Consider the following 40,716-nt stretch of genomic DNA (forward strand, 5'->3'; position numbering starts at 1 on the left):
CTTCGGTATGGCGCCAAGTTGAAAAATACCTCATGCTTTATTACAGCCCAGAGCAGATTGCTGCACGTTTAAAGAAAGTCAGCGTCCAATCAATCTATAACTATCTTTATCAAAATAAAGCGCGCTATGAACAATTCAAACCTTATCTAAGGCGAAAAGGCAAAGCCTATAGGCATTGTAAGGCACCGAGTATTAAAGAAGGAGACCGCCGTTATAAACGGTCAATTAAACAACGTCCAAGTTATGTAGAAAGCCGGAAAACGCGAGGACATTGGGAGGGAGATACGATTATTAGCCGTAAAGACAAGCAAGCATTGGTGACATTAGTTGAACGCAAAACAGGGCTAGTATTAATTGGGCACCTCAATCAACGTACCGCCTTCGAAACGAGAGATATGATAATAAAATTGCTAACGCCGTTTAAAAAAATGGTTAAAAGCATCACCATTTGATAATGGAACCGAATTTAATTATCATCATGCTATTGAGCATTATTTAAACGCCGCCGTGTACTTTGCGGAGCCTTATAAAAGCTGGCAAAGAGGCACAAATGAAAACACCAATGGCTTAATACGTCAGTTTATACCAAAGTCAGCGGCCATTTCATTAGTTGACGACAAACAGATAAAGAAAATACAATATCTATTGAACACAAGCCCAAGAAAACGGCATAAGTTTAAAAGCCCTGCCGATTTTTATTCTAAGGAGTTAAGAAGAATTGCACTTCATTGTGTAATCTAGGACTGTTATTGATAAAAATTAAATAAAATCAATATTCTATATGAATATTTTTTGCTTTTCATCTTATTGCTTCATTAGCATCAAAAAAATATTTAAAATTTAATAATGAAGGTATTAATTGTAAAATTGAAAAAAGTATTAATAATTCAAACTAAAATAATCAGTAAAAATAGCGTACAATAGCGCAATATTAAACACAGGCTTATTATAAATAGATTAGGAATTTAGTATGACCGGCAAATTTATTGTCGTCGAAGGGCTTGAAGGGGCAGGTAAGACCACCGCTATTGATATCGTTGCTCGTATTTTAAATCGACACAATATTGGTGATTTGCAGTTTACTCGAGAGCCAGGTGGAACAGCGATTGCTGAAGCATTACGCAATATTATTAAAAATGGTTTAGATAATGAGCTTTTGACTGATAAAGCCGAATTATTGATGTTATATGCCGCACGTATTCAGCTGATCGATAATGTAATTAAACCAGCACTTCATGCAGGTAGATGGGTTATTGGTGATCGTCATGACTTATCAACGCAAGCTTATCAAGGTGGTGGGCGCCAGTTAGATAAAGTTTTTATGATGACATTGAAAGAACAAGTGTTAGGTGATTTTAAACCTGATCTTACTTTATATTTGGATATTGATCCTCAAATAGGATTAATGCGAGCAAGATCTCGAGGTAAACTCGATCGTATCGAGCAACAGTCATTGCCGTTTTTTGAACGAACTCGTCAAAGTTATTTAGAACTTGCTAAACAAGATAAAACCATCATTACAGTTGATGCAGGAAAATCAATCGACAATGTGAATGGGCAAATTGAACAAATTTTAACTGCATGGTTAACTAAACAGGTTGATATTGAATGATCTTAAATGACTATCCTTGGCTTTCGTTGCCGTATCAGCAATTAGCTTCTGGAATTATGCACAAACGAGCTCATCATGCTTTATTAATTAATTATGTCCAAGGTAGTGGTGAAGATGAGTTTGTTTCAAAGATTGCAAGCCGTTTATTATGCCAATCTTCACAACAATTGGAGCCGTGCTTAAACTGCCATAGTTGCCAATTATTTTTGTCTCACCATCATCCTGATTATTATGTAATAACTAATGAACAATCTAAACAGTCAATAGGTATTGATCAAATCCGTAAAATATCAAACAAAGTTTACGAAAAATCTCAGCAAGGTGGAAATAAAGTCATTTGGATAAAAAATGCAGCTTTAATGACCGAAGCTGCCGCCAATGCATTGTTAAAAACGTTAGAAGAACCACCAGAAAACACATATTTTATTTTAAGTGATGAACATAACAGCAAATTGCTTCCAACAATTCATAGTCGCTGTTTTTCTTATTTTTTACCTATTCCTAAATTGGAACAATCCATTGAATGGTTAAAAAGTCAACGCGATCAGCAATACAGCGATAATGAGCTTGCCTCAGCGTTATTATTGAGCGAAAATGCACCTCTAAAAGCAGTTACACTATTGGTACCGGAAAAGTGGCAACAACGAAAAGCATTTTGTGATCATTTATTAGAAGTTGTACCACAAAACAATTATTGGCAATTGGCTAAAACCTTTGATCATGAAGAATTTATTGAAAGAGTTATTTGGTTTTGTGCTTTATTAAGTGATGCGCTTAAAGCGAAGCAAAAAGTGGGGCGTTTTATTGTTAATCGTGATCAAGTCCCATTGGTTCGACTGCTTGCCACTAAAAGCAATGAAAAAATTTCTGAGCTCTATAATTTATGGTTGCAGGCAAGAAATCAGTTATTAACTGTTACTGGATTGAATAAAGAACTGATTGTTTATAATGTACTTGCTCAATCAGAATTGATTAGCTAGCCAAAAGTAAAGTATTTTATAAAGGGTTTCGTCAAAAATTTTCAGTAAAGTATACTGTTAAGTAATAAGGATTGCAGTGAGTTATTTATCTATAGAGTTTGGTTTACTCTTTATCGCTTTCTTTGCCTTGTATTGGGGATGTCACTTATCACCCAAAATACAAAATATTCTACTTTTAGTAGCAAGTTATCTTATTGTTGGCAGTTATAGCTGGCAATTTTCGCTTATCCTTTTTATTTATACTTGTGCAATCTATTTGTTCTCAGTACTGATTGCTACATCTGAACGTCACTCAAAACGGTGGTTAATTTTAGGATTATGCTTATCAATAATTAATCTGGCGTTGTTTAAATATTTTGATTTTTTTCGTTATGAGTTGCAGGATCTGCTTAATTTATTAGATTTACCAGTTTTACTACCTGTTATAACCGTACTAATTCCAATAGGCATCTCATTTTATACTTTCCATTCGGTAAGTTATTTAGTCTCGGTAAAAAAGAAAGAGTTACCCGTTGCTAACTTTTGGGATTTTGCCTTATTTTTGTCTTTTTTTCCAAGTATTATTGCGGGTCCGATTAATCGAGCTAAAGAATTTTTACCTCAAATTAGCATCAGTCAGCCTCGTAAAATTCTAGAACCATTTCGTGCATTTATGCTGCTTATCTTGGCTGTAATCAAGGTTTACTGCTTAGGTGGTTTAATTAATGAATATTGGGTTAAACCAATATTTGCTAACCCGTTAGAATTTAGTGTAATTGATTTACTAGTAGGTCTTTATGCTTATGCAATGCAAATTTATTTAAATTTTTCAGGGTATACTGATTTAGTTACAGGTATTGCCTTATTGCTAGGATTTCGTTTACCAATTAACTTTAATCTCCCTTATTTAGCATTAAATTTGAGAGATTTTTGGTCACGTTGGCATATTAGCTTATCTCGTTGGATTCGCGATTATATTTATATTCCTTTAGGAGGAAGTCGTCGAGGTTTTATTCGGACTCAAATCAATGTTATGTTGGCAATGTTACTATCTGGATTATGGCATGGTGCTGGCATTAATTTTATTATTTGGGGGGCATGTCACGGCATTGGTATTGTGGCTCTTAACATTGGCGATCGTTATTTTGGGCAAGGTTGGATAGCTACACGTTCACCATGGATAGCACGGTTATTAACATGGCATTATGTCTGTTTCACCTGGTTATTTTTTAATAGTGACAGTTTACCTGATGCAGTAGATTATATGACAGCATTAATGCATAACTTCTTGATAGAACCGCATCATGTAGGGGCATTTTTAGTGATTTGTTTCATTTACTTTACCTACCCGATGTGTAAAACTTTTACTGATTGGTTTATTATTCAGTTAACCAAAATACCGCATTTATATTTACCATTAATTTTTATTTTAATTCTGTGGTTGGTTATTTATATTGCACCATCAGGTATGCCAAACTTTATTTACGCTAATTTTTAATTATATTAATTTAATTATGATGATATATAAAAAATCGTTCTCAAAAAATAATAAAAAACCAAAATCTAGTTTGAAACGGCAACGTCATAAATCGCTGAATAAAAATGTAATTAAAAAAAATCTTCACAAAAAAACAAACACACCTCTTGTTTTTACTGGCAGCCCTTTATCAGCTCGTTATATATTAGTTATAATGTCTGTTACCGCTATTGCATTAATTGCGATTTATTATAAATCTATATTGATTTATTGCCAGCAAGCATACCATACTGATTTATTTGATGGTAATACGATTGCTTCTCAAGAAATTTCACCACAAGATTTTGAAAAAAACTATATTGATGAGCAAAATGATCAAGAGCATACAACCACACAAACATCAACTTCACTTACTCAACCGATTGATGTTGCGTTACCCGTTACTGAAAATAAAACATCCAAGTTAGCAACGGATGAGTTTGAAGAGATAAAACAAAATAAAAAAATCGAAGAAGTAGTTACAAACAAAAATTTAAAAAGTGAAGATACTGGTGCGGATTACAATTTAAAAATACATTCTGATACTACTAATCAAAATAAGCCAGAAATAGCATCTGTACTTCAAGATAGGAATAATGAAGTTCATAAGGATATTGAATCAATCCAAGAACCGCTACCGATTGTTCTAACAAGTAATGATAAGGTATTTTTTGCAGGTGACTCTTTAATGCAAGGCGTTGCACCATATGTAAAAAAAATGTTGTTTAAGCAGTATAAAATAGAAAGTATTGATTTGAGCAAACAGAGTACAGGACTTGCTTATCCAAGTGCTTTCGATTGGCCAAAAACAATTAATGATAATCTAATTGCTGATCCTTCAATAAAATTATTGGTCGTTTTTCTTGGTGCTAATGATCCTTGGGATTTTCCTGTTAAAGGTTATGCCAAATACGCTAAATTTAAATCTGAATTATGGGAAGAGCACTACCGTTTGCGTATTGCATCTATTTTAAATAGTGCTATAGAAAATGATGTTCAAGTACTTTGGCTTGCTGCGCCTTGTATGCGTAAACACAAATTAAATAATGGAATGGTTTATCTAAATAATTTATATAAATCTGAAATAGAAAAAACTCAACAACATTTCTTAACAACAAACGAATTATTGGGTTGTACATACGAAAAGTTCAGTAATTTCATAGAAACCGATAAAGCCAAAATTAAAGTAAGAGTTGATGATGGAGTTCATTTTACACCAACTGGTCAAAAAATTTTGGCAAAAGCGATTATGGAACAAATAATTTATAAAGAATTAGAGGATACCTTTAATGATTAAATCTTTAAAGTATATTATAACCGTAATTGCAGTAACAATTGCCGTTGGTTGTAGTGTAGCTGAAAGTAAAACCACCACGGTATCTACTATTGTTGATTTTGGTGATCCTAATGCTAAACAATTTGCAATGCGTTTAAAATCGTTAGAGGATAATAAAAAAACGGATCAAGTGGTCAATATTACTCAATTTGGTGATTCACATTCAGCCGCTGATTTTTTTACTGGTGAGTTAAGAACATTAATGCAACAAAAGTATGGTAATGCTGGTATTGGCTGGATAACGCCTGTAGCTATAAAAGGACAAAGCCATGCAGCTGTTACGTGGAATTCCAAAAATTGGAATGTGCTAAGTAGCCGAACTTTAAGTAACTTGGATTTTCCTATGGGTGGTTTTATCGCTAAACCAAATAAAGATTTTGCCACTATCCGAATTACACCAAGAGGCTCTAATAATAAAGATTGGCAAGTTAAGTTAACCTTTAAAACACTTAAAAATAACACAAATTCATTAGCGCTTTATGATGCTAATAATCATAAAATTAATTTAAGCAATACTCCAAAATCAAATAGTTGGCAAACAGCTTCGGTTGTTTCTAAAATGCCATTGGTTATAAAAGGTCAAAAAGATATAGAGCTTGGTGGAATTTGGTTGACTCGCTATCAACAACCAGGTGTTATTGTTTCATCTATTGCCACTAATGGAGCTAAACAAACAATTTGGCAAAAGTGGGGGAAAGATTGGTTTAAAGAACTGTCTATATCACAAAGTGATTTAATTATTTTAGAATACGGGACAAATGAAAGTTTTGATGGAGCATTAGATGCTAATCAATATCGAAAAAATTTAGTGAATAATATTAGACTGATTCGTAAAACATTACCCAATGCTACGATCTTGATAATGACACCGCCTGATACTATGGCAAATGAAACAAATATGCCTAAGTCTTTTGCAAAGATAATGGATATTCAAAAACAAGTTGCTAAATCTGAAAAAACATTATTTTGGGATTGGCAAGTGGCAATGGGGGGAAAGTATTCTATTAAGCAGTGGCGAAAACGGGGGTTAGCACGCCCAGATTTAGTGCATCAAACTTTACGAGGTTATAAAGAAAGCGCTCGTATTTTTTATGCTGATTTGAATGAATTTGTTAGAAAGAATAGCTAAGAATTTTGATTAGAAGGAATAAATAAGTTATGGCATCACCAATTATTGTTGCAGTTGATTTTCCAGATGTTAAATCGGCATGGAATTTTATTGATCGTGTAGATCCAAAAGATTGTCGCATTAAAATTGGTAAAGAGCTTTTTACACATGCAGGACCTGACTTTATCAAGCAAATTATGAAAAAAGGTTTTGATGTTTTTTTAGATCTTAAATTCCATGATATTCCAAATACTGTCGCAAAAGCAATTGCTGCAACTGCTGACCTTGGTGTTTGGATGACCAATGTTCATGCTAGTGGTGGCTCACGCATGATGACAGCTGCTAAAGATGCGCTTTATTCATATGGTAAAGATGCCCCTATTTTGATTGCGGTAACAGTATTAACTAGCATGGAGTTAGCTGATCTACAAGAAATTGGTATTAACGTATCACCTTTAGAGCAAGCAACCAGATTAGCAATACTTGCTAAAAACTGCGGGCTTGATGGTGTAGTATGTTCAGCAAAAGAAGTACAAAGTTTTAAAACTCGTTTGGGCAGTGATTTTAAATTGGTGACACCAGGTATTAGACCAGTGGGTACTAATTCTGATGACCAAAGGCGTATTATGACGCCTCAGCGAGCTCAAGCTGCAGGTTCTGATTATTTAGTCATTGGACGCCCAATTACCCAAGCAGAAGATCCTGCTAAAGCTTTACAAACAATTTTAGCAACACTAGATACAAGTAAGAGTCAATAATATTATTATGTCTGATAATCCACTTGTTTACTCGACCGATAAAGGTCGAATTAAACCGACCCAAACACTTATCTCACGCCCTAAGGGGGATGGTATTATTCGAATTCAACGACAAACATCAGGCCGTAAAGGTAAAGGTGTTTGTGTTATTACTGGATTTGATATCGATCATACTCAATTATTACAGTTAGCGGCAGAATTAAAAAAACGTTGTGGTTGTGGGGGAGCAGTTAAAGATGGTGTTATTGAAATACAAGGTGATAAACGTGATTTATTAAAGTCATTGCTAGAAGATAAAGGATTTAAAGTAAAGCTAGCAGGTGGCTGATTTAGTTTATAAAATTAGCGCCCACAATAAAAATGGACGCTAATTACAGCACAATAAATTTTAATTAGAACGATAACTACGCATTTTTTTACTGATCTCTCGACGTTCTTTTGAAATTTCAGCATTTTTAATAATGTAATCATCAACACGATCATCGTAATCGCTTTTCATGTTCGCAATAATCGCTTGAAGTTCTTCATAAGTCATATCTGGTTTAATATATTCGCTCAAGTTTTCAAGTAGTAGTACTCTTTTTTGGTTGTCACGAATTTTCTTCTCGTTATCTGATATTTCACGTTTTAATTTATTTAAACGGCGTGATAAACGAATGTATTCTAATACATCTTGAAACGATGGTGCGGTTGATTTTTCCTTGTCCATCTATAACCCCTTATCTCAAAAAATGGAAAATAAACTTCTACCAATTATATACCAATAATTTTTTAAGATCATATTAATTATATTTTTAAACAAAATGATATTTCAGTAGATTAGTTATCTGTTGAGTGTTAGCTATTTTAAATTCGATTTTAAGCAAATTTTATTTCTAAATCTTCATCAAAATATTGTTTTATTTTATAAAGTTAGTTGTGAAATAACATAAAAATAAAAACAGCTATTAAGAATTAGTGCAAAGTATTGTACAATATCTTCAAATTTGTAAAAAGTGCCAGAATGAGAGAATCATAATGAGCTGGATTGAAAAAATTCTTAGTAAAAATAATATATCGTCAGATCATAAAAAGGCGAATATTCCTGGTGGCGTTTGGACAAAATGCACTAACTGTGAGCAAGTCATTTATCAAGCTGAACTTGATCTTAATTTAGAGGTCTGTCCAAAATGCGACCACCATATGCATATCCCTGCCCGAGTGCGTTTATACCGTTTTTTAGACGAAGGTTCGGATATTGAAATTGGTGCAGATCTTATGCCTAAAGATATCTTAAAATTTAAAGATACAAAAAAATATAAAGATCGATTAACAGCAGCTCAAAAAGAAACTCACGAAAAAGAAGCAATGGTTGTCATGAAGGGAACATTGCTTGGTGTACCAGTAGTTGTTGCCTGTTTTGAATTTGCGTTCATTGGTGGTTCAATGTCTTCTGTTGTTGGTGCATTATTCACTCGCGCAGCAGAGCAAGCCATTGAGGATAAATGTCCTTTAATTTGCTTTTCAACAAGTGGTGGTGCTCGAATGCAAGAGGCGCTATTTTCATTAATGCAAATGGCAAAAACGAGCGCTATTCTTGCTAAAATGCAAGATGAAGGTTTACCATATATTTCAGTAATGACCGACCCTACCATGGGAGGTGTATCGGCAAGTCTGGCAATGTTGGGTGACATTAATATTGCTGAACCTAAAGCATTAATTGGTTTTGCCGGTCCAAGAGTGATTCAACAAACTGTTCGTGAAACATTACCAGAAGGGTTTCAACGTAGTGAATTTTTACTTGAAAAAGGGGCAATTGATATGATCATTCATCGCAAAGATATGCGTTCTAAAATTGCCAGTTTAATAACAAAATTAATGAAACTACCAGATCCGTTTAATGAAGTTATTCTTAACGAGACAGTTTAATTGAGTATGACAAATAACCAACTGAATGCCATGTCAGATCTAAAGACATGGCTTTATTATTTAGAACAACTACATCCTATAACCATTGATTTAGGTTTAGAACGAGTAAAAGCTGTAGCTCAGCGCCTAGATTTATTACAACCAGCGCCTTATATTTTTACCGTTGCTGGCACTAATGGCAAAGGAACAACTTGTCGAACGCTTGAAATGATATTACTTGAAGCGAATTTAAAAGTTGGTGTTTATAGCTCTCCCCATTTATTACGTTTTACTGAACGGGTACGTATCAATAATCAAGAATCAAGTGAACAACAAACAGTAAAAGCCTTTGTAGAAATAGAACAAGCCAGAGGTGATATATCGCTTACCTATTTTGAATATGCAACACTTGCTGCACTTTATCAATTTAAACAAGCAAAATTAGATGTAGTTATATTAGAAGTTGGTCTTGGTGGAAGGCTTGATGCAACCAATATTGTTGATGCTGACGTGGCAATTATTACCACTATTGGTATTGATCATGTTGATTATTTAGGTGATACCCGTGAAAGTATCGGACGTGAAAAAGCAGGTATTTTTAAACCTAAAAGTATAGCTATTGTTGGTGAGCCAGATGTGCCAGAATCTATCTTAAATGTGGCAAAAGCTGTGAATTGCTCTATCTATAGAGTGAATAGTGATTGGTATTATCAACAACTTAACAAAGATTCATGGACTTTTGAGTCAAAATTTAAACAGTATAAAAATTTACCTATTGCCAATGTTCCTTTAGCTAATGCAGCAACTGCAATTGCAGCTATAAGTTATTCATCACTTAAAATAACACAAAATGAAATAACTAAAGGATTGGCAAAATCGAACTTAATTGGACGTTTTCAAATTATTCAAACATCACCACTGGTTATCCTTGATGTAGCACATAACCCACATGCAGCAGCTTATTTAACACAACAATTAGAAAAACTAAAAGCAGAATATTTGCAAGTAGGCAAAGTTAGATTTGTTGTTGGTATGCTCAAGGATAAAGATATTAAAAGTACCTTATCCATCTTAAAAGGTGATAGATGGTATTGTGCTTCGCTTTATGGTGAACGAGGTTGTAGTGCTGAAGTATTAAAACAGCACTTATTTAATGAAGGTGAGTTTAATGTATCAGCATTTGATACTGTATCTAAGGCCTATCAAAAAGCAATGCAAGATGCTAAAGAAGATGATATCATCGTGGTATGTGGCTCATTTCATACTGTATCGGATGTGTTAACTGAAATTGAGCATTAAGTGGAATTAGTCATGGCAGACAATCAAGAAAATAATCCCAATAGAGTAAGAAATTGCCTTGTAGGTTTTGCTACATTATTACTTATTATTGCAGCAATAACCCCGTGGATTATAACGGATAAATCTAACTTACGAACGACAACAACCCCAATTTTGCAACCTGAAGTGGTTACGCAGCAAAATCAAGTGGTTGTACCATCTGATGATACTGATGACAATTTTACCCATAATATATCAGATGTTCCTTACCTATCTGGCTCAGATCAAGATCTAAATTCATCGGCTTCATCTGATATTGTTGATGATACTGACGATTCAACAAATATAATTAAACCTTCAATGTCACAGCAAGAATCTAAACCTTATATGATCCAACTTATTGCGTTAAAAAATAAACAAAAAATAGAAGAGTTAATTGCATTATTACGATTAAATAATTACAGCGTTAGAACAATACCTGATAACCCAGAACCTAATCAGTTAATTAAGTTACAGGTTGGCCCTTATGCTAAAAAAGAGCAAGCTGAACAAGTCATTATTAATTTAAATAACCTAACAAAATTAGAAGGTATTATTATTACTAATTGACCGTTGTGCTACTTGTTTTTAAGTTGTAAAGAATAATTATTATTAATAAAAAGTTGTGAGTTATTATGATGAACTGGGCTGATTTTACGATTATTGGTGTAATTGCTTTTTCTGCATTAATTAGCGTTGTTCGAGGTTTTGTTCGAGAAGCGTTATCATTAGTTAGCTGGATATTAGCTTTTTTTATTTCCAGCCAATTTTATATTTATATTACTGATTATTTAACTTATTTTGATAGTGATGTTATACGTATTGCTGTAGCAATTGTTATTTTATTTATTGCTACCTTATTGGTTTGTTCGATTGTGACTTATGTTATTGGACAATTATTAAAAAAAACGGGATTATCTGGTACTGATCGTTTATTAGGTATCTGTTTTGGTGTATTACGAGGCGTTTTAGTTGTTGCAGCTATTCTTTTTTTAGTTGATACTTTTACGCCGTTATCACAATCACCTTACTGGATTCAATCTCAGCTAATTCCGCATTTTAGTTTTATTATTCGCTGGTTTTTTGATTTTATACAACAGTCTTCTTCGTTTTTAGTACAATAAATTTGGGGTAACCATAGTATGTGTGGTGTTGTTGGTATTGTTGGGAATAGTTCTGTTAATCAATCTATTTATGATGCATTGACTGTTTTGCAACATCGAGGGCAAGATGCAGCAGGTATTGTGACTATCGATAATCAAAATCGATTTCGTTTGCGCAAAGCGAATGGTTTAGTCAAAGATGTGTTTCAAGAGCATCATATGCAACGGTTGCAAGGTAATTTGGGCATAGGGCATATTCGTTATCCTACCGCAGGTAGCTCAAGCCCATCCGAAGCGCAACCATTTTATGTCAATTCACCATATGGTATTGCACTAGCTCATAATGGAAATTTAACCAATACTGATCAGTTGCGTGACAAAGTATTTGAACTAGCAAAGCGTCATATTAATACCAATTCCGACTCAGAGGTGCTACTCAATATTCTTGCTAATGAACTTGACAAGTTTCCCACCTATCCACTAACTGCCGACAATATTTTTACAGCAATACATAATGTTCATAACATAATTAAAGGCGCATATGCCTGTGTTGCAATGATTATTGGGCATGGTCTTGTTGCTTTTCGTGATCCTTATGGAATACGGCCATTAGTTATTGGTAAACGGGTACTTGAGAATCAGAAAATTGAGTACATGGTTGCCTCTGAAAGTGTAGCATTAGATATTCTCGATTTTGAGTTTATACGTGATGTCGAACCAGGTGAGGCAATTTATATTACTCAAGATGGACAATTATATTCTCAGCAATGTTCGGATAACCCTCAATATTATCCATGTATTTTTGAATATGTTTATTTTGCAAGACCTGATTCTTTAATGAATGGTGTCTCAGTTTATCAATCACGTATTCAAATGGGGCAAAAATTGGGGGCTAAAATAGCAAGAGAATGGAAAGATGTTGATATTGATGTAGTCATCCCTATTCCCGAAACATCTTGTGATGCCGCTCTTGAAATTGCACGTATTTTAAATAAACCTTACCGGCAAGGGTTTGTTAAAAATCGCTATGTTGGACGCACCTTTATTATGCCAGGGCAAAGCGCACGTAAATTGTCTGTAAGACGAAAACTCAATGCTAACCGTATTGAATTTGAAGGCAAAAATGTCTTATTAGTTGATGATTCGATTGTACGAGGAACAACCTCAAAAGAAATTCTCGAAATGGTACGTTCTGTTGGGGCTAAAAAAGTCTATTTAGCGTCTGCTGCGCCAGAAATCAGGCATCCAAATGTTTATGGGATAGATATGCCAGTTGCCCGTGAACTTATTGCTTATAACCGAACAGTTGATGAAATAGCAAAAAATATTGGTGCTGATAAGGTTATATTTCAAGATTTATCTGATTTAATTAATTCAATTACAGAACAAAACTCCAACATTCATCATTTAGAGTGTTCTGTTTTTGATGGAAAATATGTTACCGAAGGAATTGATGATAGCTATTTATCATTATTAGAACAGAAAAGAAATGAAACTAAAAAATCTTCAGACATTAAAGAATCAGAAAACTTAGAGATTTATAATGAAGGTTAATAAATTGTGAAAATATAAAATACAATATAAAGGCCTAAATTATCAATTAGGTCTTTTTTTTATTTAGAGAATAATTTTATAATTTATTTAGCTAGTTACCTACAATAAATTCTTTAATATCAAAAGAAATAGTAATTCCTCACTACTCAACTAGATCTACATCCACTATTAAATTTACAAAACTTTACAAATCTTTACTTAATAAATTGAATAATAATGATAAATAAAAAATATATAAAAAACTCAACAAAAAACATAACAAAAAAGTAATAAATTATTTTGATAAATGACATTTTTGTAATAGAATTGCAAAAATTAAAAAGTAGTTGTAAAAATCTAAATAGTAAAAGTTAATAAGAAATAATTATATTGCTATTTAAAATTAGAAATTGATATTGGCAATAGATTTCATATTATGCGCTTTATCGGTGAAATATAAGGAATATTAAGATGAGAAAGAATCTTAATTTAACGATTATCTCTGCATTTGTAATAGCTACATTAGGATGGCAATCTGCTTTTGCTTCTGAAGCTCAAGTATCGCAAGGTCCTATAGATAGTAATAAAATAATTGAGTTAAAAGATGGTACGAAAGCTCGTGAGATGCTTAACAATCAGCAACGTAGTCTTTATCAAATTGCACTTTTAAGTGGTATCTCTATTTCAGAATTACGTGCAATGAATGCGGGACGTTTTGATAAAAAAGATGTTGTTGAGATTGGTGAGCGTATCGTTCTGCCTGAGAATTCACCATTGTTACCTGCAATTAAATTAAACGATGATAAAAAAGATGAACACGCCAATTTGCCTCAATTAGGATCAGATGATAATTACGATGTAAAAAAGGATAAAGACGCACTATCAACTCAAATAGCTTCAACATTACAAACTTTAGCTAGCCAAGACTGGAAACAAATAACTTCGCCAGACAATGGTGGTCTATCCCAACATTTAAAAAACAAGGGTAAAGATTACGCAGAAAGTTATGTACGAAATGGGGTTAAAAACCAAGTTGTTGATCCAGTACGTAATGCTGTACAGGATTTTTTAGGCCGTTTTGGTACTGCTCAGTTACAGTTTGATTTAAGTGATAAAGGCGAATTTAACAATGTCAATTTGAAGTTATTTAGCCCATGGTATGACACAGAAGATACATTAATATTTAGTCAAATATCATTTCAGGAATATGAACACAACCGTCGAATAGGTAACTTTGGTATTGGTCAGCGTTGGGAAGTTGCTGATAAAAAATGGTTACTTGGTTATAACGTATTTTTTGACCATGATTTCCAGCGTGCACACAATCGTTTAGGTATTGGTGCCGAAGCTTGGACTGATTACATGAAATTTGCTGCTAACTATTATCATCCGTTATCAGACTGGAAAGATTCTAAAGATTTTGATGATTATTTAGAACGAGCAGCGAGAGGCTTTGATGTTCGATTCCAAGGATATTTACCACAATATCCACATTTGGGCGGATCACTCATGTATGAACAATACTATGGTGATAAAGTTGCCTTATTTGGTAAAGATAATTTACAAAAAGACCCGCGAGCAATTACTGTCGGTCTTGATTATACACCAGTTCCACTTTTCACTATTAAGGCTGAGCATAAACGAGGTCAAGACAATAAAAAGGCAACTAAAGCTGAACTTACAATGAACTATCGTATAGGTACACCGTTAAAAGATCAGTTAGATCCAGATATGGTTCAATCTGCTCGTTCCTTAAAAGGTAGTCGTTATGATTTAGTTGATCGTAATAACTATATCGTTCTTGAATATAAAGAAAAGAAAATATCGGTCGATTTAGGGCTTGAGCAAACTCAGTTAATTGAAGGACAAGCCTATCCGTTAACTATCAGTGTTCACAATGCTAAGAACTTATCAAGTTTAGTATGGTCTGGTGATATGCTTGAAATTGACGCTGGTGGTGGTTTTTTATGTATTGCTACAGGTGAATGTACCGCTTCTTCATGGCTTAATCCACCAGCCGATGTAAATAATTGGCAAATTGTTGCTCCTAGTTATATTGATCAAAATGGTCAGCGTCGCCCAGTTAGCACCAATGGCAAATATTCTTTATCAGTTTCTGTCACTGATAGCCGAGGAAAATCTGCAACATCTAATGCTGTAAGTTTTGAAGTATTACCAAATCCGACAATGCGTAAAATTGGAGTATGGGCAGTAGATAGTTCAGGTAACAAAACAACTTTGGCGGCTCAGCCTGCAAATGGCTCAAGTAGTTTGACCGTATTAGCTACTCTCGTTAAACCGAAGGTAAATAATGGTTCAATCAACTCGTTCCAAGATGTAGATGGTTTTAGTGATAGTGAACTAATGGATAGTATACCAGTAACATTTAATGAATTTGCTGGATTGTGGACTGCAACTAGTAATGGCGAAAAAATTGCTTTAATCAATGGTACATCAGGTAATGTAAATGAATGTCCAGAGCAAAAGCCTTGTGTTATTGTAAAATCATTTGAAAAAGTTGCAAAAGGTCAAAAAATATCATCCCGTGCCTCAACTGCGGCTGGTTTAGAAGTAATCGGTGATAGTTATGCAATAGATGTAGCTTCAAATATTGAAGGACTGATTGATTTTTCAATTTCGTTAGATCAGTATGGTTTTGGTACGTCATTCAATAAAACCTCTGTTGATTTCTCTGGTGGTAGATCGGGTTATATAGAAGTTTGGAATGATTCTGGAACATTAGTTGCTAAAAGTTCAGGTTCTGTACTTGAATTTGACCCTGCAGGGCCAAACGAATGGCGTGTTGGTAATGAATATCTTGTTAAAGCGTTTACCTCTGAAAATGGTCCCCAAATTGTTAAACCATATGTAATTTGGTCATTAGTTGGTTCAAATGCAAGTGCTTGTCCTAATAATGAGACTTCATTACCAAATGACGCTAGGAGTCATCCTAATGGACCGTGGTTTAACGTTGCTTTGGGACGAGATGCTCACTATAAAATAAAAGGTAAAACGGCTGACAATTACAGTTATGCTTCATCTGGCACAAGTATACCTGCGGTTGGTGACGCACCGAGTCATTTAGATTTAACTCCACAGCCTGCTTCTACCTCTGCGTGTGCTGGCGATCAAGGATTTAAATTGCAAGTGACCGTTTTATAATAGATAAAAGTTTAGATTATCGACGTAAGTCGATAATCAAGAAGGGAACACCAACAAAATGGTGTATTTATATAAATACAACATGTTAATTTATAGAGAAAAATAGGAAGTTAAACATGAAAAATTTTACAATTAAAAAAGTTGCATTAGGCTTATTTTTAGCTGGTTATGCAGCAAGCAGTGCATTTGCTTTAGATGCAACTACTAAAGAGGTGATTAATGGTAATGCACCAATATTGAAAGCTGTAAATGGTACAAGAGCAGATCATACTTTGACTGTTGTTGTATCTAATGATGAAGAGGGTAGTTCACCAATCGGTAGTCGAGTAGCTAAAGTAGGTGACTATGTCGTTATTAAATTTAATCTAGAAGATGCAGATGGCGATAATGATACTGGAAAAATCAAAGACACATTAAAAGTTTTTGCAAAAAAAACTAATGGTTGGGAGGCTATGAGTGTTCAGGCGACTGAAGACCATAGTAATGCAATAGCTCGTATATCTTTTAAAATAACTAGTGATTTCATAGGCGCAGAAAAAATTGGTTTTAAACTTTTAGAAAGAACTGACTTTGGTATTCCTTATACCAATACCTGGTTAGAAGTAAATGATATTTGGGCAACAGGTACTCCTAATACTGCTCCAGTAGATCCTAATAACCCAGAAAACCCTCCAGGAGATTCAGATAATCCAATTTCTGATGATAAGGAGGTAAATAATCCCCATGGCCCAGGTGATGGTAATAATGGTGATATTGGTGTTGGTCCAATTACAACAGATGACGCTGAAGTTGGTATTTTCCTAGTTGAAGGTGGTGTTACAAACGAAAATATTAACTATGCCTTAAATGGAGCTCCTGCACCTAAATATGGTCAGACATTCCAAGCTATCGTGTGGACTGATGGCGATCTTACAAATGGTATAATCGATAGTGGTTCAACTAAATTAACTGGTTATTCTTTTGCTTGGACACTAGATGGTTCATATGAAGGCACGCCAGCAAGTACAGATTCAATAGCAACTGGTGATACTATTACCTTAGCTACGACTAATAGTGATACCATGTACACTAAAACTACTAAGCCTTACTTAGCTGGTGGTCAAGGTTATAAGCTTAAAGTTACAGCTACTATTAACTAATTTTAAATTTGGTTATATAAGTGTAGAAAACCACTCTTCGGAGTGGTTTTTTATTGATTATACGCATAACTTAGTGATGCTTTATATTATTTAAATGCTGTTATAAAATAATCACAAATCTAATTTACTATTATCAAATATGATTATTCCTTGGCAAAATCTTGATCCACAAACATTAAATAACCTAATTGAATATTTTGTATTACGTGAAGGCACTGACTACGGTTTACAAGAAAAATCACTCCAAGAAAAAGTTAATGATGTTAAACTTCAATTAGAGAATGGTTCGGCAGCACTTTTTTGGTCTCAATTACATGAAACAATTGATATTAAACTAATTAAATAGTAGTTAAAATGATTGTTTGTATATGATTTAGTGCGTAATTTTGTTATAGTGTTAGTGTTGTAAATAAAATGGAGAGGTAGGATATGATTGGTAAACAACAATCGGATACAACGTTAGAATGGTTTTTATCTCATTGCCATATTCATAGATATCCAGCTAAGAGTACCCTTATACATCAAGGCGAAAAAGCAGAAACCCTCTATTATATTTTGAAAGGCTCTGTTGCGGTATTGATTAAAGATGATGAAGGCAACGAGATGATTTTGTCTTACTTAAATCAAAATCAGTTTTTAGGCGAATTAGGTCTTTTTGAAGAAGACACAGAGCGAAGCGCTTGGGTTAAAGCTAAAACAAGTTGTGAAGTAGCCGAAATTTCATACAAAAAATTTAAGCAACTTGTTCAAGTTAATCCTGATATTTTAATGCGTCTTGCCAGTCAAATGGCTAGCCGATTACAAGTAACATCTGAAAAAGTTAGTAATTTAGCATTTTTAGATGTTGCAGGGCGTATAGCACAAACACTTCTAAATCTTGCTAAACAACCCGATGCAATGACACACCCTGATGGTATGCAAATCAAAATTACGCGTCAAGAAATAGGTCAAATTGTTGGCTGTTCGCGTGAAACAGTTGGTCGAATTTTAAAAATGCTTGAAGATCAACATTTGATTTCTGCACATGGTAAAACAATTGTAGTTTATGGTACGCGTTAATTGGACAAAATAATATAATTAATATAATGATTGCGACAATATGAGATATTGCATGACACAAGAAAGATCTATTCCTAGTCATGTGGCTATAATTATGGATGGTAATGGTCGCTGGGCGCAGCAACATAACCAGTTACGAGTTATTGGTCATCGAGCAGGCTTGAAAGCAGTTCGAAAAATTGTAGCTTATGCGGCAAAAATAAAGATAAAAGTCCTTACTTTATATGCTTTTAGTAGTGAAAATTGGAAACGTCCACACAATGAAGTTTCTGCCCTAATTTCCCTTTTTATTTATGCATTAAATCGTGAGATAAAAAGTTTAAATAAAAATAATGTTCGTTTGAATATTATTGGTGATATTTCTCGCTTTAGTGAACATTTACAAAATATGATTATTCATGCGCAAAATTTAACGAAAAACAATTCTGGACTAGTACTAAATATTGCTGCTAACTATGGCGGACGTTGGGATATTTTGCAGTCAGCAAAAAAAATTGCTATGCAAGTTACTAACGGAGAAATCAGTTTAGATGATATTACTGAGGATCGTTTTGGCTCAACAATGTGTATGAGCGAATTTCCTGAAGTGGATTTAGTTATTCGTACTGGCGGAGAATATCGAATTAGTAATTTTTTGTTATGGCAAATTGCTTATTCTGAACTCTATTTTACCAATACTTTATGGCCTGATTTTAATCAATCTTTATTCGATGAAGCAATCAATGCATTTAATGCCAGAGAACGACGCTTTGGTGGTATTCATAATAAGGAGCATTCATGTTAATCCATCGCATACTTGCTGCAGTTGTGCTTATTCCGCTTGTGGTAGCAGTTCTTTTTTTTGTTCCATTACCCGTGTTTTCTTTCACTATTATTCTGGTTTGTGGATTAGCCGCATGGGAGTGGACTCAGTTTCTTCATATTAGAAAAAAATATTTAAAATTAATTTTTTCTTTTTCAACTGTTATTTTATTGGGCATACTTTATTTGGTTCCGGATTCTATTGAATTTAAAATGAATTTATATAGTATAATTTTATTTTTATCAATCATATGGTGGTTAACTGCTTTGTTTTTAGTAAGTAGCTATCCAACCACGACAAAGTATTGGTGTAATTCAATCTTTATAAAGTTACTATTTGCTTTTTTTACGCTAGCACCGTTCTTTATTAGTATGGTCGAATTAAGAGCAATTAACTACAATTCTAATTCTTATATGGGTGCAATTTGGTTGCTTTACGTCTTTGTGCTAGTATGGGCGACAGATACTGGAGCTTATTTTGTTGGGCGATCATTTGGTAAACGAAAATTAGCGGCAAAAGTATCCCCGGGTAAAACTATAGAAGGATTCATAGGCGGTATTAGTGTAGCAATTGCAATTAGTTTAATTGCTTACATACTTAACATGTTTGACATGACTTTCAGTACATTTTTTATTAGCTCTTTGTTAGCGATTTTCGTTTCGGTTTTAGGTGATTTAACTGAAAGTATGTTTAAGCGTGAAGCAAATATTAAAGATAGTGGTCACTTAATTCCTGGTCATGGTGGAATTTTAGATCGCATTGATAGCTTAACTGCTGCCGTTCCTGTTTTTGCTACATTAGCTTTTTACTTATTATAAAAGGTAATAGATTTTGTTGTGGTCGCTGTTATTGTTTGTTATTACCATGAGTATATTAGTTACTATTCATGAGTTTGGACATTTTTGTGTTGCTCGCTTGTGCAAGGTTCAAGTTGAACGTTTCTCAATTGGTTTTGGTAAAAAAATATGGTCTCATAAATTTTTAAGCGGAACCGAATTGGTAATTGCTATGATTCCGCTTGGTGGTTATGTTAAAATGCTCGACGGTAGAGCAACAACATTATCAAGCGATAACGAAAACTTTGCATTTGATAGAAAAAAAATTTGGCAAAGAACTGCAATTATTTTTGCTGGTCCATTTGCTAATTTTATATTAGCCTTAATTATCTATTGGATCATTTTTTTGATGGGTGTAGTTGTTTATCCTGTTAAAATAAAAGAAGTTATACCTAATACACCAGCTTCTACAGTAATAATTCCAGCTGGTGCAGAATTGAAAACTATTAATAATATAAAAGTAGAAACATGGAATGATGTAAATTCAGCCTTAATTGCGGCAATGGGAAAAACTAATGTGTCTTTTTCTTATATTGATAGCTTTGGTGATGATAACCAGAAAGAAGTTAATAAAAATGTAGATATCAGTAATTGGCATTTTGATATAGAAAAGGATTCGACAATTACCGCCTTTGGTTTTGTTCCTGAAAAGGTGAAAGTTTATCCAATTGTGAGTAAAATTGTATCGGGTTCGGCTGCTGAGAAAGCAGGTCTGCGTGTTGGGGATAAAATTATTGGTTATAATGATCACTCATACGTTGATTGGAATGATTTTTCCAATACAATTAAAACAGCTCAAGCAATGATGTTAAAGGTTAATCGAGGAAATATAGATATTTATCTTAAACTCGTGCCAACTATTGGAATAGATGGAAAAGGTGTCGCTGGTTTGTATCCCAAGTCTGATGCAAGAATTATGCAGTATGGTTTTTTAGAAAGTTTTAATAAAGGTATGGCGCAAACAGTGTTAACCACGAAGTTAACGATTCGTTCGCTTTATCAATTAGTAACAGGTGTTATTGGTCTAAAACATTTGTCTGGACCAATAACAATAGCAAAAAGCGCAGGGCAAACAGCAAGTTATGGTTTTACCTCTTACTTATATTTTCTAGCTTTTATTAGTATAAGTTTGGGTGTTATCAATCTTGTTCCATTACCTATGTTAGATGGCGGGCACCTTGTTTTTTTATTATTTGAAAAGATAAAAGGTAAAGCCTTATCAAATGAAGTACAAGAACGATTTTCTCGTATTGGCTTTTTTTTATTGATGGTAATAATGGGAATTGCACTATTTAATGATATTTTACGATTGTGATGGGATGAGGTTATAAACATTTACGATGAAAATAAATAAATTACTTATAGCATCTTTGTTGTTTAGTACTACAGCAGTATATAGTTCCAATGCATTTTGTGTTGATGATTTTGTAGTAAAAGACATCAAATTTGAAGGTTTGCAACGTGTTACTGTTGGAGCAGCATTACTTGAAATGCCTATTCAAGTCGGTGATTATGTTAATGAAGCTGATTTAGGCCGTATCATCAAATCACTATATTCCAGTGGAAACTTTGATAATATTACCGTTTCTCGTGATGGTGATAGGTTAATTGTTCATGTTCAAGAACGCCCTACTATTGCTAGCATAACTTTTTCTGGTAATAAGTCTGTTAAAGATGAGATGCTGAAAAAAAATCTAGATAGTTCGGGTATCCGTGAAGGTGAAGCATTAGATCGTACTATGCTTTCAGGTATAGAAAAAGGCTTAGAAGATTTTTACTATAGTGTTGGTAAATATAATGCTCAAATCAAAGCTGTTGTAACTCCGTTGTCACGTAATCGTGTTGATTTAAAATTAGTTGTAGCTGAAGGTAAATCGGCACTAATTGATCAGATTAATATTGTTGGTGCTAAAGCTTTTTCATCTGAAGAACTTATTTCGCGTTTTACTTTGCGTGATGAAGTACCTTGGTGGAATATGCTTGGAGATCGCAAATATCAAAAACAAAAATTGGCAGCAGATTTAGATGAATTACAAAGTTTTTATTTGAATCGTGGTTATGCTCGTTTTAACATTGAGTCAACGCAAGTTAGTTTAACGCCAGACAAAAAAGGCATATACGTTACAGTTAATATTCATGAAGGTGAACAGTATAAGTTATCTCAACTTGAATTTATGGGTAATTTTGCTGGCCATAAAGGCGAGATTTCCAAAATTGCTAATGAAAAAGTAAAAGTTGGTGAACTTTATAATGGTAAAAAAATTACTGAAATTGAAGATGGCGTTAAGCGTCTACTTGCTAATTTCGGTTATGCGTACCCTAGAGTATCAATTCAGCCTGAAATGGATGATGTCGCACATACGGTTAAATTAGTTGTTCTTGTTGATGTGGGTGAACGTTTTTATGTTCGTAAAATTAAAATAGTTGGCAATACTGTAACCAGCGAAAGTGTAATTCGCCGTGAGCTTCGACAAATGGAGGGGGCTTGGTTAAGTAATGGATTAGTTGAATTAGGTAAAGAACGTTTAAACCGACTTGGATTTTTTGATACTGTTGAAGCTAATACTGAACGTGTGCCTGGTATTGATGATCAAGTTGATATTATTTATAAAGTTGCTGAACGTAATACTGGTAGTATCAAATTTGGTATTGGTGTTGGTTCTGATAGTGGTGTTAGTTTCAATGCCGGTATTTCTCAAGATAACTGGTTGGGAACAGGTAACAGTGTCTCATTTGATGTTAACACAACTGATACAGATAAAACTGCATCTATTTCTATCATTGATCCTTATTTTACCGTTGATGGTGTAAGTTTAGGGGGTAGTATTTATTATAATACCTATAAAAATGACGATAAAGATGATGAATCAGAATATTCGAGTAAAACTTGGGGCGCATCAGCTAATTTAGGATTCCCAATTAGTGAAAATAATTTTGTTCGTTTTGGTTCTGAATTTGCTAACCATAAGTTATCTGGTATGCAAGCGCAATATGGAATGTGGCGTTATTTCAACTCTATGGGTGAAAAAGTGAATAATAAAAGTTCTATTTCATTTGATACTAATGATTTATTATTAAATGCTTATTGGACATATAACTCTTTAGATCGTGGATTTTTCCCTACTGATGGACTTAAAATAACAGCTAATGCTAAAGTCACAGCACCATTATTTGAAAATAGGTTCTATAAACTAGTTTCAGATGTGTCTTACTATTATCCCATTGACAATGACCATAACTGGATCTTTTTAACTCGCGCTCGATTAGGCTACGGTGGCGGTTTAGGTGGAAAAGAGTTACCTTTTTATGAAAACTTCTATGCTGGTGGTGCCTCAGTACTACGTGGGTTTAAATCAAATACTGTAGGTCCTAAAGCGGTATATCTTAATAAAAGTGGAGTTTGCGATAGCTTAGATAATACATCTGGATGTACAAAATCAAAAGATGCTGTAGGTGGTAATGCTATAGCTTTTGCAAGTACAGAGCTAATTCTTCCAACGCCATTTGCTAGCGAAAAATATGCTGATAATATTAGAACATCACTATTTTTCGATGCAGGTACTGTATGGGATACTGAATGGAATTTAAAAGGAAAAAATATCCCTGATTATAGTTCTCCATCGGATATTAGGATGTCTGCTGGGCTTGCCGTGCAATGGATGTCTCCATTAGGTCCTTTAGTCTTTTCTTATGCTCAACCGTTTAAGAAATATGATGGCGATTCAACTCAACAGTTTCAATTTAATATAGGTTCTACATGGTAATTCCATGTTATAAAATAGAAAACAAATAGGTGATTAAAGTGAAAAAAATTATATATTTTCTTAGTGTTAGTACGGCGTTACTTTTTGCAGGCTTTGTAAATGCTGAAGTAAAGATTGGTGTAGTCGATGTTATGTCAGTATTACAACGCATGCCTCAACGCGAATCGGTTGGTAAAGCATTGGATAGTGAATTTGAAGCAAGAGCTAAATCATTACAAGCTGAAGAAAAGAAAGCAAATGAAGCTGCTGCACGATTAAAAAAAGATGGTTTAACATTATCTTCATCTGAAAAAACGAAATTAAATAAAACAATTTCTGATTTTGAAAATAAAGCTAAGGCTTTTTCAGCAGATTATCGTAAGCGTGAAACAGAAGAAGCAGAGAAATTATTAATTAAAATCCAAGAAGCTATTAAAGATATAGTCGCAAAAGAAAAATACGATATTATTTTAAAAGCAGAAGCCACCTTATCAGCTTCAGATGCGGTTGACATTTCAGACAAAGTGTTGGAAAAGGTTAAAAAATAATGTTTTCCTTTCGTTTAGAGCAATTAGCTAAGCAACTTGATGCTAGGTTACATGGTGATGGTGATTTAGCCATCACTGGTATAGCATCAATGAATAGTGCTATATCAGGTCAAATTACATTTTTATCTGATAAGAAGTTACAAAAGAATTTATTAGAATGCAAAGCTTCTGCTGTGGTAATGACAGAAGAGAGTCTTGAGCATTGGAATGGTGCAGCCCTTATTGTAAAAGATCCATACCTTGCATATGCAAAATTAGCACAATACCTAGATACTACTCCAGCTCCAGCTAAGGATATAGCTACATCAGCAGTGATTGATTCGACAGCTCAATTAGGTAGTAATGTTTCTATTGGCGCTAATGCTGTTATCGAAAGCGGTGTGATATTAGGAGATGATTGTATCATTGGAGCAGGGTGTTTTGTTGGAAAAAATACAACAATAGGTGCAGGTACAAAATTATGGGCTAATGTTTCTATTTATCATAATTGTATTATTGGAGAAAATTGCCTGATTCAATCTGGGACTGTAATTGGTGCAGATGGATTTGGTTATGCTAATGATAAAGGGAAGTGGGTTAAAATTCCTCAATTAGGGAAAGTCGTTATTGGCAATAACGTTGAAATTGGTGCCTCAACGACAATTGATCGCGGTGCACTTGATGATACTATTATTGGAAATGGTGTTATTATTGACAATCAATGTCAGATTGCTCATAACGATGTAATTGGAGATCATACTGCTGTTGCTGGCGGTGTTATTATGGCTGGAAGTTTAACTATTGGTCGACACTGTTTAATCGGTGGTGCAAGTGTTATTAATGGACATATGGAAATATGTGATCAAGTTACAGTAACAGGTATGGGTATGGTAATGCGTCCAATTACACAGCCTGGTGTTTATTCATCAGGTATCCCATTGCAAGAAAACAAAGTATGGCGAAAAACGGCATCATTAGTTTTACATATTGACGAAATGAATAAACGCCTGAAAGCGCTTGAGAAGAAACTATTAAATGTCTCGACGTAGACGATTACGGTCGGTATAATGCATGCCTATTTTTTAATTTTTTAGCTCAATTATCGTTTTTATATAATTATGAGCAAATAATATTCAATAATTTCGAGGTATAAACATGCAAGTTTCGGTAGAAACAACACAAGGATTAGGTCGACGTTTATCTATTACAATTAAAGCTGAAGATATTAAAAAAGCGGTTGATAAAGAGCTTATTAATACAGCAAAAAAAGTACGTATTGATGGTTTTCGTAAAGGAAAAGTCCCTTTAAAAATTGTTGAACAACGTTATGGTGCTTCTATTTTACAAGATGCTTTAGGCGATTTGATGCAACGGAATTTTGTTGACGCTATTATTCAAGAAAAATTAAATCCAGCCGGAGCTCCGACTTATACTCCACAAGAATATAAAAATGGTGAAGACTATACATTTACTGTTGAATTTGAAGTTTACCCAGAAATAAAAGTTGAAAATTTAGATAAAATTGAAGTTGAAAAACCAGTTGCACAAGTTGCTGATGCAGATGTTGAAACAATGATTGAAACATTACGCAAACAACAAGGTACTTGGAAAGAAGTTGAAAAAGCGGCTGAAGAGCAATACCGTGTTACTTTGGATTTTGTCGGTCAAGTCGATGGCGCAGAGTTTGAAGGTGGTAAGGCTAATGATTTTGCATTAGTATTAGGGCAAGGCCGTATGATTCCAGGTTTTGAAGATGCAATTATTGGTCATAAAGTAGGTGATAAGTTTGATATTAATGTGACTTTCCCTGAGGACTATCATGCTGAAAACCTAAAAGGTAAACCTGCCGTATTCGCATCTACACTTAAGAAGGTTGAAGAACTTGAATTACCTGAACTAACCGAAGATGTTGTTAAACGTTTTGGTATTGTAGATGGTACCGTTGAAAGTTTGCGAGCTGAAGTTCGTAAAAATATGACAAGAGAACTCAACGCAACAATTCGTAACAAAGTAAAAACACAAGCTATTGATGGTTTAGTTAAAAATAATGAGATTGATATACCAGTGGCATTAATCGATCGTGAAATTGATGTGTTACGTCAACAAGCCTTATCTCGCTTTGGTGGTAATGTCAAACAAGGTATGGAATTACCGAAAGAATTATTTGAAGCTGAGGCTAAAAAACGTGTTGCTACAGGCTTATTATTTAGTGAAATAATTGAAAGTAATAAATTAACTGCAGACGAATCACGCATTCAAGCATTAATTGATGAAATTGCGACTGCATATGAAGATCCAAAGGAAGTTTCAGAATATTATCACAAAGATAAAAAAGCAATGGAGAATATTCGAGCTGTTGCATTAGAAGATCAAGTTGTAGATCTGTTGTTAGCTAGTGCGAAAGTAACAGAAAAAAATTATTCATTTTCTGAATTAATGAATCAGCAGATGGCTTAATCTATTAGCCTTTTCATTTAATTTAAAAACGCTCACTTTTAAGCCCAAATATGTATTATCTGTTTGGGCTATTTTGTTAATTAGGAGATAAAAATGCCTTTAGAATCATATATGGGTGTTATTCCAATGGTAGTTGAACAAAGCTCTCGGGGTGAACGAGCTTATGATATTTACTCACGGCTATTAAAAGAGCGAGTTATATTTTTGACGGGACAAGTTGAAGATAATATGGCAAACCTTATTATTGCTCAAATGTTGTTTCTAGAAGCAGAGAATCCTGATAAAGATATCCATTTGTATATCAATTCACCTGGTGGAGTTGTTACAGCTGGTATGGCTATTTATGATACAATGCAATTTATAAAACCAGATGTTAGTACAATTTGTTTGGGACAGGCTTGTTCAATGGGGTCATTGCTTTTAACAGCTGGAGCTAAAGGTAAACGTTATTGCTTACCAAATGCACGTGTCATGATTCACCAACCATTAGGTGGTTTTCAAGGACAGGCTTCTGATATCCAAATACATGCACAAGAGATTTTACAGGTAAAAAACCGATTAAATAATATTTTAGCAATGCACACAGGTCAAGATATTAGTGTGATTGAAAAAGATACCGACCGTGATAATTTTATGTCTGCGGATAAAGCAGTTGAATATGGTTTAGTTGATGCCATATATAGTAAACGATCTTAATGTTGGGTAGGTGGTAAACGTGAATAAAGAAAGTTCAAAAAAATTACTCTATTGTACTTTTTGTGGTAAAAGTGAGCATGAAGTCCGTAAACTTATTGCTGGTCCATCATCTATTTATATTTGTAATGAATGCATAGGATTATGTAATGATATTTTAAAAGAAGAGAAAAAAAGTTTTCTTTCTCATGAAGAGTTTATTAGTAAACCATTACCAACACCACACGAAATTAGAGAGCATCTTGATGAATATGTAATAGGTCAAGAAAGAGCTAAAAAAGTTTTATCTGTCGCTGTTTATAATCATTACAAGCGCTTACGTAACCATGCTAGTCGTAGTGATGTTGAATTAGGCAAAAGTAATATTTTGCTTATAGGACCTACTGGTAGTGGTAAAACGTTATTAGCTGAAACTTTAGCTCGTTTTTTAGACGTTCCTTTTGCTATGGCCGATGCAACAACATTAACTGAAGCAGGTTATGTTGGTGAAGATGTAGAGAATATTATTCAAAAATTATTACAGAATTGTGATTATGATGTTGAAAAAGCTCAGAGGGGTATTATTTACGTTGATGAAATCGATAAAATTTCACGAAAATCGGATAACCCATCTATTACTAGAGATGTTTCTGGTGAGGGAGTTCAACAGGCTTTATTGAAAATTATTGAAGGCACTATTGCTTCAGTTCCGCCAAAAGGTGGACGTAAACATCCTCAGCAGGAGTTTTTGCAAGTAGATACTTCAAAAATTCTATTTATTTGCGGTGGTGCATTTAGTGGTTTGGATAAAGTCATTGAAAATCGTGTATCAATTAACACAGGAATAGGTTTTGGTGCTGAGGTAACAAGTACTAAAAATAAACTTTCTGAGTCGGAGCTATTAGCCAAAATTGAGGCTGAAGACTTAGTTAAGTTTGGTTTAATTCCTGAGTTTATCGGAAGATTACCTGTTATAGGAACATTATCCGAATTAGATAAAAATGCTTTAATTAATATTCTGACGGAACCTAAAAACGCCTTGACTAAACAATTTCAAACTTTGTTTGAGTTAGATGGTGTTGAACTTGAGTTTACGAGAGAAGCCTTGGATGCTATCGCTATAAAAGCGATGCAAAGAAAAACAGGAGCGAGAGGTTTGCGTTCAATTGTTGAAAATATATTATTAGATACAATGTATGACTTACCATCAATGGATACTATTAACAAAGTAATTGTTGAAAAAGAAACCGTTGAACAATCTCTAGCACCGAAATTAATCCATCGTGAAGATGCTGAAATCTCGGCTTGAAATATATATTTGCCATCATAGATATGATGGCAAGAGCTATACCTCAAATTAATATTAAAGCAGAATTTCCGTAAACACTGTCAAGATGTTCTAGAATTAGTGTATGTTAAAACAAAAAAGATAGGCTTGAATATCTAAAAATGACCCCAATATTTATCTAATAGATTTGTACTACTAGAGAGAATAAAATGAAAATAAAACGAACTAAACAAATGATTATGCCTATTTTACCATTGCGTGATGTTGTTGTATTTCCACATATGGTAATTCCTCTCTTTGTTGGTAGAAGTAAATCAATACGTTGCTTAGAAGCTGCAATGGAAATGGATAAGCAAGTCTTTCTTGTAACCCAAAAAAATCCTTCTCAAGATGATCCTGATATAGATGATTTATATGATGTCGGAACTGTGGCCAATGTTTTACAATTACTTCAATTACCAGATGGAACAGTAAAAGTTCTTGTTGAAGGTATTGCAAGAGCTAAAATGAATGACATTGTTGAGAACAACGATTATGAATTTTTTATTGCAAAAGTCAAACCATTAAGTGAAGTAAAAAAAGCCGCGGATATAAGTGAGGCTATGATACGCTTAACTTTATCTAACTTTGATGAATACTCAAAACTAAACAAAAAAATAACTCAGGAAGTTGTTGATTCTATACGTTTTTTGAAAGAGCCTTCACGTTTAGCCGACTCTATTGCTGCAACTCTATTCTTGAAAGTTGAACAAAAACAAGAGATTTTAGAAACCGCTAATCTTATAAAGCGTTTCGAATTGCTTATTTCATTGATGGAATCAGAAATTGATTTACTACAAGTTGAAAAAAATATTCGACAACGAGTTAAACACCAAATGGAAAAGGCTCAAAGGGAGTATTACCTCAATGAGCAAATTAAAGCTATTCATAAAGAGTTAGGCGATATAGATAATAAACCTGATGAATATGAAGAATTAAAAGAAAAAATTACTAAAGCTAAAATGCCAAAAGAAGCTACAGATAAAGCATTAGCTGAGCTTAATAAACTTAAAATGATGCCAGCGATGTCTGCTGAGGCAACGGTTGTTCGGGGATATGTTGATTGGATGCTTCAAGTTCCTTGGTATAAGCGTAGTAACGTTAAAAAAGATATTGAAGCTGCACAAAAAGTTTTAGATAAAGATCATTATGGACTTGAACGTGTAAAAGATAGAATTTTAGAATATTTAGCAGTTCAAGGCCGTGTTAATAAAGTTAAAGGTCCAATTTTATGTTTAGTTGGTCCTCCTGGTGTGGGGAAAACGTCACTTGGCCAATCTATTGCTAAAGCGACAGGACGTCAATATATACGAATGGCGCTTGGTGGTGTACGTGACGAAGCTGAAATACGTGGACATAGGCGTACATATATTGGTTCAATGCCAGGTAAATTAATTCAACGTATGGTGAAAGTAGGAGTTAAAAACCCGTTATTTTTATTAGATGAGATAGATAAGATGGCATCGGATATGCGTGGCGACCCTGCATCTGCATTATTGGAAGTACTTGATCCTGAACAAAATAATGCTTTTAGTGACCATTATTTAGAAGTTGACTACGATTTATCTGATGTGATGTTTGTTGCAACGGCTAACTCTATGAATATTCCTGCGCCATTATTGGATAGGATGGAAGTTATTCGTCTTTCTGGCTATACAGAAGATGAGAAATTGAATATAGCAAAGCAACACCTAATTGCTAAGCAGATTGAAAATAATGGTTTGAAATCAAAAGAAATCAGTATTGATGACTCAGCTATTATTGGAATCATTCGTTATTATACGCGGGAAGCTGGGGTTAGAAACCTAGAAAGAGAGATTGCAAAAATTTGTCGTAAAGTTGTTAAGCAATTAGCATTAAATAATAAATTGAAAAAGGTAATTGTGACACAGGATAACTTAAAAGATTTCTTGGGAATACAGCGTTTTGATTACGGTAAGGCAGATAACGAAAACCGCATTGGACAAGTTATTGGTCTTGCTTGGACAGAAGTGGGGGGAGATTTACTTACTATTGAATCTGTAAGTGTTTTAGGTAAAGGAAAATTGACTTACACTGGTTCATTAGGTGATGTTATGCAAGAATCGATTCAAACGGCATTAACAGTTGTTCGATCTCGTGCAGAAAAATTGGGTATTAATAGTGATTTTTATGAAAAACGCGATATCCATGTGCATGTGCCTGATGGAGCAACACCAAAAGATGGGCCGAGTGCAGGTATAGCAATGTGTACTTCACTAATTTCAACATTAACGGGTAATCCAGTTCGCTCTGATGTTGCTATGACGGGCGAAATAACATTACGCGGTGAAGTTTTACCTATCGGCGGATTAAAAGAAAAGTTATTAGCTGCACACCGAGGTGGAATTAAAACTGTATTGATTCCAATGGATAATGTTAAAGACTTGGAAGATATTCCTGATAATGTAAAATCTGAAGTTGATATACATCCAGTAAAATGGATTGATGATGTGCTTACAATTGCATTGCAGAATAATCCATTTGGTATAGAGCCAGTACCAACAACTAGAAAAGCTATTAAGAAATTAAAAAATAGCGTCGATAATTCAGCTATATTAAACTAGTTATTTATTAATTTAATAAAAGATCAACTCTATGTTGATCTTTTTTTTATGCTACATAACATTCGGACAATAGCCAATTTAGTTAAATATGCTATACTTTTATAATTCAACATTTGGTATGGAGAATCGCAATAAATGATGGAGACAATCCGAACAGCAGCAAATAATATTGTTGTTAAGATTATTTTTGCAATAATTATTTTATGTTTTATTTTCACTGGCGTCGGATTCTTAGGTTTTGGTGGCAGTGTAAGTGTTCAAGATCAACAGAAATATATCGCAAAAGTTGATGATGAAGGTATTAGTCGGGCCGAATTCGAAGCTCAAGCTAAAGCAGTAACAGCGAATGCTGGAGGTGATAGTTCTTTTATCAAAAAATTACGCCGTAATGTTTTATCTTATCAAATTGATAATTATTTAGCTTATAAATTTTCGAAAAAAGTTGGTGTAGCTATTAGTAATGATCAAATTAAAAAGTTTATCAAAAAACAAAAAGAGTTTTTTAAAAATGGTAAATTTGATAATCAGACATATTTAAACCTTCTAGCTGAAAATAATTTTACTCCAGATAGTTATGCTGAAATTATAAGAACTGTATTACAGCAACAACAGACTGTTAATGCTATAATAAATAGTAATTTTATTTTGCCAATTGATTCTGAAATAGCTTCTCTTAAAAATCAAACTAGAAGTGTATATGCTACTTCTGTTAATGCTTCTGTAAGTGATGTGGATGAGTCGAATGTTACGTTGGATGATGAACAAAAATATTATAATGAACATTTAAAAGAATTTTTCAAAAATGAGCGTGTAAAAGTTAAATATATTGTGACTTCTGACGAATCTTTGAGAAAAACAATTAGTGTCACTGAAAAAGAAATTAAAAATGAGTATGATAAAAATATTAAAACTTATTCATATCCTGCTAAGAGAGCTTATAGTGTAATTTTTGTGACTAATAAAGAACAAGCTAATGAAATTGCAAAGGATCTTTTGTCTGGTTCTGATTTTGATACTATTGTTAAAACTGTTAATCAGAATCATGATATTTCACCTTATGGCAAAAATGGTTCATTAGGCTGGTTTGCTGATGATGATTCATTACCTCAAGTTTTTAAAGATGCTCAATTGAAGAAAGTAGGGAAAATTTCATCGCCAATAACCGTTGATGGTGGTTACGCAATAGTGAAATTAGATGGTATACAACCTAAAAAAGTTATGGATTTTGATTATGCTAAATACCAAATCAGGCCAAAGCTTACTGAACAAAAAATACAAAAAGCATTAGAAAATGAAGAAAATAGAATTAAAACTGCATTACATGATTCTCCTAAAAGTATTGAAGATCTTGCCAACAAACTTGGATTTGAAGTAAAGACCTCAAATTGGATATCTTTCAACGATAAGTTTTCACTTGCTGCTCATCCAGAGGTTAGGGATGTGATTTTTAGTGAAGAAATGATAGTCGATGGTAAGGCAACGAATAAAGTTTCTGATTTAATACCTGTAGATAGAAGTTTTGGGAAGTATGATTTTGTTGTACAAACAGTTGATTATCGTCCTGAAGGTATAGCTCCATTTGATGAAGTTAAAGAAGATATCCATAATAAACTTTTTACAGAGATGGCTCAAAGCCAGTTTAAATCTAGTGTTGATAATATATTGACTCAACTTAACGAAACTGGAAAAGCCAAAAATGTCCAATTTGCAAAAAAATATATTTTGAATCGAAATTCAACAGAACTTGATCAAAAAGTTGTTAATATGGTCTTTAATTTGAATCCTTCTTCATCGGGGAAGACTGTTTATGGTGTGGAATTTTTAGATGATAAAAATGCTTATATTGTTGCGCTAACTAAGGTAGATACCCCAACAGAATATGAAGATATTTCTTCTGAGTTGTTACCTTTATTTATTAATAATACGCATTATTATCTTGCTGCTGACATACGCTCTAAGGCTAAGATAGAAATTATGCCTGATTCCAATTTGTGATTTAACTCCCAAAATAGTAGAAATAATTGAAAAAATGAAAAGTCACTTAGGTGGCTTTTCTCATTTTTATTATTAATGAAATTTTTTTATTTGATGAAGTGAGATAGTTATAAAGCAAATTTAATTGCGTAACTATTTTATGAGGTTAATCAAATGAAAGTATTTTCAATATTATGTATTATATTATCAAATTTTATTTTTTCGAATATAAGCTTTGCTAATTCGGTTCCAGAAACACCAACTTCCGTTAAACAAGAACAAAAACAAGTTGTTCAAGTAAATATCAATACTGCAACAGCAGAAGAATTATCAAAAGTATTGACTGGAATTGGGGCAAGTAAAGCTCAGAAGATTATAGAATATCGGGAAAAGTTTGGCCCTTTTGTTTCAGTTGAGCAGCTAAAGGAAGTTTCAGGTATTGGACAGGCAACATTGGATAAAAACGCTGGTAAAATAATATTATAATTTATTATCTCCACTAATTAATTATTGGTGGAGATAATATCAATCTAATTATCAATAGGATCAACATCAATGCTCCATCTAACTTTTGATGTTTCGCTCCATTTTCCTATTACGATTAATAGTTGATCCAAAATTTTCTGTAATTGTTGTCTACTTGTATGTTGAAGTAGTAATTGCCAACGATGATATCCTGCTTTTTTCGGTTGACTTGCAGGCATTGGCCCCAACTGCCATAAAGTATTATTACTATGTTCTTTTAGCCAATCATGCGCATGTTGTAAGAATGCTGGAGCGTAATAATTGTTACGATCAGCTGCACGAATTAATGTTTGGTAACTAAACGGAGGTAATTGTGTATGTTGCCGTTCTTGTAACGTTAGTTTGGCAAATCTTTCATAACCTTGAGTTAGTAAAATATTGAGCAAAGGGTGATCTGGATGATATGTTTGTAAAATAACTTGCCCAGCTTTAGTTTCTCGACCCGCTCTTCCTGATACTTGAGTATAAATTTGGGCAAATCGTTCAGTTGCCCGAAAATCATTTGAGAATAAAGCACCATCCACATCAACAATTCCAACCAAGGTTACATCTGGAAAATGATGTCCTTTAGCTAAAATTTGTGTACCAACTAGAATGTGTGCTCCTCCTTGTTGGATACTTTGTAAATAGTTATCTAATGCGCCTTTTTTACTCACTGTATCTCGATCAATGCGACTAATTTTGATATTAGGAAAAAGGATTTCTAGTTGTTGTTCAAGTTGTTCTGTCCCAAACCCAATAGGCATTAAATGTGTTGAACCACATTTTGGGCATTGTTTAGGAACTGTTCTTGGTGTATCGCAATAATGACATATGAGTTTATGTTGTTTTTGATGTAATGTATAAGGTTTATCACAGCGAGGACATTCAGCAATCCAACCGCAATCATGGCATATTAATAATGGTGAAAAACCTCGGCGATTTAAAAATAGCATTACCTGATTATTATTAGATAAATGCTTTTTTATTTGTTCAATTAATGGTTGAGATAAACCAGCAGTAAGTACTAACCCACGCAGATCCAAAATTGACTGTTTGGCTAGCATTGCATTACCGGCTCTTTCGGTTAATTGTAATAAATGATATTTGTGATTTTGCGCATTATTGAGTGTTTCAAGTGAAGGTGTTGCAGAACCTAAAACAATTGGAATATTGTTAAATTTTGCGCGGATAATTGCTAGATCTCGAGCATGATAACGCCAACCTTCTTGTTGCTTATAAGAACTATCATGCTCTTCATCAATAATAATCATTCCTAAGTCTTTAAAGGGAGTAAAAAGTGATGAGCGAGTGCCAACAACAATAGCATTTTCACCATGTTGACTTCTTAACCAAACAGAGAGTCTTTGTTTATCCGTTAATCCTGAGTGTAAAATATCAATTGGCGCATTAAAGCGTTTTTTAAAACGTCCAATTGTTTGCGGTGTTAACCCAATTTCTGGAACTAGTACTAATGCTTGTTTACCTGTAGCTAATATATTAGATAGTATGTTTAAATATACTTCTGTTTTACCCGAACCAGTCACTCCTTCTAATAAAAATACTTCAAATTGATGATTTTTGTTGTTGATTGTTTCTATAGCATAGGTCTGTTCTTTATTTAGCTGAATTGAACTAGTATTTGTTGAAAAATTGGTTTGCCATTGAATATTATCGGATTGGCAGTTTACTTGTTCTATAAGATTTTTTTTCTGTAATTCTTTATAAATAGTGTTATTTACGTCATTTTCAGAAAGAGTATTATTTCTGAATGATGATAATAATAATTTTTGTTTTGGAGTCCGTGATAACGATTCTAAATCAATATTTTTACCCAATTGAGTTAATTGCCATTGTTTTATATCTTCCTTGATTGCTTTTCGCCCTTGTCGTAATAAAACAGGTATAGAATAGAATAGAACTTCGCCAATAGGATAATGGTAATAACTAGCTGCCCAGTTTAACAACTGCCAAATAGAAGGCGTAAAAACAGGTTCAGTATCAATGACAGTTGTAATCGTTTTTAAGCTTTCAATATCAAATTCGGTTTTTTCGTCAATACTAACAATAATTCCTATTGCGTCACGTTTACCGAAAGGAACTTTAACCCGCATTCCAACTTGAGCTGGTTTAGTTAATTGATAATCAAATATTTGGTAAAGAGGTACAGGTAAGGCTATATGAGCGATAAGCATTAAAAATCACAAGTATTATAATTTATATAAAGCTATATTGTACGCAGTTTTTACATAACCCGCAAAAGTTATAAAAACAATCTAGTTTTTATTCATCTAGATTTATTACATTAATAGCCTTAAAAGGATTAGTAGTAACTATTAATAAAATTTGCTATCTTGGTAAAAATTGATGATTAATAAAATATTAAGGATTAAAGGATGAGTGAATCATTTTCGCACATTAATCAGCGAGGTGAAGCTTATATGGTTGATGTGTCTGAAAAACTAATAACAACACGCGAAGCAAGAGCTGAGTCATTAGTCTTAATGAATTCTGAAACACTGAAGATGATTATTGAGGGTAAACATCATAAAGGCGATGTTTTTGCAACAGCAAGAATTGCAGGGATTCAAGCTGCTAAAAAGGCTTGGGAGCTTATTCCGCTTTGTCATCCACTTTTTTTGAGTAAAATTGAAATTAACATAGAAGTAGATCAAATAAAAAATTGTGTCCGAGTTCAATCGTTTTGTCGATTGAATGGGCAAACAGGTGTTGAAATGGAAGCAATGGTTGCCGCATCCGTTGCTGCTTTAACCATTTACGATATGTGCAAAGCGGTTCAAAAAGATATGGTGATTTCTCAAGTAAGATTGTTGACGAAGAGTGGTGGTAGGTCAGGGGACTTTATTGCCCAAAAGGTTTAATAGATAGAAGATGAATAAAGTTATTTTTTTCGCTCAAATTAGAGAATTAGTTGGGACTGAGAGTGTTATGTTAGATGCTAATCAACTTTCAGTTTCCTATCTTATCGATCAGTTAAGTGAACGTGGTGAACAATGGTTTTTGGCATTTAAGGAAAACCCTGTTTTATGCGCTGTAAATCAAACTTTGGTTGATTTTGATTATATTGTGAAAGAAGGTGATGAAATTGCTTTCTTTCCTCCTGTAACAGGTGGATAACATTATGGATCTTATCAAGGTTAGTGAGCAGCCGATTGATGTTAATAAGCTAAACGACTGGCTTTCACAATTACCACAAGATGGTGCTGTTGTCTCTTTTATGGGCAAAGTTCGTAGTAATGAAAAACAAATAATAAGCTTATTTTTAGAACATTATGCAGGAATGACAGAGAAAATCTTGGGTAATCTTATAGCCCAAGCCAGAAAGCGGTGGCAATTAAGTCGAGTTGCGGTAATTCATCGAGTAGGTGAAATTAGCGCAAATGAAAAGATTGTCTTTGTGGGAGCAAGTAGCGCACATCGTTCAGATGCGTTTGCAGCAGTAGAGTTCATTATGGATGTATTAAAGAACGAAGCGCCTTTTTGGAAAAAAGAACGAACGCCCCAAGGCGAAACTTGGGTTGAAGCAAAAAAAACAGATAAAGAAGCATTGAGAAAATGGTATTAGTATTTATTTAGTATATAATGATATTAAGTCATGTCATTCTTTTTTAATGAGAGGTAATTAATGAGAAATTATTCACCTAATGGTTCTATTATTGAACAATCTGGTAACCGCGTGCAAACATACATGAGTCATGTTTATGGTTGGATGACCGTCGGATTGATTTTAACAGCCCTAGTTGCTTGGTTTGCATCTAATAACTATGCGCTTTTGAACGTTTTATATCAAGGTATGTGGGTGTTACTTATTGCTGAATTTGCTTTAGTTATTGCTATTTCTGCATTGATTAATCGTCTTTCTGGAGCTGTTGCGACAACGTTATTCATGCTTTATTCGGTTTTAAATGGTTGCACATTTTCGATTTATTTTATTGTTTATACTTCATCATCAATAGCAAGTGTATTTTTTATTACTGCTGGAATGTTTGCAGCTTTGGCTCTTTATGGTTATACCACTAAACGTGATTTGTCTGGTTTTGGACGTTTTTTATTTATGGGATTAGTGGGTATTGTAATTGCTTCGCTCGTTAATATCTTCATGCAAAGCCAACCATTAATGTGGGCTATTACATATATTGGTGTATTTGTTTTTGCTGGATTAACAGCTTATGATACACAAAAATTGAAGGAGTTAGGCGATCAATTATCGCAGGATGATCCTAATATGTTTAGGAGATTTGTTATTTTAGGTGCACTAACCCTTTATCTTGATTTCATTAACTTATTCATTATGTTGTTAAGAATTTTTGCAGATCGTCGATAATTGCATTTAATTCAACTAAAAGGGCTCTAAATTGAGCCTTTTTTGTTAAAATTTTATTAGAATCGTATTTTTTAGTGCTAGTTTGTTAAAAAGTTTCAGGAAAGACTATGTTTCAATATAAAATACAGTAAAATTCTTATTATAATGAATTAATAACTTACTTAACACTATGAAAAAATTATACTATTTTGCCTTAATTAATCTATTTATTTCATCAATACTATCAATTCGTTTCTTTCTTGTCCCTGAGGCATCATTTAATTGGCCGAGTGTGGCATTTTCAATATTTGCTGTATTGGGGCATTTTTTCTCGGCTTATTTATTACTTTTGGTTGTTTGTATACTTCTTTTATGGTTTAAACAAGCTATTCGCAATATTATTTTAGCTGCAATATTTAGCTTTATTCAAATTGGATTATATATCGATACTATTGTATTTCAACAGTATCGATTTCACGTAAATCAATCTGTCTTATCCATGGTTTTGTCTGGACAGGTTGTCGATTTTTCGATAATTACCTATTTTTTAATGTTTACGCTTATTGTTGTTGTATTTTGCACAGAGTATTTTATTCTTTACTTGCTCAATAACAAATTAACTTCATTGCATAAAAATTCAAGAATTGTTTTATTATCAACAATATTTCTTTTTAGTTCATTTTTAATTAGTCATGTTGTGCACATGATTGCATTTTATTATGCTTATTCGCCTATTATGATAGTGAAAGAATATATTCCACTTTATCGACCATTTGCGTCAAAAAGAATCATGAATTTTTTTGATGAAAAAGGGCAACGAAAAGTCGTGTATAACAAAGATAATAGTAATGCTAGTGTTGATTACCCCAAAAATCCTTTAGTGATTAATCCGGAAAATAAAAAAACTAAAAATATTATGTTTATTGTTTTGGATTCTTGGCGATATGATACGTTTAGTGAAGAAATTTCGCCTAATACATTTCGTTTTGTTAAGCAGAATAATGGGGTTATTTTTGATAACCATTATTCAACTGGTAATGCAACACGTACAGGTATTTTTGGTTTGTTTTATGGTATTCCAGGTACTTATTGGGATTCATTTTTACGAAATAGTGTTCCTTCACTCTTTATCACAACACTACAGAAAGAAAACTATAATATTGGGATTTTTACATCAGCTAAAGTAACTGCTCCAGAATTTGATCGAACAGCCTTTGTTACCATTAAAAATTTAAGAATTAGTAGTAAAGATGGTTCGGCATCTAATCGAGATAAACAAATCACTGATGATTGGCTTGCATGGTATAAACTACGAGATACATCTAGACCGACATTTTCTTTTTTATTTTATGATGCTCCTCATGCTTATGATTTTCCTAATGATTTTTATGTGAAGTTCAAACCTGTTGGGGATCTTAATTATATGACATTGAGTAATGACACCGATCCTTTGCCTATTTTTAATCGTTACAAGCAAAGTGTTTATTATGATGATTATTTACTACAAAATATTTATGATGAGCTTGTAGAATCAGGTTCGTTAGATAATACAATATTGATTATTACAGGTGATCATGCTCAAGAGATGAATGATAATAAATTAGGATTTTGGGGGCATAATGGTAATTATACGGATGCACAAACAAAGGTGCCTTTTATTATTATTGGTGGTAAAGAATTAGAGAGCCTGAAAAATAATAGTACAAAAATAACAAGCCATGAAGATGTCGTTCCAACCCTAATGAAACATTATTTATATGTGAAAAATGATATAAGTGATTATTCGACAGGTTATGATTTATTTAATTCTATAACTGAACGTAACTGGCTTTTGATGTCTAATTATAGCTCTTATGCGGTGAGAACATCTGATAATATTTATCTTGTTAATCGATTAGGTATTAGTCATTATATGGATTTACATAATCGTGAAGTTGATGAAGTGCCAAATTATCAATATATTCAAGAAGCAATGAATCATATGCGTTATTTTTCTCAATCACCTGGATTCAAACATGAGGTGCAATTTTAAACACGGTGGAGTGAAGAAAGTAGAAAGGCGATTTATACTAGCACCTTCGCACCACCACAGTTTGGAGATTGCTATGTATTATAATCACCTTTCTAGGAAGGAAAGATACCAGATTTTCGTATTATTACAAGCCGGAAAGAATAAAAAAGAGATAGCCCAGCTACTCAATAGACATCCTTCGACAATAAGTCGAGAGATAAAAAGAAACTCAAAACCTAATCAAGCCTATCAAGCACATGATGCGGTAACCCTAGCTAGGAAAAGGCGAAAAAACAGCGGTAATGGTAAGCCAATAGAGTCTTCGGTATGGCGCCAAGTTGAAAAATACCTCATGCTTTATTACAGCCCAGAGCAGATTGCTGCACGTTTAAAGAAAGTCAGCGTCCAATCAATCTATAACTATCTTTATCAAAATAAAGCGCGCTATGAACAATTCAAACCTTA

The 40,716-nt window shown here is 33.5% G+C and carries 38 protein-coding genes; 36 read left to right on the plus strand and 2 right to left on the minus strand.

The window, feature by feature from the left end; genetic code table 11:
- The 9 genes from A9G37_RS07170 to yciH form a co-directional block, all read left to right on the plus strand.
- Positions 1-452, plus strand: a 452-nt coding sequence (locus tag A9G37_RS07170) for an IS30 family transposase (RefSeq protein WP_141671120.1), incomplete at its 5' end; no start/stop codon positions are given.
- A 31-nt stretch (positions 453-483) separates the two neighbouring features.
- Positions 484-741 (plus strand): IS30 family transposase, encoded by a 258-nt coding sequence (locus A9G37_RS12570; RefSeq protein ID WP_255306878.1) that lies wholly within the window; start codon positions 484-486, stop codon positions 739-741.
- Positions 742-970: 229 nt separating this feature from the next.
- Entirely contained in the window at positions 971-1,612 is a 642-nt protein-coding gene (gene tmk / locus A9G37_RS07175) for a dTMP kinase (protein ID WP_034910296.1), read from the plus strand.
- Positions 1,609-2,592: a DNA polymerase III subunit delta' gene (holB, locus tag A9G37_RS07180; RefSeq protein WP_065575072.1), complete on the plus strand. Its 984-nt coding sequence runs from the start codon at positions 1,609-1,611 to the stop codon at positions 2,590-2,592. Before tmk ends, holB begins: the two co-directional genes overlap by 4 nt.
- Positions 2,593-2,668: 76 nt before the next feature.
- Entirely contained in the window at positions 2,669-4,069 is a 1,401-nt protein-coding gene (locus A9G37_RS07185) for an MBOAT family O-acyltransferase (protein WP_034910291.1), read from the plus strand.
- Positions 4,070-4,139: 70 nt separating this feature from the next.
- Positions 4,140-5,384: an SGNH/GDSL hydrolase family protein gene (locus A9G37_RS07190; protein WP_176701885.1), complete on the plus strand. Its 1,245-nt coding sequence runs from the start codon at positions 4,140-4,142 to the stop codon at positions 5,382-5,384.
- Entirely contained in the window at positions 5,377-6,552 is a 1,176-nt protein-coding gene (locus A9G37_RS07195; protein WP_051634147.1) for a GDSL-type esterase/lipase family protein, read from the plus strand. The genes A9G37_RS07190 and A9G37_RS07195 overlap by 8 nt, the downstream gene beginning before the upstream one ends.
- A gap of 29 nt (positions 6,553-6,581) precedes the next feature.
- On the plus strand, positions 6,582-7,289 hold the full coding sequence (pyrF, locus tag A9G37_RS07200; protein WP_065575074.1) for an orotidine-5'-phosphate decarboxylase: 708 nt from the start codon (positions 6,582-6,584) through the stop codon (positions 7,287-7,289).
- A gap of 7 nt (positions 7,290-7,296) precedes the next feature.
- Positions 7,297-7,617, plus strand: coding sequence for a stress response translation initiation inhibitor YciH (yciH, locus tag A9G37_RS07205; protein WP_034910285.1), 321 nt, complete (start codon positions 7,297-7,299; stop codon positions 7,615-7,617).
- Between the two features lie 60 nt (positions 7,618-7,677).
- Here the strand turns inward: yciH and tmaR are convergent, their stop codons facing one another.
- Complete coding sequence (gene tmaR, locus A9G37_RS07210; protein WP_034910282.1) at positions 7,678-7,998, minus strand: PTS system regulator TmaR; 321 nt, start codon at positions 7,996-7,998, stop codon at positions 7,678-7,680.
- A gap of 308 nt (positions 7,999-8,306) precedes the next feature.
- Here tmaR and accD point away from each other — a divergent pair, with 308 nt between their 5' ends.
- From accD to A9G37_RS07315, 21 genes are all read left to right on the plus strand, one after another.
- The gene (accD, locus tag A9G37_RS07215; RefSeq protein ID WP_034910279.1) at positions 8,307-9,197 is read left to right on the plus strand and encodes an acetyl-CoA carboxylase, carboxyltransferase subunit beta; all 891 of its coding nucleotides are present in this window, start codon (positions 8,307-8,309) and stop codon (positions 9,195-9,197) included.
- A gap of 6 nt (positions 9,198-9,203) precedes the next feature.
- Entirely contained in the window at positions 9,204-10,475 is a 1,272-nt protein-coding gene (gene folC, locus A9G37_RS07220; protein WP_034910335.1) for a bifunctional tetrahydrofolate synthase/dihydrofolate synthase, read from the plus strand.
- A gap of 12 nt (positions 10,476-10,487) precedes the next feature.
- A complete protein-coding gene (locus A9G37_RS07225) occupies positions 10,488-11,063 on the plus strand; it encodes an SPOR domain-containing protein (protein WP_051634146.1) in 576 nt (191 codons plus the stop codon).
- A gap of 68 nt (positions 11,064-11,131) precedes the next feature.
- Entirely contained in the window at positions 11,132-11,617 is a 486-nt protein-coding gene (locus A9G37_RS07230) for a CvpA family protein (protein ID WP_034910331.1), read from the plus strand.
- Positions 11,618-11,635: 18 nt separating this feature from the next.
- Positions 11,636-13,150, plus strand: a complete 1,515-nt coding sequence (gene purF, locus A9G37_RS07235) for an amidophosphoribosyltransferase (RefSeq protein ID WP_065575075.1) — start codon at positions 11,636-11,638, stop codon at positions 13,148-13,150.
- Positions 13,151-13,600: 450 nt separating this feature from the next.
- Entirely contained in the window at positions 13,601-16,291 is a 2,691-nt protein-coding gene (locus tag A9G37_RS07240; protein WP_065575076.1) for an inverse autotransporter beta domain-containing protein, read from the plus strand.
- Positions 16,292-16,407: 116 nt separating this feature from the next.
- Positions 16,408-17,430 (plus strand): hypothetical protein, encoded by a 1,023-nt coding sequence (locus tag A9G37_RS07245; RefSeq protein WP_065575077.1) that lies wholly within the window; start codon positions 16,408-16,410, stop codon positions 17,428-17,430.
- Between the two features lie 139 nt (positions 17,431-17,569).
- Positions 17,570-17,776, plus strand: coding sequence for a YheU family protein (locus tag A9G37_RS07250; RefSeq protein ID WP_065575078.1), 207 nt, complete (start codon positions 17,570-17,572; stop codon positions 17,774-17,776).
- 83 nt (positions 17,777-17,859) lie between these two features.
- A complete protein-coding gene (gene crp, locus A9G37_RS07255; RefSeq protein ID WP_065575079.1) occupies positions 17,860-18,489 on the plus strand; it encodes a cAMP-activated global transcriptional regulator CRP in 630 nt (209 codons plus the stop codon).
- Between the two features lie 52 nt (positions 18,490-18,541).
- The gene (locus A9G37_RS07260; RefSeq protein WP_218059337.1) at positions 18,542-19,273 is read left to right on the plus strand and encodes an isoprenyl transferase; all 732 of its coding nucleotides are present in this window, start codon (positions 18,542-18,544) and stop codon (positions 19,271-19,273) included.
- Entirely contained in the window at positions 19,267-20,109 is an 843-nt protein-coding gene (locus tag A9G37_RS07265) for a CDP-archaeol synthase (protein WP_065575081.1), read from the plus strand. Before A9G37_RS07260 ends, A9G37_RS07265 begins: the two co-directional genes overlap by 7 nt.
- A gap of 13 nt (positions 20,110-20,122) precedes the next feature.
- Entirely contained in the window at positions 20,123-21,442 is a 1,320-nt protein-coding gene (gene rseP, locus A9G37_RS07270; RefSeq protein ID WP_081297691.1) for an RIP metalloprotease RseP, read from the plus strand.
- Positions 21,443-21,467: 25 nt separating this feature from the next.
- Positions 21,468-23,891 carry an outer membrane protein assembly factor BamA gene (gene bamA, locus A9G37_RS07275; protein WP_065575082.1) on the plus strand — a complete coding sequence of 808 codons (2,424 nt, stop codon included), beginning with the start codon at positions 21,468-21,470 and terminating at the stop codon, positions 23,889-23,891.
- A gap of 38 nt (positions 23,892-23,929) precedes the next feature.
- Entirely contained in the window at positions 23,930-24,418 is a 489-nt protein-coding gene (locus A9G37_RS07280; RefSeq protein WP_034910255.1) for an OmpH family outer membrane protein, read from the plus strand.
- On the plus strand, positions 24,418-25,446 hold the full coding sequence (lpxD, locus tag A9G37_RS07285) for a UDP-3-O-(3-hydroxymyristoyl)glucosamine N-acyltransferase (RefSeq protein ID WP_065575083.1): 1,029 nt from the start codon (positions 24,418-24,420) through the stop codon (positions 25,444-25,446). Before A9G37_RS07280 ends, lpxD begins: the two co-directional genes overlap by 1 nt.
- 106 nt (positions 25,447-25,552) lie before the next feature.
- On the plus strand, positions 25,553-26,854 hold the full coding sequence (tig, locus tag A9G37_RS07290; RefSeq protein WP_065575084.1) for a trigger factor: 1,302 nt from the start codon (positions 25,553-25,555) through the stop codon (positions 26,852-26,854).
- A 93-nt stretch (positions 26,855-26,947) separates the two neighbouring features.
- Entirely contained in the window at positions 26,948-27,550 is a 603-nt protein-coding gene (clpP, locus tag A9G37_RS07295) for an ATP-dependent Clp endopeptidase proteolytic subunit ClpP (RefSeq protein WP_034910250.1), read from the plus strand.
- A 10-nt stretch (positions 27,551-27,560) separates the two neighbouring features.
- Complete coding sequence (gene clpX, locus A9G37_RS07300; RefSeq protein ID WP_034910245.1) at positions 27,561-28,835, plus strand: ATP-dependent protease ATP-binding subunit ClpX; 1,275 nt, start codon at positions 27,561-27,563, stop codon at positions 28,833-28,835.
- Positions 28,836-29,023: 188 nt separating this feature from the next.
- Positions 29,024-31,438: an endopeptidase La gene (lon, locus tag A9G37_RS07305; protein ID WP_065575085.1), complete on the plus strand. Its 2,415-nt coding sequence runs from the start codon at positions 29,024-29,026 to the stop codon at positions 31,436-31,438.
- Between the two features lie 135 nt (positions 31,439-31,573).
- Complete coding sequence (locus A9G37_RS07310) at positions 31,574-33,433, plus strand: SurA N-terminal domain-containing protein (RefSeq protein ID WP_065575086.1); 1,860 nt, start codon at positions 31,574-31,576, stop codon at positions 33,431-33,433.
- Between the two features lie 153 nt (positions 33,434-33,586).
- A complete protein-coding gene (locus A9G37_RS07315) occupies positions 33,587-33,898 on the plus strand; it encodes a ComEA family DNA-binding protein (RefSeq protein WP_065575087.1) in 312 nt (103 codons plus the stop codon).
- 44 nt (positions 33,899-33,942) lie between these two features.
- On the opposite strand, the gene priA is transcribed toward A9G37_RS07315, so the two are convergent.
- Complete coding sequence (gene priA, locus A9G37_RS07320) at positions 33,943-36,111, minus strand: primosomal protein N' (RefSeq protein WP_065575088.1); 2,169 nt, start codon at positions 36,109-36,111, stop codon at positions 33,943-33,945.
- 201 nt (positions 36,112-36,312) lie between these two features.
- Between priA and moaC the strand changes: the two genes are divergently transcribed.
- The 6 genes from moaC to A9G37_RS07350 form a co-directional block, all read left to right on the plus strand.
- On the plus strand, positions 36,313-36,798 hold the full coding sequence (gene moaC / locus A9G37_RS07325) for a cyclic pyranopterin monophosphate synthase MoaC (protein ID WP_065575089.1): 486 nt from the start codon (positions 36,313-36,315) through the stop codon (positions 36,796-36,798).
- A 10-nt stretch (positions 36,799-36,808) separates the two neighbouring features.
- Positions 36,809-37,054 carry a molybdopterin synthase sulfur carrier subunit gene (gene moaD, locus A9G37_RS07330; protein WP_034910232.1) on the plus strand — a complete coding sequence of 82 codons (246 nt, stop codon included), beginning with the start codon at positions 36,809-36,811 and terminating at the stop codon, positions 37,052-37,054.
- A 4-nt stretch (positions 37,055-37,058) separates the two neighbouring features.
- On the plus strand, positions 37,059-37,502 hold the full coding sequence (gene moaE, locus A9G37_RS07335; protein WP_034910230.1) for a molybdopterin synthase catalytic subunit MoaE: 444 nt from the start codon (positions 37,059-37,061) through the stop codon (positions 37,500-37,502).
- Between the two features lie 60 nt (positions 37,503-37,562).
- Positions 37,563-38,261 (plus strand): Bax inhibitor-1/YccA family protein, encoded by a 699-nt coding sequence (locus tag A9G37_RS07340; protein ID WP_065575090.1) that lies wholly within the window; start codon positions 37,563-37,565, stop codon positions 38,259-38,261.
- Between the two features lie 169 nt (positions 38,262-38,430).
- The gene (locus A9G37_RS07345) at positions 38,431-40,272 is read left to right on the plus strand and encodes a sulfatase-like hydrolase/transferase (protein ID WP_065575091.1); all 1,842 of its coding nucleotides are present in this window, start codon (positions 38,431-38,433) and stop codon (positions 40,270-40,272) included.
- Positions 40,273-40,345: 73 nt separating this feature from the next.
- On the plus strand, positions 40,346-40,716 hold a 371-nt coding region (locus tag A9G37_RS07350; protein WP_176701886.1), incomplete at its 3' end, for a helix-turn-helix domain-containing protein.

It is taken from the genome of Gilliamella sp. GillExp13 (genome assembly GCF_001690815.1).
GTDB classification, from domain to species: domain Bacteria; phylum Pseudomonadota; class Gammaproteobacteria; order Enterobacterales; family Orbaceae; genus Gilliamella; species Gilliamella bombi.

Excerpts from the sequence above, each read along its gene's own strand:
- A9G37_RS07345 (WP_065575091.1), top strand. The coding sequence starts at position 38,431 with ATGAAAAAATTATACTATTTTGCCTTAATTAATCTATTTATTTCATCA.
- bamA (WP_065575082.1), top strand. The coding sequence starts at position 21,468 with ATGAAAATAAATAAATTACTTATAGCATCTTTGTTGTTTAGTACTACA.
- A9G37_RS07310 (WP_065575086.1), top strand. The coding sequence starts at position 31,574 with ATGATGGAGACAATCCGAACAGCAGCAAATAATATTGTTGTTAAGATT.
- A9G37_RS07315 (WP_065575087.1), top strand. The coding sequence starts at position 33,587 with ATGAAAGTATTTTCAATATTATGTATTATATTATCAAATTTTATTTTT.
- purF (WP_065575075.1), top strand. The coding sequence starts at position 11,636 with ATGTGTGGTGTTGTTGGTATTGTTGGGAATAGTTCTGTTAATCAATCT.
- A9G37_RS07250 (WP_065575078.1), top strand. The coding sequence starts at position 17,570 with ATGATTATTCCTTGGCAAAATCTTGATCCACAAACATTAAATAACCTA.
- A9G37_RS07240 (WP_065575076.1), top strand. The coding sequence starts at position 13,601 with ATGAGAAAGAATCTTAATTTAACGATTATCTCTGCATTTGTAATAGCT.
- crp (WP_065575079.1), top strand. The coding sequence starts at position 17,860 with ATGATTGGTAAACAACAATCGGATACAACGTTAGAATGGTTTTTATCT.
- A9G37_RS07195 (WP_051634147.1), top strand. The coding sequence starts at position 5,377 with ATGATTAAATCTTTAAAGTATATTATAACCGTAATTGCAGTAACAATT.
- A9G37_RS07260 (WP_218059337.1), top strand. The coding sequence starts at position 18,542 with ATGACACAAGAAAGATCTATTCCTAGTCATGTGGCTATAATTATGGAT.
- accD (WP_034910279.1), top strand. The coding sequence starts at position 8,307 with ATGAGCTGGATTGAAAAAATTCTTAGTAAAAATAATATATCGTCAGAT.
- moaD (WP_034910232.1), top strand. The coding sequence starts at position 36,809 with ATGAATAAAGTTATTTTTTTCGCTCAAATTAGAGAATTAGTTGGGACT.
- A9G37_RS07225 (WP_051634146.1), top strand. The coding sequence starts at position 10,488 with ATGGCAGACAATCAAGAAAATAATCCCAATAGAGTAAGAAATTGCCTT.
- tig (WP_065575084.1), top strand. The coding sequence starts at position 25,553 with ATGCAAGTTTCGGTAGAAACAACACAAGGATTAGGTCGACGTTTATCT.
- moaE (WP_034910230.1), top strand. The coding sequence starts at position 37,059 with ATGGATCTTATCAAGGTTAGTGAGCAGCCGATTGATGTTAATAAGCTA.
- tmaR (WP_034910282.1), bottom strand. The coding sequence starts at position 7,998 with ATGGACAAGGAAAAATCAACCGCACCATCGTTTCAAGATGTATTAGAA.
- folC (WP_034910335.1), top strand. The coding sequence starts at position 9,204 with ATGACAAATAACCAACTGAATGCCATGTCAGATCTAAAGACATGGCTT.
- A9G37_RS07245 (WP_065575077.1), top strand. The coding sequence starts at position 16,408 with ATGAAAAATTTTACAATTAAAAAAGTTGCATTAGGCTTATTTTTAGCT.
- lon (WP_065575085.1), top strand. The coding sequence starts at position 29,024 with ATGAAAATAAAACGAACTAAACAAATGATTATGCCTATTTTACCATTG.
- moaC (WP_065575089.1), top strand. The coding sequence starts at position 36,313 with ATGAGTGAATCATTTTCGCACATTAATCAGCGAGGTGAAGCTTATATG.
- priA (WP_065575088.1), bottom strand. The coding sequence starts at position 36,111 with ATGCTTATCGCTCATATAGCCTTACCTGTACCTCTTTACCAAATATTT.
- tmk (WP_034910296.1), top strand. The coding sequence starts at position 971 with ATGACCGGCAAATTTATTGTCGTCGAAGGGCTTGAAGGGGCAGGTAAG.
- pyrF (WP_065575074.1), top strand. The coding sequence starts at position 6,582 with ATGGCATCACCAATTATTGTTGCAGTTGATTTTCCAGATGTTAAATCG.
- A9G37_RS07265 (WP_065575081.1), top strand. The coding sequence starts at position 19,267 with ATGTTAATCCATCGCATACTTGCTGCAGTTGTGCTTATTCCGCTTGTG.
- clpP (WP_034910250.1), top strand. The coding sequence starts at position 26,948 with ATGCCTTTAGAATCATATATGGGTGTTATTCCAATGGTAGTTGAACAA.
- yciH (WP_034910285.1), top strand. The coding sequence starts at position 7,297 with ATGTCTGATAATCCACTTGTTTACTCGACCGATAAAGGTCGAATTAAA.
- holB (WP_065575072.1), top strand. The coding sequence starts at position 1,609 with ATGATCTTAAATGACTATCCTTGGCTTTCGTTGCCGTATCAGCAATTA.
- lpxD (WP_065575083.1), top strand. The coding sequence starts at position 24,418 with ATGTTTTCCTTTCGTTTAGAGCAATTAGCTAAGCAACTTGATGCTAGG.
- A9G37_RS07340 (WP_065575090.1), top strand. The coding sequence starts at position 37,563 with ATGAGAAATTATTCACCTAATGGTTCTATTATTGAACAATCTGGTAAC.
- A9G37_RS07230 (WP_034910331.1), top strand. The coding sequence starts at position 11,132 with ATGAACTGGGCTGATTTTACGATTATTGGTGTAATTGCTTTTTCTGCA.